The 57183-nt window shown below is 68.3% G+C and carries 51 protein-coding genes, 1 pseudogene and 1 riboswitch (2 of these 53 running past the window's edge); of the genes and pseudogenes, 17 read left to right on the plus strand and 35 right to left on the minus strand.

Annotation, left to right across the window (positions count from 1 at the left end):
* Positions 1–680 carry the 5' portion of an EamA family transporter gene (locus CFB34_RS18115; RefSeq protein WP_089439639.1) on the minus strand. It extends 565 nt beyond the left edge of the window, so 680 of the gene's 1245 nt are visible here — the first part of the coding sequence; the start codon lies at positions 678–680; its stop codon lies beyond the left edge, outside the window.
* 504 nt (positions 681–1184) lie between these two features.
* Here CFB34_RS18115 and CFB34_RS18120 point away from each other — a divergent pair.
* On the plus strand, positions 1185–1538 hold the full coding sequence (locus CFB34_RS18120) for a type II toxin-antitoxin system RelE/ParE family toxin (RefSeq protein ID WP_089439638.1): 354 nt from the start codon (positions 1185–1187) through the stop codon (positions 1536–1538).
* Entirely contained in the window at positions 1535–1816 is a 282-nt protein-coding gene (locus tag CFB34_RS18125; protein ID WP_089439637.1) for an XRE family transcriptional regulator, read from the plus strand. Before CFB34_RS18120 ends, CFB34_RS18125 begins: the two co-directional genes overlap by 4 nt.
* A gap of 76 nt (positions 1817–1892) precedes the next feature.
* Here the strand turns inward: CFB34_RS18125 and CFB34_RS18130 are convergent, their stop codons facing one another.
* The 3 genes from CFB34_RS18130 to CFB34_RS18140 form a co-directional block, all read right to left on the minus strand.
* Positions 1893–2681: a molybdopterin-dependent oxidoreductase gene (locus tag CFB34_RS18130; RefSeq protein WP_089425873.1), complete on the minus strand. Its 789-nt coding sequence runs from the start codon at positions 2679–2681 to the stop codon at positions 1893–1895.
* Positions 2682–2710: 29 nt separating this feature from the next.
* Positions 2711–3343 carry a cytochrome b/b6 domain-containing protein gene (locus CFB34_RS18135; protein WP_089439636.1) on the minus strand — a complete coding sequence of 211 codons (633 nt, stop codon included), beginning with the start codon at positions 3341–3343 and terminating at the stop codon, positions 2711–2713.
* Between the two features lie 93 nt (positions 3344–3436).
* Positions 3437–3712, minus strand: a complete 276-nt coding sequence (locus tag CFB34_RS18140; protein WP_011351498.1) for a pentapeptide MXKDX repeat protein — start codon at positions 3710–3712, stop codon at positions 3437–3439.
* A gap of 272 nt (positions 3713–3984) precedes the next feature.
* Positions 3985–4101: riboswitch (TPP riboswitch) on the plus strand.
* A gap of 124 nt (positions 4102–4225) precedes the next feature.
* Here CFB34_RS18140 and thiC point away from each other — a divergent pair.
* Complete coding sequence (gene thiC / locus CFB34_RS18145) at positions 4226–6157, plus strand: phosphomethylpyrimidine synthase ThiC (RefSeq protein WP_089439635.1); 1932 nt, start codon at positions 4226–4228, stop codon at positions 6155–6157.
* On the opposite strand, the gene CFB34_RS18150 is transcribed toward thiC, so the two are convergent.
* Positions 6151–6399 carry a hypothetical protein gene (locus CFB34_RS18150; RefSeq protein ID WP_105771328.1) on the minus strand — a complete coding sequence of 83 codons (249 nt, stop codon included), beginning with the start codon at positions 6397–6399 and terminating at the stop codon, positions 6151–6153. The genes thiC and CFB34_RS18150 overlap by 7 nt on opposite strands.
* Between CFB34_RS18150 and CFB34_RS18155 the strand changes: the two genes are divergently transcribed.
* The 4 genes from CFB34_RS18155 (at position 6398) to CFB34_RS18170 (ending at position 9896) form a co-directional block, all read left to right on the plus strand.
* Complete coding sequence (locus CFB34_RS18155; protein WP_011545020.1) at positions 6398–6610, plus strand: glycine zipper 2TM domain-containing protein; 213 nt, start codon at positions 6398–6400, stop codon at positions 6608–6610. The two genes, CFB34_RS18150 and CFB34_RS18155, sit on opposite strands and share 2 nt — an antisense overlap.
* A 218-nt stretch (positions 6611–6828) precedes the next feature.
* The gene (locus CFB34_RS18160) at positions 6829–7083 is read left to right on the plus strand and encodes a hypothetical protein (protein ID WP_089439634.1); all 255 of its coding nucleotides are present in this window, start codon (positions 6829–6831) and stop codon (positions 7081–7083) included.
* A 151-nt stretch (positions 7084–7234) separates the two neighbouring features.
* A complete protein-coding gene (locus CFB34_RS18165; protein WP_089439633.1) occupies positions 7235–8161 on the plus strand; it encodes a DMT family transporter in 927 nt (308 codons plus the stop codon).
* 454 nt (positions 8162–8615) lie between these two features.
* Positions 8616–9896, plus strand: coding sequence for an EAL domain-containing protein (locus tag CFB34_RS18170; protein ID WP_089439632.1), 1281 nt, complete (start codon positions 8616–8618; stop codon positions 9894–9896).
* Between the two features lie 58 nt (positions 9897–9954).
* Here the strand turns inward: CFB34_RS18170 and arfB are convergent, their stop codons facing one another.
* The 4 genes from arfB to recC are packed head-to-tail and all read right to left on the minus strand — an operon-like array spanning position 9955 to position 19704.
* On the minus strand, positions 9955–10359 hold the full coding sequence (gene arfB, locus CFB34_RS18175; RefSeq protein WP_011351491.1) for an alternative ribosome rescue aminoacyl-tRNA hydrolase ArfB: 405 nt from the start codon (positions 10357–10359) through the stop codon (positions 9955–9957).
* Entirely contained in the window at positions 10356–12656 is a 2301-nt protein-coding gene (locus CFB34_RS18180; protein WP_089440375.1) for an AAA family ATPase, read from the minus strand. The genes arfB and CFB34_RS18180 overlap by 4 nt, the downstream gene beginning before the upstream one ends.
* A gap of 2 nt (positions 12657–12658) precedes the next feature.
* Complete coding sequence (recB, locus tag CFB34_RS18185; RefSeq protein ID WP_089439631.1) at positions 12659–16369, minus strand: exodeoxyribonuclease V subunit beta; 3711 nt, start codon at positions 16367–16369, stop codon at positions 12659–12661.
* The gene (gene recC / locus CFB34_RS18190) at positions 16366–19704 is read right to left on the minus strand and encodes an exodeoxyribonuclease V subunit gamma (RefSeq protein WP_089439630.1); all 3339 of its coding nucleotides are present in this window, start codon (positions 19702–19704) and stop codon (positions 16366–16368) included. The genes recB and recC overlap by 4 nt, the downstream gene beginning before the upstream one ends.
* Before the next feature lie 182 nt (positions 19705–19886).
* Between recC and CFB34_RS18195 the strand changes: the two genes are divergently transcribed.
* Positions 19887–22178: an FUSC family membrane protein gene (locus tag CFB34_RS18195; protein WP_089439629.1), complete on the plus strand. Its 2292-nt coding sequence runs from the start codon at positions 19887–19889 to the stop codon at positions 22176–22178.
* A gap of 290 nt (positions 22179–22468) precedes the next feature.
* The gene (locus CFB34_RS18200) at positions 22469–23836 is read left to right on the plus strand and encodes an amino acid permease (RefSeq protein ID WP_089439628.1); all 1368 of its coding nucleotides are present in this window, start codon (positions 22469–22471) and stop codon (positions 23834–23836) included.
* Positions 23837–23983: 147 nt separating this feature from the next.
* Here CFB34_RS18200 and CFB34_RS18205 read toward each other — a convergent pair whose 3' ends face one another.
* The gene (locus CFB34_RS18205; RefSeq protein ID WP_006476417.1) at positions 23984–24145 is read right to left on the minus strand and encodes a hypothetical protein; all 162 of its coding nucleotides are present in this window, start codon (positions 24143–24145) and stop codon (positions 23984–23986) included.
* Positions 24146–24388: 243 nt separating this feature from the next.
* Between CFB34_RS18205 and CFB34_RS18210 the strand changes: the two genes are divergently transcribed.
* Genes CFB34_RS18210 through CFB34_RS18220 form a run of 3 tightly spaced genes read left to right on the plus strand, consistent with a single transcriptional unit; the run spans position 24389 to position 27888 of the window.
* Positions 24389–25432 carry a Fe(3+) ABC transporter substrate-binding protein gene (locus CFB34_RS18210; RefSeq protein ID WP_089424913.1) on the plus strand — a complete coding sequence of 348 codons (1044 nt, stop codon included), beginning with the start codon at positions 24389–24391 and terminating at the stop codon, positions 25430–25432.
* Between the two features lie 43 nt (positions 25433–25475).
* Complete coding sequence (locus CFB34_RS18215; protein WP_242808726.1) at positions 25476–27110, plus strand: iron ABC transporter permease; 1635 nt, start codon at positions 25476–25478, stop codon at positions 27108–27110.
* Positions 27111–27114: 4 nt separating this feature from the next.
* Positions 27115–27888 carry an ABC transporter ATP-binding protein gene (locus CFB34_RS18220; RefSeq protein WP_089439625.1) on the plus strand — a complete coding sequence of 258 codons (774 nt, stop codon included), beginning with the start codon at positions 27115–27117 and terminating at the stop codon, positions 27886–27888.
* A 95-nt stretch (positions 27889–27983) separates the two neighbouring features.
* On the opposite strand, the gene CFB34_RS18225 is transcribed toward CFB34_RS18220, so the two are convergent.
* The 4 genes from CFB34_RS18225 to CFB34_RS18240 all read right to left on the minus strand — a co-directional run bounded on the left by CFB34_RS18225 (position 27984) and on the right by CFB34_RS18240 (position 30452).
* Entirely contained in the window at positions 27984–28454 is a 471-nt protein-coding gene (locus CFB34_RS18225; RefSeq protein WP_069247564.1) for an Lrp/AsnC family transcriptional regulator, read from the minus strand.
* A gap of 252 nt (positions 28455–28706) precedes the next feature.
* Positions 28707–29348 (minus strand): NAD(P)H-binding protein, encoded by a 642-nt coding sequence (locus CFB34_RS18230; protein ID WP_089439624.1) that lies wholly within the window; start codon positions 29346–29348, stop codon positions 28707–28709.
* Between the two features lie 129 nt (positions 29349–29477).
* The gene (locus CFB34_RS18235) at positions 29478–29933 is read right to left on the minus strand and encodes an Rrf2 family transcriptional regulator (protein WP_089439623.1); all 456 of its coding nucleotides are present in this window, start codon (positions 29931–29933) and stop codon (positions 29478–29480) included.
* Positions 29934–30023: 90 nt separating this feature from the next.
* Positions 30024–30452, minus strand: coding sequence for a hypothetical protein (locus tag CFB34_RS18240; protein ID WP_046545299.1), 429 nt, complete (start codon positions 30450–30452; stop codon positions 30024–30026).
* A 193-nt stretch (positions 30453–30645) separates the two neighbouring features.
* Between CFB34_RS18240 and CFB34_RS18245 the strand changes: the two genes are divergently transcribed.
* The 3 genes from CFB34_RS18245 to CFB34_RS18255 all read left to right on the plus strand — a co-directional run bounded on the left by CFB34_RS18245 (position 30646) and on the right by CFB34_RS18255 (position 34563).
* Entirely contained in the window at positions 30646–30981 is a 336-nt protein-coding gene (locus CFB34_RS18245) for a hypothetical protein (protein WP_089439622.1), read from the plus strand.
* 264 nt (positions 30982–31245) lie between these two features.
* Complete coding sequence (locus CFB34_RS18250; RefSeq protein ID WP_069256214.1) at positions 31246–32439, plus strand: ammonium transporter; 1194 nt, start codon at positions 31246–31248, stop codon at positions 32437–32439.
* A gap of 159 nt (positions 32440–32598) precedes the next feature.
* Complete coding sequence (locus CFB34_RS18255) at positions 32599–34563, plus strand: alkaline phosphatase PhoX (RefSeq protein ID WP_089439621.1); 1965 nt, start codon at positions 32599–32601, stop codon at positions 34561–34563.
* Between the two features lie 133 nt (positions 34564–34696).
* Here CFB34_RS18255 and CFB34_RS18260 read toward each other — a convergent pair whose 3' ends face one another.
* The 13 genes and pseudogenes from CFB34_RS18260 to CFB34_RS39205 all read right to left on the minus strand — a co-directional run.
* Entirely contained in the window at positions 34697–35302 is a 606-nt protein-coding gene (locus tag CFB34_RS18260; RefSeq protein ID WP_089439620.1) for a type II secretion system protein, read from the minus strand.
* Positions 35299–35709, minus strand: coding sequence for a prepilin-type N-terminal cleavage/methylation domain-containing protein (locus CFB34_RS18265; protein ID WP_089439619.1), 411 nt, complete (start codon positions 35707–35709; stop codon positions 35299–35301). The genes CFB34_RS18260 and CFB34_RS18265 overlap by 4 nt, the downstream gene beginning before the upstream one ends.
* A 9-nt stretch (positions 35710–35718) precedes the next feature.
* Complete coding sequence (locus CFB34_RS18270; RefSeq protein WP_089439618.1) at positions 35719–36261, minus strand: type II secretion system protein; 543 nt, start codon at positions 36259–36261, stop codon at positions 35719–35721.
* 3 nt (positions 36262–36264) lie between these two features.
* Positions 36265–37974, minus strand: coding sequence for a secretin N-terminal domain-containing protein (locus tag CFB34_RS18275; RefSeq protein WP_347404557.1), 1710 nt, complete (start codon positions 37972–37974; stop codon positions 36265–36267).
* A gap of 585 nt (positions 37975–38559) precedes the next feature.
* Positions 38560–39159 (minus strand): hypothetical protein, encoded by a 600-nt coding sequence (locus tag CFB34_RS18280; protein WP_089439616.1) that lies wholly within the window; start codon positions 39157–39159, stop codon positions 38560–38562.
* Positions 39156–39722, minus strand: coding sequence for a hypothetical protein (locus CFB34_RS18285; RefSeq protein ID WP_089439615.1), 567 nt, complete (start codon positions 39720–39722; stop codon positions 39156–39158). Before CFB34_RS18285 ends, CFB34_RS18280 begins: the two co-directional genes overlap by 4 nt.
* Positions 39719–40249 carry a hypothetical protein gene (locus CFB34_RS18290; RefSeq protein WP_089439614.1) on the minus strand — a complete coding sequence of 177 codons (531 nt, stop codon included), beginning with the start codon at positions 40247–40249 and terminating at the stop codon, positions 39719–39721. Before CFB34_RS18290 ends, CFB34_RS18285 begins: the two co-directional genes overlap by 4 nt.
* On the minus strand, positions 40246–41112 hold the full coding sequence (locus CFB34_RS18295) for a hypothetical protein (protein WP_089439613.1): 867 nt from the start codon (positions 41110–41112) through the stop codon (positions 40246–40248). The genes CFB34_RS18290 and CFB34_RS18295 overlap by 4 nt, the downstream gene beginning before the upstream one ends.
* The gene (locus CFB34_RS18300) at positions 41093–42820 is read right to left on the minus strand and encodes a GspE/PulE family protein (protein WP_089439612.1); all 1728 of its coding nucleotides are present in this window, start codon (positions 42818–42820) and stop codon (positions 41093–41095) included. The genes CFB34_RS18295 and CFB34_RS18300 overlap by 20 nt, the downstream gene beginning before the upstream one ends.
* A gap of 18 nt (positions 42821–42838) precedes the next feature.
* Positions 42839–44041, minus strand: coding sequence for a type II secretion system F family protein (locus CFB34_RS18305; protein ID WP_089439611.1), 1203 nt, complete (start codon positions 44039–44041; stop codon positions 42839–42841).
* A 47-nt stretch (positions 44042–44088) separates the two neighbouring features.
* Positions 44089–44571: a type II secretion system major pseudopilin GspG gene (gene gspG, locus CFB34_RS18310; RefSeq protein WP_089439610.1), complete on the minus strand. Its 483-nt coding sequence runs from the start codon at positions 44569–44571 to the stop codon at positions 44089–44091.
* 151 nt (positions 44572–44722) lie between these two features.
* Positions 44723–45397 carry a response regulator transcription factor gene (locus tag CFB34_RS18315; RefSeq protein WP_089439609.1) on the minus strand — a complete coding sequence of 225 codons (675 nt, stop codon included), beginning with the start codon at positions 45395–45397 and terminating at the stop codon, positions 44723–44725.
* A 59-nt stretch (positions 45398–45456) separates the two neighbouring features.
* Positions 45457–45918, minus strand: a pseudogene (locus tag CFB34_RS39205) (SCO family protein); the annotation flags it as partial.
* A gap of 788 nt (positions 45919–46706) precedes the next feature.
* Here CFB34_RS39205 and CFB34_RS18325 point away from each other — a divergent pair.
* Positions 46707–47825 (plus strand): PAS domain-containing sensor histidine kinase, encoded by a 1119-nt coding sequence (locus CFB34_RS18325; RefSeq protein ID WP_089439608.1) that lies wholly within the window; start codon positions 46707–46709, stop codon positions 47823–47825.
* A gap of 12 nt (positions 47826–47837) precedes the next feature.
* Here CFB34_RS18325 and CFB34_RS18330 read toward each other — a convergent pair whose 3' ends face one another.
* A complete protein-coding gene (locus CFB34_RS18330) occupies positions 47838–48617 on the minus strand; it encodes a response regulator transcription factor (protein WP_089439607.1) in 780 nt (259 codons plus the stop codon).
* A gap of 589 nt (positions 48618–49206) precedes the next feature.
* On the opposite strand from CFB34_RS18330, the gene CFB34_RS18335 reads away from it, so the two are divergent.
* The gene (locus CFB34_RS18335; RefSeq protein ID WP_242808728.1) at positions 49207–49764 is read left to right on the plus strand and encodes a lytic transglycosylase domain-containing protein; all 558 of its coding nucleotides are present in this window, start codon (positions 49207–49209) and stop codon (positions 49762–49764) included.
* A gap of 48 nt (positions 49765–49812) precedes the next feature.
* On the opposite strand, the gene CFB34_RS18340 is transcribed toward CFB34_RS18335, so the two are convergent.
* The 7 genes from CFB34_RS18340 to CFB34_RS18370 all read right to left on the minus strand — a co-directional run.
* On the minus strand, positions 49813–50322 hold the full coding sequence (locus tag CFB34_RS18340; protein ID WP_089439605.1) for a DUF1269 domain-containing protein: 510 nt from the start codon (positions 50320–50322) through the stop codon (positions 49813–49815).
* 132 nt (positions 50323–50454) lie between these two features.
* Positions 50455–51597: a c-type cytochrome biogenesis protein CcsB gene (gene ccsB, locus CFB34_RS18345; protein WP_089440373.1), complete on the minus strand. Its 1143-nt coding sequence runs from the start codon at positions 51595–51597 to the stop codon at positions 50455–50457.
* A gap of 227 nt (positions 51598–51824) precedes the next feature.
* Positions 51825–52496 carry a c-type cytochrome gene (locus tag CFB34_RS18350; RefSeq protein WP_089439604.1) on the minus strand — a complete coding sequence of 224 codons (672 nt, stop codon included), beginning with the start codon at positions 52494–52496 and terminating at the stop codon, positions 51825–51827.
* 43 nt (positions 52497–52539) lie between these two features.
* Complete coding sequence (locus tag CFB34_RS18355; protein WP_089440372.1) at positions 52540–53928, minus strand: cytochrome C; 1389 nt, start codon at positions 53926–53928, stop codon at positions 52540–52542.
* A 158-nt stretch (positions 53929–54086) separates the two neighbouring features.
* On the minus strand, positions 54087–55775 hold the full coding sequence (locus CFB34_RS18360) for a c-type cytochrome (RefSeq protein ID WP_089439603.1): 1689 nt from the start codon (positions 55773–55775) through the stop codon (positions 54087–54089).
* A complete protein-coding gene (locus CFB34_RS18365) occupies positions 55772–56602 on the minus strand; it encodes a hypothetical protein (protein ID WP_089439602.1) in 831 nt (276 codons plus the stop codon). The genes CFB34_RS18360 and CFB34_RS18365 overlap by 4 nt, the downstream gene beginning before the upstream one ends.
* A gap of 5 nt (positions 56603–56607) precedes the next feature.
* Positions 56608–57183, minus strand: the 3' portion of a protein-coding gene (locus tag CFB34_RS18370; RefSeq protein WP_089439601.1) for an outer membrane lipoprotein-sorting protein. 264 nt of this gene lie beyond the right edge of the window; 576 of the gene's 840 nt are visible here — the last part of the coding sequence; its start codon lies beyond the right edge, outside the window — the gene reads right to left on this strand; it ends in the stop codon at positions 56608–56610.

Here is a 57183-nt window from a genome sequence, read left to right on the forward strand (position 1 = left end):
ATCAGGTGCTCGACGCGTTCGCCGACCAGCCACGCGACGAGCGTCGAGATCATGCCGCCGAGGCCGATCTGCAGCGACGTCGACAGGAACAGGTCGGACGGCAGCTTGAGCCGCGTCGCGAGATGCGCGCCGCCGGCCCAGAACAGGGCGCCGGCCAGCACGCAGATCGTGCCGAGCGCCGAGCTCTGCGCGGCCGCGCCGCCCGAATTCAGCACGACGATGCCGACCATCCCGAGCGCCACGGCCGACCACTCGCCTTTCGTGACCGGCCGCCCGGCAACCGCGGCGATCACGGTCGCGAACAGCGGCACCGTGGCCACCATCACCGCGGCCGAGCCGCTGCTGACCAGACTGATCCCGAGCGCGATCGTGCCGGACGACAGCGCGACGAGCATCGTGCCGACGATCCCCGCATTGCGGATTTCGAGCAGCGTCGGCCATTCGGGCTTGCGCCGCAGCGCGAAGATGAACAGGCCGATCCCGCCGAGCAGGTTGCGCAGCCCCGACAGCAGCAGCGGCGGGAACGACTGCAGCGCGAAATGCAGGCCGCTGTAGGTCGAACCCCAGACGAAATAGATGAAGACGAGCGCCAGCGCGACGCGGCCGCCGCGGCTTTGCGGCAGGCGGATCCGGAACGAGAAGCGGGCGAAGAAATCGAGGAGACGGTCGAGCGGCGTCATCGAGCAGCCTGCCCGCACGTCACGCCGCGTGCTCCGCTGAAAGACACCGGCGATGCCGGCAAACGGCCCTGGCGGGACCGGGAAGGCAGAGCGAACGTGCGGAACGACATGGCAGTGCGAACGGCGACGAAAGAGAACCGGCAAGCGGCGGCAGAGGGACAAAAAAACGCGCGCAACCGTTTCGGCTGCGCACGCTCGGCATTATGGCATCAAGGATTCGAAAGCATCGTCGGACCAGTCTGAAAGGATCGCGAATGATGTTTCCGCGCGACATTTCCCGGCCGGCGTGCGGGTGAAATCGGGGGCCGGATACGCGACACGTGTGCGTTGCCACGATGTCGATCCGACCCGCCATTCACGCCATCCGTCGCGGTCGAGTCAGCCATCGGCCGAACGGCCAGTCCTGCGCGCCAGCCAGCACGTCCCCCTTATCGTGACGGTCGGCTCACGCGCCGCATGCGCTAAACGACCTCTCTTCGACACCTGCACCGCCCATACAAAATTTTGTATAATTCGACCATTCTCCCGCCGAAGCCTGTTGTTTTCGTCGGCAGCGCGCTAGCGGATCTGCGCGGCTTTCCGCTGCCTGCGCGACGCGAAGCCGGCCACCAGATCGACCAGGTACAACGCGGGTTCGCGCCCGACGACTGGAAGCCGATGCGCACCGTCGGCGTCGGCGTGCGGGAAATTCGCCTGCGCGATGCGAGCGGCGCGTTCCGGATCATTTACGTCGCGACGTTCGCCGACGCCGTCTACGTGCTGCACTGCTTCCGCAAGCAAGCGACGCGCACCACCCGAGCCGATATCGAACTGGCCGCCCGGCGCTATCGCGCGCTGACGATGGAGAGGAAACGATGACCACCGACCGTTATTCAAGCGTCTGGGACGCAATCGAGGGCCAGCCGGCCGAAGCCGAGAACATGAAGCTGCGATCCGAGCTGATGATCGCGCTCAAGCAGCGCATCGCGCAGCTCGAGCTCAGTCAGGCCCAGGCTGCGGAACGACTGGGCGTCACGCAGCCGCGCGTCTCCGACCTGATGCGCGGCAAGATCAACCTGTTCGGGCTCGACGCGCTCGTGAACATGGCGGCGGCCGTCGGCCTGCGCGTCGACCTCCAGGTGCGCGAATCCGCGTGACGCGTCACGTGCGCGTGCCGCGATGCCCGACGCATCGCGGCACGCGCACGCGCCGCCACCGCACGCAACGCCCCGCTCACGATCCGCCGAACCAGTTGTACCCCTGGTCGACCCAGTAGCCGCCCGGAAACGTATCGGTCACGAAGATCTCCATGATGTGCTTCGGATTCTTGTAGCCGAGCTTGGTCGGCATCCGCAGCTTCATCGGGAAGCCGAACTCCGGCGGCAGCCGCTGGCCGTCGTAGTCGAACGCGAGCAGCGTCTGCGGATGCAGCGCGGTCGGCATGTCGATGCTTTCGTAGTAATCGTCCGCGCACTTGAAGCCGACGTACTTCGCCCGCGTGTCGGCACCGGCGCGCGCGAGAAACGCGCCGAACGGCGTACCGCCCCAGCGGCCGATCGCACTCCACCCTTCCACGCAGATATGCCGCGTGATCTGTTCCGCGTGCGGCAGCGCATACAGTTCGTCGAGCGTCCACACGCGCTTGCCCGTCACGCGGCCGGACAGCACGAGCCGATACGTCGACGCGTCGACGTGCGGCACGTCGTCGATCCCGTAGTACGCGTTGAACGGGAACGGTCGCGTGATGTCGGCTTCGGTGTAGGTCGGCGCGAGCCGCTCGCCGCTGAACAGCCAGGCCTGCACGCGATCGTTCATGCGCGACACCGTCTCGAGGAACGTGTTGACCGACGCGTCGTCCTTCAGCGTGCAGCCGGTCAGCATCGTCAGGCCGCCGAGCGTCAGCACGCGCCGGTTGAACAGCCGCCGCGACGGCATCTCGAGCTCGCGGCGCACGTCGAGTTCGAGCGACTTCCGGTCGAGCGTCCAGCGCGAACCGTCGCGCTTGGTTTCGGATTCCGACATGATGATTTCCTTCACCCGAGGTTGACGGGTCAGCGCCCGCGCAGCATCGCGAGCAGCGAGCGCGGCACCAGCAGCGCCATCGCGACGTGAACGACAATGAATCCGACGAGCAGCGACATCGCCCAGAAGTGCACGACACGCGCGTTGTCGTAGCCGCCGAACAATTCGCGCAGCAGCGGGAATTGCACGGATTTCCAGATCGTGAGCCCCGACAGCACCAGCACGACGAGATCGACGATCGCGGTCAGGTACGCGGCACGCTGCACCGCGTTGTACACGCTCAGGTCGGCGTGCGACAGCCGCCCGCTCACGGCGGCACGGATGTCGCGCCAGATCGACGCCGGCGTGACGGGCAGCATCTTGCGCGCGAGGCGCCCCGTCGCGATCGACATCGTCAGATAGAACAGGCCGTTGAAGACGAGCAGCCACATCGCCGCGAAATGCCATTGCAGCGCGCCGCCGAGCCAGCCGCCGATCGTGAGCCCGTGCGGGAACGTGAACGGCGGATAGATCGGCGACGCGTCGTAGATGCGCCAGCCGGACAGCACCATCAGGATCGCCGCGAGCGCGTTGAGCCAGTGGCTCGCGCGCACCCACAGCGGATGGATCGGGCGCGCGGGCGGCGTGGCGGCCGCGCGGCCGGTGGCGGGAACGGTTTGCATGATGAAGACTCCCGGAATGAGTCGACGGGACGCGATGCAATGCGGGCGGCCGCCGTGCGACGCACGCGCCGGCCGCACCGCGTCCGCCTTTCGTCAGTTCGACGGCGCCATCTTGTCGCCCGACGGCTTGCCCATCTCGTCGTGCGACATCGCGTCCTTCTTCATCGCGTCTTTCTTCATCGCATGCTTCTTCATGCCGTCCTTCTTCATCGCGTCGTGGCCCATTGCATCCTTGGCCATCGCGTCGTGGCCCATCGCGTCTTTCGACATCGACGAACCCGGCTGCGACATCGCATCGTTCTGCGCATACGCGCCCGTGGCGATCGTGGCGAAAGCGGCGACGCAAGCGGCAATCAGTACTTTTTTCATGACATCTCTCCAGAACAACATGGGTTTAAGGAGCCGAATAGACGGACGACGTCGCGGGAAATGACAGCCGCTGCGAAAATTTTTTTTGAAGTTGCGCGAAAGCGCGCCGTGCTGCACCGCATTGCCGTGGCCGGCCGGGCCGGGAGGCCATGCGGCGGCGGCGCGCGCTGCCATTTCGACGGGCCACCGTGCCGCCCGCCATGCTGCGGCCGCACCGGGGCAGCCGATCCTCTCCCGGTTGAAACCGCCGCCAAGCCAGTGTATCGTGTGCGCTGCTAACGCGGGGGTCCTGCAATGCGCCCGGTCAAACAACCGGCATTGCGGGTGAGAAATACCCTTTGAACCTGATCTGGATAATGCCAGCGCAGGGAAGCGTACGGATTTCGCCGCCATCCTTCTGACGAAATCCGCCGCCTCACCAAGCCTCGTCTCCTGCTTAGCTCGAGCCCCACATACGTCAAGGGCTCCGGGCAAGCGCCGAAGCGCCTGTCCGGCGCTCACACAGGAGATTGCATGAACGCCAATCCGAAGTTTCTGTCCGCCGACGCTCATGTCGATGCCGCGGCCGTCGCCCCGCTGCCGAATTCCCGCAAGGTTTATGTCACCGGCTCCCGGCCCGACATCCGCGTGCCGATGCGCGAGATCACGCAGGCCGACACGCCGACCGGCTTCGGCGGCGAAAAGAATCCGCCGATCTACGTGTACGACACGTCGGGCCCCTATACCGATCCGGACGCGAAAATCGACATCCGCGCGGGCCTGGCCGCGCTGCGTCAGGGCTGGATCGAAGCGCGCGGCGACACGGAAGTGCTCGACGGCCTGTCGAGCCAGTACGGCCTCGAGCGCGCGGCCGACCCGGCCACCGCCGACCTGCGCTTCCCGGGCCTGCACCGCAACCCGCGCCGCGCCCAGGCCGGCAAGAACGTCACGCAGATGCACTATGCGCGCCAGGGCATCATCACGCCGGAAATGGAATACATCGCGATCCGCGAGAACCAGCGCCGCGCCGAGTACCTCGAGAGCCTGAAGGCGAGTGGCCCGAACGGCGCGAAGCTCGCCGCGATGATGGGCCGCCAGCACCCGGGCCAGGCGTTCGGCGCAGCGGCCTTCGGCGCGAATGCGCCGGCCGAGATCACGCCGGAATTCGTGCGCTCGGAAGTGGCGTGCGGCCGCGCGATCATCCCCGCGAACATCAACCACCCGGAATCCGAGCCGATGATCATCGGCCGCAACTTCCTCGTGAAGATCAACGCGAACATCGGCAACTCGGCCGTCACGTCGTCGATCGGCGAGGAAGTCGACAAGATGACCTGGGCGATCCGCTGGGGCGGCGACACGGTGATGGACCTGTCGACCGGCAAGCACATCCATGAAACGCGCGAGTGGATCATCCGCAACAGCCCGGTGCCGATCGGCACGGTGCCGATCTACCAGGCGCTGGAAAAGGTCAACGGCAAGGCCGAGGATCTCACCTGGGAAATCTTCCGCGACACGCTGATCGAACAGGCCGAGCAAGGCGTCGACTACTTCACGATCCACGCGGGCGTGCGCCTGCAGTACGTGCCGCTCACCGCGAACCGGATGACCGGCATCGTGTCGCGCGGCGGCTCGATCATGGCGAAGTGGTGCCTCGCGCATCACAAGGAAAGCTTCCTGTACGAACACTTCGAAGAGATCTGCGAGATCATGAAGGCGTACGACGTGAGCTTCTCGCTCGGCGACGGCCTGCGCCCCGGCTCGATCTACGACGCGAACGACGAAGCGCAGCTCGGCGAGCTGAAGACGCTCGGCGAACTCACGCAGATCGCGTGGAAGCACGACGTGCAGGTGATGATCGAAGGCCCCGGCCACGTGCCGATGCAGCTGATCAAGGAGAACATGGATCTCCAGCTCGACTGGTGCAAGGAAGCGCCGTTCTACACGCTCGGGCCGCTGACCACCGACATCGCACCGGGCTACGACCACATCACGTCCGGTATCGGCGCCGCGATGATCGGCTGGTTCGGCACCGCGATGCTCTGCTACGTGACGCCGAAGGAGCACCTGGGCCTGCCGAACAAGGACGACGTGAAGGAAGGCATCATCACGTACAAGCTCGCCGCGCACGCCGCCGATCTCGCGAAGGGCCACCCGGGCGCGCAGGTGCGCGACAACGCGCTGTCGAAGGCGCGCTTCGAGTTCCGCTGGGAAGACCAGTTCAACATCGGCCTCGATCCGGACAAGGCGCGCGAATTCCACGACGAAACGCTGCCGAAGGATTCGGCGAAGGTCGCGCACTTCTGCTCGATGTGCGGCCCGCACTTCTGCTCGATGAAGATCACGCAGGACGTGCGCGAGTTCGCGGCGCAGCAGGGCGTGTCGGAAACCGAAGCGCTGAAGAAGGGGATGGAAGTGAAGGCGGTCGAGTTCGTCAAGACCGGCGCCGAAATCTATCACCGTCAGTAAGCGAATGCGCGGTCCGGCGATTCCCGCCGGATCGCCTCGCCACGCACGAAGCCCGCTTTCGAGCGGGCTTTTTTGCGCATGTCGCGTGCCCGCCGGCGCATGCGAAACAATTGATTACGAAACCGCGCGAGCCTTAACAAGTCCTTACAGCAGCCGCGCGGGACGGCGCGTAGATTGGGTTCATGCGCGGCCGCCAGCCGGTCGTGCGCCTTCCCGTTCACTACCACAAGGACAACGATCATGAATTCGATTCGGCGTTTTGGGGTATGCGCTCTCCTCGTCGCGACAGTGGCCAGCTTGTCGGCCTGCGATTCGATGTCGCGACGCCAGCGCGATACGGCAATCGGTGCGGGTGTCGGTGGCGTCGCCGGCGCGGCGATCGGCGGCAACGCGCTGTCGACGCTGGGCGGCGCGGCGGCCGGCGGCATCATCGGTAACCAGGTCGGCAAGTAAGCAGTCCGACATCGGCCGGCCGGGCGTCGCCGCCCAGCCGCAGGCCGGTGGTTCAACGGCGTTTCCGCAGTGCGGAAGCGCCGTTTTCGTCTGTCGGGCCGCAACAGGCCGGGCCGCTCCGCCCGGAAATGATCGGTTACCGTTTCTCATACCGTGTCATCGGGACTCGGCCTAAGCTTCAACCATCTGCCGATCGCCGGCTCCGCCGGAGACACATCATGAACAGGATCCTCGTCGCCGCGGCGCTTGCCTGCACGACGCTTGCCGGCTGCTATTACCCGTACGGCTATTATCCGGGCGGCTATTACACGGCGGCGCCGGTGCCGGTGCAGCCCGCGCCCGTGTATGTCGATCCGGCCCCCGCCTACTACTATCCGGCGCCGGCCTATGCGCCAGCATGGGGCGGTTATTGGGGCCCGGCGCTGTCGCTCAATTTCGGCTTCGGCGGACGCGGCGGCTGGCGCCATCACTGATCTGACCGGCCGCGCCGCACGTGGCGGAGCGTCTGCGGCCCGGCGGCAAACCGGCGGAATGACCGTTTCTTGTCGTTTCATCCGATCGTGAAACGACGGGCAGTAACGCGGTGTAAGATTCCTCGCATCCCGTCCCCGCCCTCGCCGATCGATGTCACCCAAGAACGCTTTCCTGCTGACCGTGCTCGCCGCCCTGTGGGGCGCGTCCTTCCTGTTCATCCGCGTCGGCGTGGTCGATTTCGGCGTCGCGCCGCTGATGGCGTTGCGCGTGGGCATCGGCGCGCTGTTTCTCGCCGGCTTCGCGCTGACGCGCTTCAAACCCGCCGATCTCGGCGCCCGGCTGCGCCGGCATGCGTGGCCGTTGTTCGTCGTCGGCGCACTGAACTCGGGCATCCCGTTCTGCCTGTTCGCGTTCGCCGAACTGACGCTGTCGGCCGGCGTGACATCGGTGATCAACGCGACGACGCCGCTGTGGGGCGCGCTCGTCGCTTACCTGTGGCTGAAGGACAAGCTGTCGCTGCCGCGCGCGCTCGGCCTCGTGATCGGTTTCGCCGGCGTGCTCACGCTCGTGTGGAACCAGATCGCGAATGCGCACGGCGAAACGGGCGCCGCCGCGACCGCGCTCGCCGCCGCCGCGGCGCTCGGCGCGACGCTGCTGTACGGCATCGCGGCCAACTACACGAAGCGCAAGTTGACCGGCGTCGATCCGCTCGTCAACGCGACCGGCAGCATGATCGGCTCGACCGTCCTGCTGCTGCCGTTCGCGATCGCCACCTGGCCGGCCGCGCCGGTCAGCGCGCACGCATGGGGCTCGGTGCTCGCGCTGGGCGTCGCCTGCACCGGCATCGCGTATTTCATCTTCTTCCACCTGATCGCGCACATCGGCCCCGCGCGGGCGATTACCGTGACGTTCGTGATTCCCGTGTTCGGCCTGCTGTGGGGCGCGCTGTTCCTCGGCGAACACGTGTCGGCCGTGATGATCGAAGGCTGCGTGATCGTGCTCGTCGGCACCGCGCTCGCGACCGGCGCAATCAAGCGGATTCCCGGGATCCGGCCGCGCAGCGGCGAAGCGACCTGACGATACATTCGGGTGCACGCACCGCCATCGTTCCGGCCGTGATGCGTGACGACCGGGCGCCGGCTATTCATCGCCGCGCCCTCGAATAGTGCCGCGGCGCGTCCGGCATTCCGCTGACGGCGAGCTTCGTTCGCCATTTGGCGGCTGTCGGGATTTCCCGCCTCGCCTTGCCGCGCATGCCATGCTCCCCGATTGTCATGTGCGGCGGCGACGCCCGACGCGACGCGGCGGTCATGCGCTGCGCGCATGCGAGCGGCGCCGGCCGCAGTGCCGTTCCCGCGTGTGTCTGGAGTTTCCCTGATACGCGAGCCGCCGCATTCCCGTTACACTTCGGACACTTACCCGCAGAAGGCGGTCTCGATGTCCCACGTCCTTTCGCGTCCGCCGGCGCGTGCGACTGCTTCAGCGTGGCGGCGCGCTGCCGTTGCGCCGCTTGGCCCCGGGCACCGTTGACATGAAGCCCGTCCGCGACCTCTCGCTCGACTCCCTGCTCGAACGCCTCACGCCGACGCCCGGCGGCTGGGTCGCCACCTATCGCACCACGACATTGCGCAGCGTGTTCCAGCCCGTGCTGTCGATCACGCACAAGCGGGTCGTCGGCTACGAAGCGCTGCTGCGCGTCGTCGATCCGAACGGCGCACTGATCTCGCCCGCCGCGCTGTTCGACAAGACGCGCGCCGACGCCGACGCGCTGCTGCTCGACCGCCTCGCGCGCTGCCTGCACACGGCCAACTTCATCGCGCAAGGCATCGGCGACGGCTGGCTGTTCCTGAACGTCAACCCGCGCGTGCTCGACTCGGGCCTCGTGCAGCGCGAATTCGTCGAAGCGCTGTGCCGGCATTTCGCGCTGCCGCCGAACCGCATCGTGCTGGAAGTCGTCGAACAGCCGTCGCGCGACGAAGCCGAGCTCGCCCGCACGATCGACATGATCCAGCATCGCGACTTCCTGATCGCGATCGACGACTTCGGCACGGGATTCTCGAACTTCGACCGCGTGTGGCGCGCGCGCCCCGACATCGTCAAGCTCGATCGCTCGCTCGTCGTACGCTCGACCGGTTCGGCCGACGATCGCCGCATCATGCATCACCTCGTGTCGATGCTGCATCAGGCCGGTGCGATGGTGCTCGCCGAGGGTGTCGAGAGCGACGACTCGCTGCAGGCGCTGATGGAAGCCGATATCGATTTCGTGCAGGGCTTCCAGTTCGGCCAGCCCGATGCATCGATCGCCCATGCCAGCGCGGCAGCACCCGCGATGCTCGACGCCGCGTGGCAGCGCTTCATCGCGCGCCGGCACACGCCGGTGGCCGCCGAGCAGCCCGGCTTCGACGCGATCGAGCGGCTCGTGCTGTCGGGGGCGGCGGCATTTTCCGCAAGCGGCAACCTGCAGGACGCCGCGCAACGCGTGTTCGCGGTGCCGGCCGCGCGCCGCGTGTTCGTCACCGACGAAACCGGCGAGCAGTTCCTGCCGTCGATCGGCGCGCGCGCCGACGACGGCCAGGCGGGCGTCACCCGCCTTTCACCGCTCTTCCCGGAAACCCACAGCAACTGGTCGCGGCGCCCGTATTTCCAGCGCGCGATCGCCGCGCCCGGACGCGTCGCGCTGATGGGCCCGCACTTCTCGCTGACGGAAGGCCGCGACTGCTATACGGCCGCCGTCGCGATCCGCGCGCAGAGCCGGCTGGTCGTGTTCTGCGTCGACTTCGTGCTCGACAGCGCCGGGACCGTCATGCGCTAACCAGTGCGATGGCAAGCGTTCGGCTGTCGCGCCCGCCGTTCGTCGGCGCATCCATTCGTCAGTCGGTCACTTTCCCTCGTCCCGACTTCACCACGCTGCGGCGCGACTTGTGCTCGAGCCGTCGCTCCTTCGACGCACGCGTGGGCCGCGTGGCGACCCGCGCACGCGGCGTGAACGCAACGCCGCTGATCAACGCATCGAGTCGCGCCAGCGCGGCTTCGCGATTCTTCTCCTGGGTGCGATATTCCTGCGACTTGATCACGACGATGCCGTCACGCGTGATGCGCTGGTCGGACAGCGCGAGGAGCCGCTCCTTGATGACGGGCGGCAACGACGACGCGCGGATATCGAAGCGCAGGTGGATCGCGCTCGACACCTTGTTCACGTTCTGCCCGCCCGCGCCCTGCGCGCGCACGGCCGTCCATTCGACTTCGGCCGGATCGAGCGTATAGCGGATCATCATCGCGCAGCCTCCCTGCGGCGCCGTGCAAGCGCCTCGTCGACGCGTGCCGCGAGCCCCGAATCGCGCTGCGTGCGCGTCGCGACCGCCTGCGCGAGTACGCGCCGAGGCCCGATCACCTGCACACGTGTGCGGGCACGCGTGACGGCCGTATAGACGAGCTCACGCGTGAGCACGCGGCCGAACGAAGCCGGCAGCACGAGCGCGGCTTCGTCGAATTCCGAGCCCTGCGACTTGTGGACCGTCAGCGCGAACGCGGTTTCGTGCGGCGGCAGCGCGGCCGGCGACACCGCGCGCGCGGTGCCGTCCGCGCGCCTGAACCACACGCGCAGCACGCCGTGCGCGTCGGGCAGCGCAATGCCGATATCGCCGTTGTACAGCCCGAGCGCATAGTCGTTGCGCGTCACCATGATCGGCCGCCCCGTGAACCAGTGCGCGCCGACCGCCAGCGGCACGCGCGCCGCGTGGCGCACGTGCGCGGCCACGAGCGCATTGACGTGCTCCGCGCCGCGCAGGCCGCTACGGGTCGCGCACAGGATCCGGAACCGGTTGAGCGCGTCGAACAGCGGCAGCGGATCGGGCGCCGGCGCGGCCAGTGTGTCGCGCAACGCGTCGAGGTAAGCGCCGAAGCGCCGCGCGAGCCGCTCGACCGTCGACGACGCGAGCGACTCGCCCGCATCGTCATGGAATGACGCGGCGGCCGAATCGTCGGCGGGCAGCGCGTCGAGCGCGGCCTGCACGTCGCCGCTGCGGATCGCGAGCGACAGCCGGCCGATCGGCGAATCGAGACCGAAGCGGTAATTGCGTTCGAGCCAGACCACGCAGTCGGCGAGCGGTGCGGGTGCGGGCGTGGCTGGCGCGGCGGCGGGTTCGCCCGGCGGTATCGATGTGATCGATGCAAGCGCCACGTCGCCCGCGTCGAACGGCGGCAGCTCGACGGCGTCAAGCCACGCAAGTTCGTCGACCTCGATCCATGCGGGGGCGTCGCCTGGCTCGCCGGCCTCACCCGGCTCGCCGGTTTCGGTCAGCGCCGGATCTACGGCCGGCGGCGGCGCGACGCTGGACGGCGAACTGTCGTCATCCTGCGGCTCGTCGTCGAAAAGCGATGCCTGTCGCACGTCGACCTTCCGTCGCGAAGCTGGTTTGCGCATAGCGGCCGCAGCACGCGCCGGCGCCTCGACCGCGGCGGAAGCCGGATGCGCAGCGGGAGCGGCGGCGGTCGCGGCGGCGTCCTGCACCGGCAGCGCCGCGACGAATGCCGCCTCGTCGATGCCGAGCGCCTGGGCGATGCGCGTGCGCGCCGCAGCGGTAAACGCCGGTCGCGCGCTCAACTCCGCGAACACGGCGCCCGCCTCGACCGCGGCCAGTTGGTCCTTGTCGCCGAGCAGCACGAGCCGCGCACCCGGCGCGAGCGCATCGAGCAGATGCGCGGCGAGCGCGACGTCGATCATCGACGCCTCGTCGACGACGATCAGGTCGTACGGCAGCGGATTGTCGCGATGATGCCGGAACCCGGCCGCCCCGCCGCCGCCCAGCAACCGGTGCAGCGTGAACGACGTCTCCGGCAGGCGCGCCGCAAGTTCGGGCGGCAGGTCGCCGGCCCGCGCGTGCAGCGCTTCCTGCATCCGCTGTGCGGCCTTGCCGGTCGGTGCGGCCAGCGCAACGCGCAGCCCCGGATGCGCGTCGAGCAGACAGGCCAGCACGCCGACGACGGTCGTCGTCTTGCCCGTGCCCGGGCCGCCGCTGACGATCGTCACGCGACCCGTCAGCGCGACGATCGCCGCGACGCGCTGCCAGTCGACTTCGCCGGTTGCCGGCCCGAAGTAACGCGCGAGGCTGTCGCGCAACCGGTCGGGCGCGAGACCTTCGTCCGGCGCGGCCACGCCGGCCTGCGCGACGAGCGCATCGGCAAGCCGCCGCTCGTAGTCGAAATAGCGCGACAGGTACAGGTGGTCGTGGCGGTCGACGATCAGCGGCCGCTCGTCGCCGCGTGCGAGCGTGCCGAACGCGACCACGCCGCTCGCGGCAAGCGCCGCGCGGACTTCGTCGAGCGGGGCTTCGTAGCGCTGCGCGAGCGCGCCGAGCGCGACGCACACGTGGCCGCCCGCGGTCGCACGACTCGTCGCGAACGCGGCACGCGCCGCCCAGCGCGCGGCCGCGGCCGGCGCACCGGCGCGACGAGCCAGATCGCCGATGCGGCGCGCAAACCCTTCCGCGAGCGCGATGCCGAAATCGGCGGGTTCGGGCAGCCGCGCGACGAGGCCGCCGGTAAATTCGAGCGTGTCGTCCTGCGCGTTCACGTTCATGCGCGGCCCCCTTCCATCATCCGGTCGAGTGCGTCGACGAGCGCGCGCTCGGGCCGCCGCGCATGCACGCCGGCCGGTTCGCCGCCGCTGCGCCAGTCGGGCCGGACACCACGCACGAACAGGTACAGGTAGCCCGCGACATGCGTGTCGTAGTCGTAGTCGGGCAGCCGGCCGCGCAGATAGCGGTGCAGTGCGACCGTATAGAGCAGCGCCTGCAGGTGATACGCGTGATCGGCCATCGCGACGTCGAGCGCGCGCGGACCATAGGCGTCCGGCGTCGTGCCAAGATGGTTCGACTTCCAGTCGACGATCCAGAAGCGGCCGTCGTGTTCGACGATCATGTCGATGAAACCCTTGATGAAACCGGCGAGCATGCCCGCCTCCAGTGCAACGTCCGGATAGCCGTGCGCGACCAGCAGCCGGCGCAGCGCCATCAGGTCGAGCGCGGGCGCCGGGAACAGGAAACCCATTTCGTCGAGCCGCTTCGCGGGATCGAGATCGGCGAGCCGCATGCCCGGCACGAGCTCGGTGTGCACGACATCGTCGACCAGCTGCACCATCATCGCCGGCAGGCGTGCGGCCAGCTCGGGCACGGCCTCGACCGGCCGGTCGTGCAGCGCGCCGAGCGCGGCCCTCGGCCACGACTCGGGATCCGTGAAGCGGCTGAGCTCGAACAGGCGGTGCAGGCACTCGCCGGCCGCCGCGCCGCGCGGGAACACGAGGATATCGTCGTCCGGCGGCTCGGGCGCCACCGTATCGGCCAACAGCCATTCGCCATCCGGCACCACCGCGGCGAGCGCATCATGATCGGGCCGCAGCTCGTCGTCGGGCACGGCCGCGACGCCCGCCTCCTCGCGCGCCATCGACGCGGTCAGCGAACTGAAGCTGGCCATCCGCCACGCATCGCGCAGCACGCGCGTCGCATGGCGCGCCGCGAGCGTCTGCGATGCGTCGTGCCCCGCCGCGAGGCGCTCGGGGCGCACAGGCGCCGGCAGCGGCGCGACGCTCACGGGGCCACCCGCGAGCGCCTGCCACGCCGTATCGAGCGCGGCTTCGTCGGGCGGCTCGTCGAGCCATGCATCGAACGACTGGCCGGCGCCCGCGACGAGCCAGTTCAGCACGCTACGTCGTGATTCACGCGTCGAGCGCGACGACAGGTACGGCCCGGCGACGACGTAGCAGCGATAGACCGCGCGCGTGAGCGCCACGTAGACGAGCCGCGCGCGTTCCGCCGCCTGCTCGCGCAGCGCCTGCCGCGCCGCATGCTCGGCTGCCTCCTCGTCGCACCCGTAATGCAGCACCGCGTCGCCCGCATCGTCGTGATACTCGCGCGCATCGGGCAATGCGGACGCGGGCGGCTCGCGCAACCCGCCGTCGTTCAGGAACGGACAGAACACGATCGCGTATTCGAGGCCCTTCGACTTGTGCACGGTGACGATCTGCACGAGGTTGCGATCGGATTCGAGCCGCAGCTGCGCTTCCTCGCCGCCGCCGTCGAGCCGTTGCGCGGCGAGCCAGCGCAGCGTCGGCGCGATGCCCGGCTGCGCGGACGCGCGTGCCTGCGTCAGTTCGGCCAGATGGTTGATGTCGGTCACGCGACGCTCGCCGTCCGCGCCGGCCATCAGGCGCTCGGCAATCCGCAGCTCCCGCGTGAACGTGCGCCACATCACCGCGAAGCCGCGTTCGCGCCACAACAGCCGATACCGCGAGAAGCGCTCGACCCAGCTCATCGCGTCGGCGCTGTCCGCCGCCGATGCTTCCCGTTGCGCGTCGCCGTCGCCCTGCTCCATCCGCCACAGCGCACCGGCATCGAGGCCGAACCAGTCGGATGCGAGCGCCGCGCGCAAGCGCCGCAGGTCGCCTGGCGCATCGATTGCTGCCAGCACACGTTCGAGCTGCTCGGCATCATGGGTCGAGAACACCGAAGCCTGCGCCAGTTCGACGCTGCCGATGCCCCACGTGGCCAGCACGCGCTTCACGAGACTGCCCTGCCGGTGCGTCTGCACCAGCACCGCGATGTCGCCCGGCGACAGCGGTGTCTCGCCGAGCCGCACGCGCTTTTCGCGCGCACCGCGCATCAGCCGTGCGATCTCGGACGCGCAGGCCTGAGCGGCCTGTGCCTGCGCGTCGCGCTTGAGCAACGTGCCTTCACCGCCCGGCAACGCCCACACCCGGAAGTCGCCGGCTGGGCCCGGATCGGTTGCGTCGACGAACGGCGCACGCACGCGTGTGCCGGCACGCACTGCGTAATAGTCGAGCCCGTCGAGCACGAACGCGCGCGGATTCGACATGAAGAAGCGGTTGCATGCATCGACGATCGCGGGCGTCGAACGCTGGTTGACCGCGAGCGTGTAGCACGCGCTCGCCCGCGCGCGTGCGGCGAGATAGGTATGCAGATCGGCCGCGCGGAAGCTGTAGATCGCCTGCTTCGGATCGCCGACCAGAAACAGCGGGCCGCCCGGCGCGAAGATCCGGTCGAAGATCGCGAACTGCAGCGGGTCGGTATCCTGGAACTCGTCGATCAGCGCGGCCGGATAGCGCGCGCGCAGCGTCTCGGCAAGCCACGGATGCGCATGCAGCGCGTGGTACAGGTTCGCGAGCAGATCGTCGAACGAGACGACGCGCCGCGTGCGCTTGCGCTCGGCCAGCTCGCCCGGCGCCATGTCGAGCCATTCGCCGATCAGCGCGAGCCAGCGCGCGCGCTGCGCGGCCTCGGCCGCGGCCACGGCTGCTTCGAGCGCGTCGGCCACGTCGAAGAATGCGTGTTCGGGCGTCGCGCCGCCTTTTTTCGTGGCCTTCACGAGCGCGGTGCGCGTGAGCTTCAGCGCAGCCTTCGGCAGCGCAGCCGTCGCGTCGCCCTGCGCGAAATGCGCGGTCCATGCGGCCAGCGCATCGGCCACGGCCTCGGGTTTGTGCGAGCGCTGGTTGAGCGCGGGTTGCGCGGTGCGCAACAACGCATCGATCGCGTCGCGCTCGGCGGCCCACATCCGCCCGGCCTCGGCGAAGCATTCGGCGGCCGCCGCCTCGGCCGATTCGTCCGGCTCGGTCACGCCGTCCCAGCGCAGCGCGGCGAGCGGCTTCTTCAGCCGGCGCGCGAGCTGCGCATCGAGCGCGGCCGGGCCGGCGCCCGATTCGACGAGCCAGGTCGCGAAGCCCGGCCAGCGCGCGGCTGCCGGCTCGACGCGCGTGCGCCAGAAATCCGCTGCCAGTTCGAAGCGCAGCGACGCGTCGTCGGCCTCCATGTCGAACGCGAACGGCATCGCCGCCGCGAACGGCGCTTCCTGCAGCGCGCGCTGGCAGAACGCATGGATCGTATGGATCGCGGCCTGGTCGAACGCGCGCAGCGCACGCCGGATCCGCTTCGCGGCCGTTTCGGGATCGAGCGCGCCGTCGTCGCCGAGCGTGGTTTCCAGCAGACGCTCGATGAACGGATCACCGCCGTCGTCACCGGTGTCGAGCGCATGCGCGAGCTGCGCGAGCCGGCCGCGAATCCGTTCGTGCAGCTCGGCGGTCGCCGCTTTCGTGAAGGTCACGACGAGGATTTGATCCGCACCGAGATCCTTCTCCAGCAGCAGGCGCACATACAGCGCGCAGATGTTCCAGGTCTTGCCGGTGCCGGCGGACGCCTCGATCTGGTTGACACCGTCGAGCGGGCACACGAACACATCGAGTTCGAGCGCCTGCTGCGGCTGCGACACGGCGCTCATGCGACCTCCTTCAGATGGGCGACGAGCGGATCGAACACGAGCCGCGCAAGGGTGCCGAACGGCTCGTCGAGCGACGCATGCGCACCGCGCCACGCGATCGCGATGGCCGGATCGTCGGCTTCGCTCACGACCCGCTCGTTGATCCAGACGCTCGCAGCCTTCGCCTCGCCGTCGGACACCCTCGCCCACGCGCTGCGCGGGAAAAACCGCAGCGGCATGCGCCGCCCCGCGCGAAACAGCGCGGCCAGCGGCGCGAGCTGCTCGAGCGGCGCCGCGACGGGCGTCAGCTCGAATGCACCGCCGCTGCCGAACCACAGCGTGCGGCGCGGGCCGCCAGGCTCCACCGCGCAGTAAACGAGATGCGCGAGCCACGCGGACAGGTAGTCGCGCGCGCTCGGCCGTGCATAGCGATAGATGATCTGCCCGGCCGGCGTGAGCCGGTTCAGCGTGCCGTGCAGGTCGAGCGGCGCGCTCACCGCGTCGGCCGACAGCCGCGCGTCGTCGGCGCCGAACAGCGCCTGTTCGGTGTCCGGCCAGGCCGGCACGACGGCGAGCGTGAACGGCCGCCGCTCGATCCCGTCGGCCAGCGCGCGGCGCACGTTCGACGCGAGTTGCGTCATCGAACCGAGCGCCTGGTCGCGCCACACGGCGCCCGTCGCACCGCCCGGCAGTTCGGGGCTCGCGTCCGCGATGCGCAGCGCGTGATCGAGCACGCCGCCCGCGTCCGACTCGATCAGCAACGGCAGCACGCGCTCGGCGAGCGCATCGCTGCCGGCGAAGTCGAGCGCGAACGGCTCGGTGTCGAGCAGTTCGGCCTGCGCGTCGGCGAGCACGATGCCGAGCCGCGCGCGCAGCAGCGCACGCGCGGGATGGCGCCAGAAGCGTTCGAATTCGCTGAATGCGACAGGCTCGACCGGTTCGGCCGGCAGCGGCTGCGCGAAGAACGGCAGCTCGCGCGGCCCGTCGCGCGACCCCTCGGCGGCCAGCAGCGTCGCGAGCGTGGCACGCTCGGCGTCGAAGGAAACGAGTTCGCTGCCGGGCTGGAAATACGCGGCCGCGAACGGTTGCAGCGGATGCTCGACGACGAATGAACGCCGCGCGGCATCGACCGCGTCCGGCGCCGCGTCGGGCCCGGCCGTGACGAGCGCGAGATGGTCGAGCAGTTCGTCGACGAGTGCCGCGGGCGGCAACGGCGCGTTGTCGCGAATGCTGCGGCCCGTGTAGGCAATCATCAACCGGTCGCGCGCGGCGAGCAGCAGGTCGAGAAACAGGTTGCGCTCGTCGTCGCGGCGCTGGCGGTCGCCGAGCTTCGGCAACACGGCCATCAGGTCGAATTCGTCGGCACGCGCGAGGCTCGGCAGCACGCCATCGTCCATCCCGAGCAGGCAGACGACGCGATACGGCAGGCCGCGCAGGCTCGTCAGCGACGAGAACGTGACGCCGCCCCACGGCACGCCGCCGCGCGCCGGATCGTCGAGCGCGGCGGCCAGCCCCGCCCGGACGACGGCCGCCGGCAACGCTTCGTCCGGCGCGCCTTCCGTCATCGCGGCCAGCATCGCGTCGAGCGCGTCGCGCACGCCCGCGAGCGCGTCCGCATACGCGGCGCCCGAATCGAAGAACCGCGCGAGCGTATCGGCGAACAGCTCGCTCCAGCCTTGCGGCGTATGCGATTCGGCCAGCCGCCGCGCGAAGCCGTCGAGATCGTCGGTGAAGCGCGCGAGCCGGCCGAGCAGTTCGGCCTCGCTGCCGGTGGCCGCCTCGATCGGCAGCCACGCGCCGACCGGCGCCGCGCCTTCCGGCATCGCATAACCGAGAAAGAGCCGCGCGAGCGCATCGGAGAACGTATGGCGCGGCGACGGCACGGCGGCATCGTCGCTCACGAGCGGCGACAGCCCGCGCCGCGCACCGGCCGCCGCGAGCCAGGTCTGCACCGTCTCCAGCGCCGCCGCATCGATGCCGTAGCGCGCCGCCACCGCGTCGACACGCAGCCATTCGACCAACTCGGGCGCGCCGACCTGCCGCTCCGGCAACGCGAGCCAGTCGAGCAGCACGCGCGCGACCGGGTTCGCCTGCGACGGCGGCAAGCCGGTGATCCGGTAAGGCACACGCGAGCCGCCGGCGCCGGCCGTGCCGAACACGGCGTCGATCAGCGGCCCGGCGGCCGCGAGATCGGCCACCGCGACGAGCACGTCGGACGGCTGCAGGCTCGCGTCGGCGTCGAACCATGCGAGCAGCCGGTCGTGCAGCACCTCGAGCTGGCGCGCGAGGCTGTGGCACACGTGCACCTCGATCCCGCGCTCGGCCGGCGTGTCGCCGATTTCGGCCTCCGGCTGCAGTTCGAGGATCGCATTCTGCACGCGCGCGAGCCACGTCGGCGCGGGATTCTCGACGAAACGCGACGCGTCGCCCGATGCGGCGCTTTCAGTCAGCTCGTGCAGCATGTGCAGCTGCGCCTGGGTCTGCCTGCCCCATTCGGCGAGCAGCGGATGGCCGACTTCCTGGTAATCGAGCCGCCCGGCCGCATCAAGCGCCTCGGCATGCGCGGCGGTCACGATGTCGAACCAGAATTCGCGGCACGGGTTCAGCGCATAGACGCGCACGTCGATCCAGCGCGACAGCTCGCGCAGCAACGCGACGTGCAGCGGCGGCATCGTCGGCAGCGCGAACACGCTGACCGATTCCGGCCAGTCCGCGCGCGCGATGGCTTCGGGATCGAGATGGCGCGCCTCGACGAGGAAACGGTGCGCCGGCGGCGTGCCGCTGTCGCTCAGCTCCGCGAGCAGTGCGCGCCACAGCGCGGCCTGCCAGCGTTCATCGTCGCGCGCGGCGTCGCTGATCCCGCGCGGCGCGCCGTCGCCGGCGAGCACGGACTCGCCTGCCTGCCATGCGGCCAGCCATTCGGGACGATAGGTCAGGTAATGATCGAGCACGGCCGCGACGCGGTGTGCCAGCTCGTAGCGCATCGCATCGTCGGACGCCGACAGATACGCGGCCAGCCGCGGCGACGCGAGCCACGGCGCGCCGTCGGCCGCCTGCGCGAACAGCCGGTAGCAGCGCCACACGAGGCGATCGGGTGCGAACGGCGAACGCGCAGGAACCGTCAGCACGCGGCCGATCTGCGCCCACAGCCATTGCGCGAGATAGGTGAACTCGACGTTCGCGCACACGCCGTTGCGCGCGGCGATGTCGAGCTCGAGACGGCGGCGCAGCGCCGCGCTCGGCACGATGACCTGTTGCGGCGCCCACGGGCCATTGCGGGCCGGGAACGCGGCCAGATCCTCGAGCAGCGCGTCGGCCAGCGTTTCGTGACGATTCGAATAGAAGAGATGGAGCATGAAGCGGGCGTCGGAACCTCGCGCCGGCCGGGCCGGGCGAACAGGATCACCAAGGATAGCAAATGGGCCGCCGTCGCGAACCTCGTCCGGACGGCCAGGTTTTACGGATCGCGAAATACGATAGACTCGTCGCCAGTCAAGATGCCGCCCCCGGGCGTCTTCGTCTGCTATTCAGCCCATCGATGCGCTATTCGGTCGAAATCAGAAAGTTTTTCTACAGCCAGTACTTTTTCGGCGGCCTGCGGATCGCGGTCGGCGTCTCGCTGCCGGCCGTGCTGTGCCTGATCGTGTTTCACAACCGGGAGCTCGGCTTCACGATCTCGACGGGCGCGCTCGGCGCCTGTGTCGTCGACATGCCCGGCCCGCTCAAGTACAAGCACAACGAAATGCTCGCTTGCAGTGTGATCGGTTTTCTGGCCGCGCTCGCCACCGGCCTCGCGACACCGAACATCTTCGTGCTGTGGCTCACCATCGTGCCGCTCACCTTCGTGCTGTCGCTGATCGTCGTCTACGGCAACCGCTGGCCGCAGATCAGCTTCGCGACGCTGTTCATGATGGTGATGACGCTCGAGGAGAAGTTCACGCCGCTGCAGGCGTTCATCAACGCCGGCTGGATTCTCGCGGGCGGCCTCTGGTACACGTACTGGGCCACACTCGTGTCGCAATGGCAGGCGCGCCGGATCGAGCAGCAGGCGCTGGCGGAGAGCCTGTTCGCGTGCGCCGACTACCTGCTCGCGCGCGCGCAGTTCTACGATCTCGATGCCGATCTCGACGAGTGCTACCGCAATCTCGTCGCCAAGCAAATCACGGCGGTCGAAACGCAGGAAACCGCGCGCGACATCGTGCTGCGCAACCTGCCGAAGCTGCGTCGCGGCAAGCTCGACCCCGGCCGCACGACGATGTACAACCTGTTCATCAACAGCGTCGACCTGCACGAGCTGTTCGTCGGCGCCCACACCGACTACCCGCTGGTGCGCAATACGTTCGGCGGCTCCGACCTGATCATTTTCTACCGCGACCTGATCCGCAAGGCGGCTGCCGATCTCGAGGAAATCGGCCTCGCGGTGCTCGAGAACCGCGCACCGCATTCGCGGATCAGCGTGAAGGCCGAGCTGCGCGCGATCGAGTACGAGATCGAGCTGATGCGCAAGAAGAACTTCCCGGCCACCAATGCGGAAGCGTATGCGGCCGTGCTGGCCACGTTCCGGCGCATCTGGAGCGCGACGCGCCTGATCGACCGGATGCGCCGCAACCTGTCGGGCCACGCCGATCCGCAGCAAACCGAACTGAAGATCGACAAGGCGCTCACGCGCTTCCTGCAGCGCCGCCGGATGTCGCCGCTCCTGATCTTCTCGAACCTGAACATCCGCTCGCCGAGCTTCCGCCACGCGCTGCGCGTGACGATCGCGGTCGCGGTCGGGTTCTGGCTCGGCCGGCTGCTGCCGCTCACGAACGCGTACTGGATCGTGATGACGACCATCATCATCCTGAAGCCCGGCTACTCGCTCACCAAGCAGCGCAACGCGGCGCGTATCGTCGGTACGCTGATCGGCTGCGCGGCGAGCGTCGCGCTGATCTACACGGTCAAGGATACGCATCTGCTGATCGCGATCATGTTCGGGTCGATGGTGATGAGCTACAGCCTGCTGCTGTTCAACTACGCGGCGAGCGTCGTGTTCACGTCGTCGTACGTGCTGCTGATGTTCCACCTGCTCGCGCCGGGCAGCATGCGGATCATCGGCGAGCGCGCGATCGACACGGTGGTCGGCTGCATGATCGCGATCGCCGCGAGCCGGCTGTTCCCGTACTGGGAATACCGGCTGATGGGCAAGCAGGTCGCCGACATGCTCACCGCCACCCGCAAGTATTTCGAGGCGGTGTGGCGCGCCGGGCGCGGCATGTCGCCGCCGCCGGTGCCGGCCGCCGACGGCGCGGCCGTCGTGCCGGTCGTCGCCGCGGCCATCGAAACCCCGGCCACGGCCCTCGACGACGACTACCGCTACCGCCTCGCGCGCAAGGACGTACACATCGCGTTCGCGAATCTCGGGCAGGCGTTCCAGCGGATGATGATCGAGCCGAAGGCGCACCAGCGCTTCGTGCCCGAACTGAACGACCTGCTCGTGCAGACGCACGTGCTCGGCGCGCAGATCACGGCCGCCGCGCCGCTGATCCGCGCAGCCTGCGCGGCCGACGGCAGCATCCTCCACGACGACGCACTGCATCGCGGCCTCGCCGCCGTGCTCGACAATCTCGAGAAGGCCGAAGCGGGCGAGCCGCCGCCCGCCGACCAGCTCGACGCGTCGAAGCAGATCACGCGCGACCTCGACGCGATGGTCGTGTCCGCGGAGCAATCCGATGCGGTGGGGGCCGAGCTCACGCACGACCTGAAGGTGCTCGCGCACCAGTGCAAGCAGATGCTCGCGTCGTCGCTGCTGATCCGCAAGGATGCGAGCGTGATCCGCCTGCCCGCCTGAGCGCGGCTTTACCCCGCCGGTGGCCGGCCCGCGCATGCCGCGGCTCGGCCCCGGCGCTCCCCGATTCAACGATCCCCGAAGCATGACCCGCCCGTTCCACGCGGCCTGCGCGCTCGAAGCGCGCCCGCCCAGCCCCCCATTGCGCCCGTCGCGCCAGTCAGGGAATACCCGATTCCGGTCACCCGGCCCGGCTTGTTATCATTCGTTCACATTTAAGTTGTCTATACAACTTGAGCCAATCGGACCGGCCCCGCTCGCCCGGTCCGTCGCATAACGATATCGGAGACACGATGAAAAACTTGCAGCGCCACCTGAGCGCGCGGCACATCCGCTTTCTCGCGCTGGGTTCGGCGATCGGCACGGGCCTGTTCTACGGTTCGGCATCCGCGATCCAGCTCGCGGGCCCGGCCGTGATCCTGGCGTACATCCTGGGCGGCGCGGCCGTCTACATGGTGATGCGCGCGCTCGGCGAGATGGCCGTGCGCGAACCCGTCGCCGGCTCGTTCGGCCACTACGCGACCGAGAACCTCGGCCCGTTCGCCGGATTCGTCACCGGCTGGACCTACACGCTCGAAATGGTGATCGTCGCGATCGCCGACATCACCGCGTTCGGCATCTACATGGGCTTCTGGTTTCCGGATGTCCCGCAATGGATCTGGGTGCTCGGCGTGGTCGCGATCATCTGCGGGCTGAACCTGTGCCACGTGAAGGTGTTCGGCGAGCTCGAGTTCTGGCTCTCGATCATCAAGGTCGGCGCGATCATCGCGATGATCGGCGGCGGCGTCGCGATCCTGCTGAGCGGCATGCACTTCGGCCATTCGGCCGACGTGCCGACGTTCGCGAACCTGTGGAACCATGGCGGCTTCCTGCCGAACGGCGTCGGCGGGCTGATCGCGTCGCTGTCGGTCGTGATCTTCGCGTACGGCGGGATCGAGGTGATCGGGATGAGCGCCGGCGAGGCGAAGGATCCGGAGCGCGTGATTCCGCGCGCGATCAACGCGGTGCCCGCGCGCATCCTGCTGTTCTACGTGCTGACGATGGTCGTGCTGATGTCGATCAGCCCGTGGACGGGTGTCGGCAACGACGGCAGCCCGTTCGTGCAGATCTTCTCGGCGCTCGGCGTGAAGTCGGCTGCAACCATCCTCAACCTGGTGGTGATCAGCGCGGCGATCTCCGCGATCAACAGCGACATCTTCGGCGCGGGCCGGATGATGTTCGGGATGGCGCGCCAGGGCCAGGCGCCGGCCGTGCTGATGACGACGTCGCGGCACGGTGTGCCGTGGGTCACGGTGCTCGTGATGGCAGCCGCGCTGCTCGTCGGCGTGCTGCTCAACTACCTGATGCCGAAGGACGTGTTCCTGACGGTCGCCGCGATCGCGACGTTCGCCACCGTGTGGGTGTGGCTGATGATCCTGCTGTCGCAGGTCGCGATGCGCCGCCGGCTGTCGAGCGCCGAAGTCGCGGCGCTGAAGTTCAAGGTGCCGTTGTGGCCGGTCGCGCCGGCACTGACGATCGCGTTCATGGGCTTCGTGATCGTGATGCTCGGCTGGTTCGAGGACACGCGCGTCGCGCTGTATGTCGGCGCGGCCTGGCTCGCGCTGCTCGCGGCCGTGTTCTACGCACGGATCCGCCCGAAGTTCGCCCCTGCGTCACGTTGACGCACGACTGACCTGCCTACGCGGCGCGCCGGTTCCGGCGCGCGCTTCTCTCCCGGCGCCGCGCGGCATCCCGCGCGCCAACAGCCAGGGATTCATCCCCTTCGCCTGCACCTGCGTGCGCGGCCCCGCGGGCCGCGCTTCGGCACGTCAGTGCGACGCCGCGCTCGCGGCCTCGGCCGGATGGGCCTCGTCGTACGCGTGCTTCTGCGAAATCGCGTTGTACAGGATCGTCCCGATCACGAGCAGCACGGCCACGACGATCAGGATGCTCACGTTGCGGACAGGGTTCTTCTTGCGCTGATCGTTCATGGTCGGGGCGACTCCGTCAAATTCATCGAAGCGGGCATTCTACGCGCTTGCGCGCCCGCTGCGACGCGCCGTTCCGATCCCCCTTCCCCGCCCTTCCTCCGGCCGCCGCAAGCTTTCATTTGATAATCGTTCCCATTTCGATCTAGAATCTCGAGTCTTTCATTTTGTAATGTTTCGGGTCGCTCGGGCGGCAGGCGCGCCCCGGAACGCTCCCATCGTCCACCTGCCCCTCCCGGAGTCTTCATGTCGAATCCGCGCACCCGCCTGCTGCCGCTTGCCGGCGCCCTCGCCCTTGCCGCCGCCGCATTCGCGCCGCTGGCCCACGCGGCCGAGGAAGTGAGCCTGTACACGACTCGCGAACCGAAGCTGATCCAGCCGCTCATCGACGCCTTCACGAAGCAGAGCGGCGTCAAGGTCAACACGGTGTTCGTGAAGGACGGCCTGCTCGAGCGCGTGAAGGCGGAAGGCGCGCAGTCGCCGGCCGACGTGCTGATGACGGTCGATGTCGGCAACCTGCTCGACCTCGTCGACGGCGGGCTCACGCAGCCGGTGCGCTCGAAGGCGCTCGACGACGCGATTCCCGCGAACCTGCGCGGCGCGAACGGCGACTGGTACGCGCTGTCGCTGCGCGACCGCGTGCTGTACGTCGAGAAGGACCTGAAGGTCGACGCGTTCCGCTACGAGGATCTCGCCGATCCGAAATGGAAGGGCAAGGTCTGCATCCGCTCGGGCCAGCACCCGTACAACACGGCGCTCGTCGCGGCGATGATCGCGCACGACGGCGAAGCGGCGACCGAGAAGTGGCTGCGCGGGGTGAAGGCGAACCTCGCGCGCAAGGCGACGGGCGGCGACCGCGACGTCGCGCGCGACATCCTCGGCGGCATCTGCGACGTCGGCCTCGCGAACGCGTACTACGTCGGTCACATGAAGAACGCGGAGCCCGGCAGCGACGCGCGCAAGTGGGGCGACGCGATCAAGGTCGTGCGGCCGACGTTCGCGAACGCGAAGAGCGGCGGCACGCACGTGAACATCAGCGGCGCGACGGTCGCGAAGCACGCACCGCACAAGGCCAACGCGGTGAAACTGCTCGAATACCTCGTGTCGCCGGAAGCGCAGGCGCTGTATGCGCAGGCGAACTACGAATATCCGGTGCGCGCGAACGTGAAGCTCGACCCGGTGATCGCCAGCTTCGGTACGCTGAAGATCGACCCGCTGCCGCTGGCGGACATCGCGAAGCATCGCAAGCAGGCGAGCCAGTTGGTCGACAAGGTCGGTTTTGACAACTGACGCAACCACCGCCGGCGCGCGCCGCCCGCCCTGCCGGCCGCGCCTGCTGCCGCGCGCGGGCAGCCTGTGGCTGCTCGCGGCGCTGGCGATCGCCGCAGCGGTCGCGGCGCCGCTCGCGGTGCTCGTGGCCGCCGCGTTCGACGCCGATCTCGCGCACTGGCGGCATCTCGCCGCATTCGTGCTGCCGCAGGCGCTCGTCAATACGCTGCTGCTGCTCGCGGGCGTCGGCACGATCGTGTCGATCGTCGGCACCGGCTGCGCGTGGCTCGTCACCGCGTACGACTTTCCCGGCCGCCGGATGCTGACGTGGGCGCTGCTGCTGCCGCTCGCGGTCCCCACCTATATCGTCGCATTCGCCTATCTCGACCTGCTGCACCCGATCGGCCCCGTGCAGGGCGCGGTCCGCTGGCTGCTCGGCTTCGACAGCCCGCGCCAGTTCCGCCTGCCCGACCTGCGCTCGCTGCCCGGCGCGATCTTCGTGCTCGGCTTCGTGCTGTATCCCTATGTTTATCTGAGCACGCGCGCGATGTTCGTCACGCAGTCCGCGAGCCTGCTCGAAGCCGCGCGCACGCTCGGCGCGGGACGCGTCGCCACGTTCTGGCGCGTCGTCGTGCCGCTCGCGCGGCCCGCGATCGCGGTGGGCGTGAGCCTCGCGCTGCTCGAAACGCTCAACGACATCGGCGCGTCGGAATTCCTTGGTGTGCAAACGCTGACCGTGTCCGTCTACACGACGTGGATCACGCGCTCCGACCTCGCCGGCGCCGCGCAGATCGCACTCGCGATGCTCGCGATCGTCGTCGGCATGATCGTGCTCGAACGCTACGGGCGGCGGCGCCAGCGCTACGCGCATGGCCGGCGCATGCGGCCGATCGCGCCGCGCCGCCTGACGGGCACGGCCGCATTCTGCGCCGCGTTGCTCGGCTGGCTGCCCGTGCTGCTCGGCTTCGGCGCGCCGGCCGCGTACCTCGCGGTCGAGACGGCCAAGCGGCTGCATCTGGTCGGCGGCGTATCCGCACAACTGATGACGGGGCTCGCGAACACGCTGACGATCGCCACGGCCGCCACCGTCGCGACGCTCGCATGCGGGCTCGTCGTCGCCTGGGCCGCGCGCGCGCAACGCGACAGCGCCCGCGCGGGGCCGGCCCGCGTGTGCGCGAGAATCGCGAGCCTCGGCTATGCGGTGCCCGGCACCGTGCTCGCGATCGGCCTGCTGATCCCGTTCGCGGCGGCCGACCGGCTGTTCGGCGCGGCGCTCGGCCGCGACGGGCTGCTGCTGATGGGTTCGACCGCCGCGCTCGTGATCGCCTATACCGTGCGCTTTCTCGCGATCCCGGCGGGCAGCATCGAGGCCGGCCTCGCGCGCATTCCGCCGTCGCTCGAACAGGCGGCGCGCTCGCTCGGCGAAACGGCCGGCGGCACGCTGCGCCGCGTGCACCTGCCGCTGCTGCGGCCCGCGCTCACGACGAGCGCGCTGCTGGTGTTCGTCGACGCGATGAAGGAATTGCCGGCGACGCTGTTGCTGCGCCCGCTGAACTTCGACACGCTCGCGACCTGGCTGTATGCGGAAGCCGCGCGCGGCACCTACGAGGAAGGCGCGGTCGCCGCGCTCGCGATCGTGCTGGCCGGGCTCGTGCCCGTGATCCTGCTCGCCCGCACCCGCCACAAGATCGGAGCCTGACACCGTGAACCTGCTCGAACTCGATGACCTCTGCCTCGCCTACGACACGCCGCACGGCCGCCGCACCGTGGTCGACGGGCTGAGCCTCGCGCTGCCGCGCGGCGACATCGGCTGCCTGCTCGGCGCGTCCGGCTGCGGCAAGACCACCGTGCTGCGCGCGATCGCCGGCTTCGAGCCGGTGCGGATGGGGCGCATCGTGCTGGACGGCGCGCCCGTCGCGGCGCCGTCGCTCGACGTGCCGCCCGAGCGGCGGCGCATCGGCATGATGTTCCAGGACTACGCGCTGTTCCCGCACCTGAGCGCGGCGGACAACGTCGCGTTCGGCCTGCGGCGCATGCCGAAGGCCGAACGGCGCCTGCGTGTCGCGGAAATGCTCGAACTCGTCGGCCTCGCCGATGCCGGCGGCGCGTATCCGCACGAACTGTCGGGCGGCCAGCAGCAGCGCGTCGCACTCGCGCGTGCGCTCGCGCCGTCGCCGGAGCTACTGCTGCTCGACGAGCCGTTCTCGAATCTCGACGTCGATACCCGCGAGCGGCTTGCGTTCGAGCTGCGCGACATCCTGAAACGCACGGGCCACACCGCGATCCTGGTCACGCACAACCAGGCCGAAGCGTTCGCGATCGCCGACCGGATCGGCGTGATGAAGGACGGCCGGCTCGCGCAATGGGATACGCCGTACGCGCTGCATCACCATCCGGCCAGCCCGTTCGTCGCGGATTTCGTGCGCCGCGACGCGCTGGCCGACGAACGCGCACGCGCACTGGCGCGCGGCCGCTGAACCCGCGGGCGCGATGCGCGCGCCCGCGTCGTTTCATCGCCGCATTTCATCGCCGCATTTCATCGCTGTGTTTCATCGCTGCGTTTCATCGCGCGTCAGGCCGGCTCGGCAAGATCGCGCACGGGCAGCGCGGTCGAATACTTGATCTGCTCCATCGCAAACGACGAGCTGACATCGAACAGCGGCACCGCGCGAATCAGCTGCTTGTAGACGCGGTCGTAATCGTCGATGCCGGTTACCACGACGCGCAGCAGGTAATCGGTCTCGCCGCTCATCCGGTACACCTCGACCACTTCCGGCATGTCGCGCACGGCCTGCGTGAAACGCTGCGCCCATTCCTCGGTGTGCTGGTTCGTGCGGATCGCGACGAACACGGTCGTGCCGACCCCGAGCTTGCGCGGATCGCACAGCGCAACCTGCGCGCGAATCGCGCCGGTTTCCTTGAGCCGCTGCACGCGCTTCCAGCACGGCGTCTGCGACAGGTTCACGCGCTGCGCCAGTTCCGCGATCGGTAGCGTGGCGTCCGCCTGCAACAGCTCCAGCAGCTTGCGATCGATGGCGTCCATTTCTCCAGTCCCTCGTCGATAGAAATTTATTCTATGCATCCTGCACAACGGGGAACGATATGAAAACGGCTTCGCCGCGTCGACCGGTATAAATACCGATCCGGTATGCGCGCGCAGCGAGCGAATCTCCGCCACACCGCATGCGCCAAATGAAACAGGCGATTCCGCCCATGAAGGGGGAATCGCCTGGCGTTCCTGCACAGTGCGACCAGCCGGGCGCTCACGCGCCGCCGGCCAGCGTCAGCGCACCGCTCAATACGCGACCGTCGCGATCTCGTGCACGAAGCTGCCTTGCTCGAGCGCGTCGACGAACGCGACCGCGTAGTCTTCCGCCGAGATCTTGCTGTTGCCTTGTGCGTCCGCGATCAGCTTGCCGACGCCCGTGCGGAACGTACCCGTGCGCTCGCCCGGGGCGATCAGCGCGGCCGGTGCGAAGAACGTCCAGTCGAGATCGCCGACCGTCTTCAGGTAGTCGAGTGCATCGCGGTGCGCGAGGGCGACCGCCTTGTACGCTTCCGGGAAACCTTCGCTGTCGACGAGCTGCTTGCCCGGCGCAACTTCGAGCGAACCGGCGCCGCCCACCACGACGAGCCGCTTCAGCCCCGCCTGGCGCGTGCCGGCGACCAGCGCCTTCGCAGCCGCGACGACCTTCGCCGCATCATCCTGTTTCGGGCCGTACGCGCTCGCGACGACGTCATGGCCCGGCAGCGCGGCCGCAATGCTGGCCGCGTCGAACAGGTCGGCCGCCTTCGCGGTGATGCCGTCGCCGGCTGCGCCCGGATTGCGCGACAGCGCGGTCACGCGATGGCCGCGTCGCGCAGCTTCCGCGGCAATGCGCGAGCGGATCGTGCCGGTGGCGCCGAACAGCGCGATATTCAAGGTACGTTGCGTCATATCGATTCTCCAGTAAGAAAAATATGTAACGTAGTTAATTACATATAAGACCGAAAAAAACGGGGCAAAGCCCCCGTCGCGCCGGTCGCCGCGCCTCTCGCGCCGCCCGGCCTCCTGCCCTGCCGCCGCTCACCCGCCGGCGCGTGTCGCCTGCTGCGTGCGCTGCTCCAGCTCCAGCACGTCGGCCGTCACGTCAGCCAGCGTGCGCGTGCCCAGCGACGCTTCCATCGCCCGCTGCGCGTCGCCGATGTAGTCGACCAGCGCGCCCTGGATGTGCCGCCCGACGAGACACGCGGGATTCGGCGCCTCACGGTGCAGCGCGAACAGTTGCGCATCGTCGACCGCGCGATACACGTCGAGCAGCGTGATCGCGCCGGGCTCGCGCGCCAGCAGCGCACCGCCGCCCGCGCCCAGTTGCGACGTGGTCAGCCCCGCGGCCGCCAGCATCGACAACAACCGGCGGATCAGCGCCGGATTCGTGTTCACGCTGCCCGCGATGATGTCGGACGACAACGGCACGCCCTCCTGCATCGACAGCAAGGCAAGCACGTGGACGGCAAACGCGAACCGGCTGCTGGTATTCATTCCTGACTCACTTGACGACGCCGGCCCATTCCGCAGCCGGCGACATGTGTAACCATGATAATTACATTTAGAGGATCACGCAAGCCCGCGTCACTCTCCGCTCGCGGGCTTGGCGCCCGGCGCATTCTGCTGGCTCCACTGCTGGAGCTTCTTGCCGGCTTCGGCGATCTTCGCGCCGGCTTCGGAAGCCGCATGCGCGACGACCGCGGACGCGGCCGCGTCGATCTGCGCCTGCGCGGCGGAGGCGAGGCCGCTCGCGGACAGCGGCGGCACGGCCGACGCCGCGGACGCGATGCCGGCCTTCGCGGCGTTGAGCTGCTGGTTGACGGTGCTCGCGACCTGGTCGAGCGCCTTGGCCGCATTGTTCGCGGCATCGGCGGCCGCGCTCGCGGCCGTGTCGGGTTGCGTGGCCGGCGCGCCGGACTTCTCGCAGCCCGCGAGCAACAGCAGCGCACCGGCGGCCACGGCCGCCAGCACGGACCCGGGCACGCGACGCGCCCGCGATGTCTTCATGTTCATCAGCAATCTCCGGCCGCGCGTCGCGCGGCCTCGTGGTTGGACCGACGTCGATGATACCGCCTGTGGAACAGGGCCAATCACGCACCGTGATTAAAAATGGCTTTCAATTTCGGACTCGTCTGATTCAATCGCACACGCGAGGACACTAAAGTGGGCACGCTTCAATCCGCTTTGGACGCGCCCCCTTTTTCTCATGGATTTCCTCGTCGACTGGCTCATCGCCCTGGCCGCCGTGCTTGCCGCCACCCTGTTCCTGTCCCTGCGCCCGCCGTCGGCGCGCCGCCTGGCCGAATCCGGGCGCCCGCGCCGCGTCGCGACCGCGCGCCTGCTCACGCAGGCCGTGATCGGCTTCTGGACGGCCGCGCTGATCGTCGCGGAAGGCATCCTCGGCCCCACCGCCAACGGTCAGTCGCTGGCGGGCTTCGCGGCACTCGCGTTTGCCGCGCTCGGGCTGACGACCGTCGCCGCCTACTGGTCGGCGTGCGCGCTGCGGCTGCGCCGGCCGCCGCTGCTGTTCCCGCGCCACTGACGCGCCGCAACGGTGCGCGGCAACGCACCATCACGCACCACGCCGCGCCAATCGACATATCGCGCGCACCAGTTCCGCACACGTCGCACCACACGCGTGCACCCGGCCTCGCATCGCATCCGCATCGACCACGCCCCCTTCCCGTGCACGATTCACCGGATTGCCGCACCCCACGGTGTTGAAGCACCAACTCCACGCAGCCGTTCACCAAGTTGGCTCGATACTTGCATTCGTTGCCCGTTTTTTGCGCAAGGAAGCCACGGCATGGATGGTCTGAAATCCGGCGTCGACACCCTGTTCCTGTTGATCGGCGCCGTCATGGTGCTCGCGATGCACGCGGGCTTCGCATTTCTCGAACTCGGCACGGTCCGCAAGAAGAACCAGGTCAACGCGCTCGTGAAGATCCTGGTCGACTTCTCGGTGTCGACGCTCGCGTATTTCTTCATCGGCTACACGATCGCGTACGGCGTCGAGTTCTTCGACGACATCGGCACGCTGTCGCAACACAGCGGCTACGCGCTCGTGCGCTTCTTCTTCCTGCTGACCTTCGCGGCGGCGATCCCCGCGATCGTGTCCGGCGGCATCGCCGAGCGCGCGAAGTTCAATCCGCAGCTCGTCGCGACGCTGATCATCGTCGGCTTCATCTATCCGTTCTTCGAAGGGATCGCCTGGAACGAGCGTTTCGGCGTGCAGGCCTGGCTCACGCACGCGTTCGGTGCGCCGTTCCATGATTTCGCGGGCTCCGTCGTCGTGCACGCGTTCGGCGGCTGGGTCGCGCTGCCGGCCGTGCTGCTGCTCGGCGCGCGCCACGGCCGCTATGCGAAGGACGGCCGGATCGCCGCGCACCCGCCGTCGAACATCCCGTTCCTCGCGCTCGGCGCGTGGGTGCTCGCGGTCGGCTGGTTCGGCTTCAACGTGATGAGCGCGCAGACGCTCGACAAGATCAGCGGCCTCGTCGCCGTGAACTCGCTGATGGCGATGGTCGGCGGCACGCTCGCCGCGTGGATGGCCGGCCGCAACGACCCGGGCTTCACGTACAACGGGCCGCTCGCGGGCCTCGTCGCCGTGTGCGCGGGCTCCGACGTGATGCACCCGATCGGCGCGCTCGTCACGGGCGCCGCGGCCGGTGCGCTGTTCGTCGCGATGTTCACCTGCGTGCAGAACAAGTGGCGCATCGACGACGTGCTCGGCGTGTGGCCGCTGCACGGCATGTGCGGCGCGCTCGGCGGCCTCGCGGCCGGCGTGTTCGGCCTGCCCGCGCTCGGCGGTCTCGGCGGCGTGTCGTTCCTGTCGCAGCTCGTCGGCACGCTCGGCGGCATCGCGATCGCGACCGCTGGCGGCACGCTCGTCTACGGCGCGCTGAAAGCGACCGTCGGGCTGCGCCTCGATCGCGAAGCGGAGTTCGACGGCGCGGACCTGTCGATCCACCGCATCTCGGCGACGCCCGAACGCGATTGAGCGCCTGACGAACGCCCGACGGCACATTACGTTTTCAATTCAAAAAACTTTCATCGAGCGTCCTTACACTTCCGTCCAGTTTTCAATTTGCCTTCGCCGAGCTTGCCGAGCGCCTGCTTCGCGAAGGCCATTCTTCCAACAACTGAAACTGGACTCCACATGCCCGCGTTGCCCAATGCTGCCCGTCGTCAGGCCCTGAAGATCCTCGCCGGCGCGCCGATGCTTCCCCTTTCCGGCCTCGCGCTGCCGGCCCTGCTGACGGGTTGCGGCGGCGACGACAATCCCGCGTCGACGCCGGCCCCGGTCGCCGCCGCGTACACGTCGGCGACGTTCTCGGCGATGGCCGCCCCGACGCTCGACAACGCGGCCGCGATGGCCACGACGACGGTCGGCTCGACGCTGTCGGTGTCGTTCTCGGACGGCTCGGCACGCAACTTCAAGCTGGCGTACCGGCCGTTCTTCGTGACGGGCGACCAGGTGCCGGACGGCAAGGGCGGCACCACGCTCGCGGGCGGCTACTACGACATCAACAACCAGCCGATCATCGATCGCTCGGTGGCCGGCAAGGAGCGCCAGTTCTATTCCGACTGCCCGGACGGCAGCTCGCTGCTGACGCTGAAGAACGCGAACGTGCCCGGCGTGAAGGGCAACACGGTGTTCGCCGTCGTGCAGTTCGAATACACGACGCGCGACCAGGCAAGCGCCTCGCAGTACGGCCAGCTGCCGTCGCCGATCGCGGTGCTCACGCTCGACCAGGATCCGGCCAACGGCGCGCTGAAGGTCGTCAAGTACCACAACGTCGACACGTCGAAGGCGCACGGCCTGTGGATCACGTGCGGCGCGAGCCTGTCGCCGTGGGGCACGCACCTGTCGAGCGAGGAGTACGAGCCGGATGCGACGAAGGTCGCGACCGACGCGCAGTTCAAGGCGTTCAGCAAGAACACGTTCGGCGACGAGACGAAGGCAAACCCCTACCACTACGGCCACCTGCCCGAGATCACCGTGAATCCGGACGGCACGGGCACCGTGAAGAAGCACTACTGCCTCGGCCGCATCTCGCACGAGCTGATCCAGGTGATGCCGGACCAGCGCACCGTGATGATGGGTGACGACGCCACCAACGGCGGCCTGTTCATGTTCGTCGCCGACAAGGCGGCCGACCTGTCAGCCGGCACGCTGTACGTCGCGAAGTGGACGCAGACGTCGTCCGCCGGCGCGGGCACCGCGACCCTCACGTGGATCAGGATCGGTCACGCAACCAGCGGCGAGATCGAAGCGCTCGCGAACACGCTGAAGGCGTCGGACATCATGGACCTCGCGACCACCGACCCGAACGATGCGAGCTACACGAAGATCCACTTCGGCGGCAAGTTCAACTGGATGCGCGTGAAGCCGGGGATGGAAAAGGCGGCCGCCTTCCTCGAGACGCACCGCTACGCGGCGCTGCTCGGCGGCAGCATGGGCTTCACGAAGCTCGAAGGCACGACCGTGAACGCGAAGGACAAGATCGTCTACACGGCGATGTCGCGGATCGAGACGTCGATGGTCAAGGGCAATGCGGTGTCGCGCGACGTCGCGCTCGACAAGAAGATCGCCGCGGGCGCCGTCTATGCACTGAACCTGAAGGGCAGCCAGCGCGACACGACGGGCAGCGCGATCGACAGCGAATGGGTGCCGGTCGACATGGGCGCGCCGGCCGCGCTCGTCGGCGAGGATCTCGCCGCGGCCGACGGGCTCGGCAACCTCGCGAACCCGGACAAGATCGCGAACCCGGACAACCTGAAGTTCTCCGAAAAGCTGCGCACGCTGTTCATCGGCGAAGACTCGGGCATGCACGTGAACAACTTCCTGTGGGCGTACAACGTCGACACGAAATCGCTGGTACGCGTGCTCTCGTGCCCGGCCGGCGCCGAATCGACGGGCCTGCACGCGGTCGACGAGATCAACGGCTGGACCTACATCATGAGCAACTTCCAGCACGCGGGCGACTGGGAATCGCCGCTGCACGACAAGGTGAAGCCGACGCTCGATCCGCTCGTGCGTGCGAACTTCAAGGACCGCTTCGGCGCCAGCGTCGGCTACCTGACGGCCGAGCAGACCAGCATCCAGCTCGCGAAGGCCTGACCGGGTCACGCGAGGGAGGTCCGCCACCGCTGGTGGGCCCGTTTCTTCATCACGTTCATTCGTCGGCGCTCCACGCCGTTTGATGCGCGATGCCCGTTGCGGGCGTCGCGCTTTTTTTTGTGCGGCGAGCGCGTCAATGCCGGCCGGCCAGGCCCTGTCCCGGCAGCGTGCCTCCCGGAAAACCGGACAGGCTCGGCGCACTGGCCGGCATCGCCGGGGCAATCGCCGGCGCGTCGGCGGGCGGCGCGGACAGCCCGGGCGCGAGGTACAGGAACTTCCATTGCCGATACGTCTCGGCCCCTTCGAAATCCATGTACCGATCCGGAAATCCCGCGCGCTTGATCGTCGCGCCGTCCGAGCTGCTGAACACGCCGTAGAAGCGGTCGCCCCGCCACAAGAAGGACCAGTCGTTCTTGCCGCTGACCGGATCCGGATACGCGCGGCGCAGGTGGTGCATGGGCTTCGCGAAGCGGGTGTCTTCCAGCAGATCGTCGACCGTCTGCGGGTACGCGCGCGCGAGCCGGTAATAGCTGACGATGGCCTTCCGGTACTGGTCGCCGACGAACAGCAGTTGCCGCTCCTGCTCGCGACGCCGCTGCAGCGACCAGACGTCCAGCGCGCCGGCCAGTGCGATCGACATCAGCATCAGCGCGATCAGCAAGGCAAGCAGCACGAGCCCGCGCTGCCGCCGGCGGCGGCCCTGCGGCGCGCGCACGACGCGGCGCCCAGCCCGCTTCATTTCGCTGCCCCCGCCGCAGGCGCAGCCGTTGCCGCGACGCCGGGCAGCACGCCCTGCGCCGCGCTCGCGGGCCCGACGTCGTACACGCCGGGCTTGTTCTCGTCCGGCGAGGCAAGCGTCGCCCATTTGTCGTCGCCGTTGACCGGATCGACCGGCACCGCCCGCAGATAGTGCTTCGCGACCAGCTCGTCGAGCGTCTCGGGATACTGCCCGTTGTCGCCGTAATACTGGTCGATCGCATTGCGCATCACCGCCAGGTTCTGCAGCCTCACCTGCTCCTTGCCGTGCTCGATGCTGTGCATGTAGCGCGGCACGGCCAACGTCAGAAGCAGTCCGATGAGCGCCATCACGACCACGATTTCGATCAGCGTAAAGCCGCGGATCCTGCGGATGCGAGCGAGTTTCATGATGGACGGTCACCACTGTTTGTACGGAATGCCGTTGATGCCGATACGTGCCGATTTCGACGTCACGTCGAACACGTCCTTGCCGGGCTCGAAGCCCCCCGGAGGCCCGTCAGCCGCCGGCTCCGGCGGCGTGCCGTATGCACGCACGTCCCAGGTGTCCTCGTCCGGCGTATCGGGGTCGCCGGTGAAGAACGGATCGCGCGGCACGCGGCGCAGGAACATCACCAGGCCGCCCTTCGGGTCGCGGGCGTTTTTCACGCCCGTCACGAGCACGGTCAGCGACGGCGGATAGCCGGACGATTCGGCCTCCTTGTCGATCTTCCCCGCGTCGCTCGCCTCCTTGTACGCATCGAGCGCGGTGCGGATCTCGCGCAACGCGGCACTCAACGCCTGTTCCTTCTGCCGCTGCACGAGCAGTTCGGAGAACGGCATGACCGCGAGCGCGAGGATCGCCACGAGCGCGAGCGTGATGACCATCTCGATCAACGTGAAGCCGCGCAGGCCGATGCGGCCGCCGCGGCCGACGCAAGTCGCTGCATTGCGCGCGGCCACGGCTCACTTCCCGACCGGGCGAAGCGGGTTTTCGCTCGGAATGTCGCCCGCCGGCATCTGCAGCGTCGGAGGCGGGGCCGCCGGTGCGGCGGCGGGTGCATTGGCGGCCGCGGCAGGCTGCTCGGCCGGCGCGGGCGACGCAACCGGCGTCACGGTGGTGCCCGGCGCGGGCGCGACTTCGTTGCCCGCGGGCGGCGGCTCCGCCGCGGCTGCCCCGCCGCTCCCGCCGGCCGGTGCCGGCAATGCCGCTTGCGGCCTCGAGAACCGCCCGCCGTAAGGCTCGGGAGGCGGCGTCGTACGCGGTGCGGCCGGCATCTGTCCGAACGCGCCGCTCTCGGGCGACGGCTGCGCGCGGATCGCGGCAGCCTCCAGCGGGGTCGGCGCCCTGCCGCCCGACGTCCCGCCGCCCACGCTGCCCGGAACGACCCTCGCCGTCGGCGCGGCGGGCGCCTCCGCGTTCTGCGCCTCCGCGTTCAGCGCAACCGGATCGAGTCGCAGCTGGTCGGCGTGCACGTTGACGTCGGTGCCCGACCATACTTCCTGGGTGTCCGCATCCGCCGCCACTTGCGGCCGGACGATATGCGGCGTGATCTGCAGCACGATCTCGGTCTTCTTGTGATCGCCGCCGTGATCGGAGAACAGGCGGCCGAGCACCGGCAACTGCCCGAGACCCGGCACCTTGTTCGCGTTGCGGCGATCCTCGTCCGAAATCAGGCCGCCCATGATCTGCGTTTCGCCGTCCCGCAGCCGCAGGCTGGTCGACGCACTGCGCGTACCGATCTGGTAAGCGAGCGAACTCAGCCCCTGCGAGTTGCCGCTCGAGATCGTGTTGGTGATGTTGCTGACCTCGAGATTCAGCTTGATGCCGACGTCGCCGTCGCGATAGACCTGCGGCTCGACCTCGAGCTTGATGCCCACGTCGAGGTACTGGATCATCTGCGTAAACGACGGTCCGCTGGTGCTCGGCGTGCTCGAGCTCGAGATCACCGGGACCTTGTCGCCGATCATGATGCGCGCCTTCTCCTTGTTGCGCGCGCGGATGCGCGGGCTCGCGAGCAGATTCGCGTCGGTATCGGTCAGCTTGAAGTCCGCGGTGGCCGACAGGCTGCTGACGTTCAGCGCATTGATCGGCAGATGGTGCAGCACGCCCCAGGTATCGGCCGAGCTCGGCGTCGACACCGTAAACGAGCTGGGCCAGTTGATGCCCAGCTGCGACATCCGGTCGTGCGACACCTCCAGTACCTCGACCTCGAGCATCACTTCCGGCTCCGGCAAGTCCTGGGCGGCGATCATCTCCTCGGCGACCTTGATCATGTCGGGCGTGCCGCGGATCGTCACCGTGTTCGAGCGCTCGTCGATCACCGCTTCCTTCACCTTCAACAGGCTCTTCAGCAGCGACTGCACCTGCTTCGCGTCGACGTTCGACAACTGGAACGTCCGCACCTTGAGCTCCTGGTACTCGAGCTCCTTGGCCGGTGTCGCCGGGTAGATGAACAGCGTGTTCGCGTTCATCTGCTTCTTGTCGAGCTGGTTCTGCAACAGGATCATGTCGACCGTGTCCTGCAGCGACGCGTTCTGCACGAAGATCGTCGTCTTCAGATCGGCGCGCACGTCGCGATCGAAAATGACGTTCAGCCCGGATGTCCGCGACAAGGCCTCGAACACCATCCGCACGTTCGCGTCGCGGAACTGCAGCGACACCGGCGTGCGCATGATCGACGACGCCGCGAGCTTGTCGTCGCGCTCCGCGTGTTGCTGGCGGCGCTTCTCGCTGAGCTCCGCCTGCATGCTTGCCGCCATCGCATTGGCCGGATCCTCGACCAGCACGCGATGCACGCGCTCGGCCGCCTGCGCGTACGAACCGCGCTTCATCATGCGGTCCGCTTCCTGCAGAATCGCGAGATGCTTGCGGTCCTGGTCGATCATCGTGCCGATCCGGCGCGCGCGCTCGCTGGTCGGATCGAGTTGCATCGCCATGTAGACGGAGCGGGCCGCGTCGTCGAACTCGTTCTTCTGGCGAAACGCGTCCGCGTTGTCGAGCAGATCGTCGACGGCCTCCTTGCGGTCGTGCATTGCGTCGATCTTCACCTGTGCATTGGTCGGATCGTCGTGAAGGTTCGGCACATGCGCACATCCGCCGCATGCGAGCAGCGCCACGGCGATCGCCAGCGCGCGTTTCGTCGCGCACCGGCTGGTCGGCGGCGCCAAGCGCGCAGCGGCCCGGGGGGCGGAGCCAAGGCATGTCGACCGGCCGTCGTCCCCATCGCGGCGCGCATCCCGTGTACGTATGGTTTTCATTTACTTTCCTTCCACTGGAATGAGCACCGTCTGGACCTGGTTCAGCGGCAGATAGGTGAGCACCACGTTCGACGCGGACACCGACTCCACCCGATACTGGCCGCCGATCACGTCACCCGGCGAAACAATCAGCAACTGATCTCCGTTGCCGAGGAACACCTGCGGCTTCGCCGACCTGGCATCCTGCTGGCCGAGATAGACGAACGGCACCGGCGGCGCGGTCGGCGGCGCCGGACGCGTCTCGGGAGGAGGCGGCACGACGGGCGGCGGCGGCAGCCATGACGACGCCGTGAACGGATCGTGTGCGGCTTCGACGGACACGGGCGCACGCAATGCGGCGAGCTGCTCGCGCGGGGTCGCCACCGCTGCATGCGACGCGGGCGCGGGCGCTGCGGCCTGAGAGGCCGGCGCGACGCGCACACGGGCCGGCGCGGGCGCCGCCCGCACCCCGTCGTGACGCACCACGATGCTTGCGGCAGCGGGCGCCGGCTGCTGCATCGCCGCCACCAGCACGCGATATCCGGCACCGGCGACGACGAGGCAAGCCAGCGCGAGTGCGAGCCGATGGCGCGAAGCGGGCTTCATGGCGGCGGAGATCATGGCTGGGCGCTCCGGTAGACGAGCTCGAAACGCACCCGCGCGTCGAGAATGCTGCTGCCCACTGCCGGACGCTCGACGTGGATCTCCTGCAGCGCCGCGTTCGGCACGTTGTTCAGCACCGATGCAAGAAAATGCCGGATCGCGCCGTACTGGTCCTTCACGGGCAGCAGCACCTGGTAGCGCGCGAAGCGCCCGCCCGACTCGGTCGTCATCTGGTACTCGGCCGACCCGAGTGTCAGGTGACTGTCGCGCGCCTGCTCGAAGATCGACGCGATGTCTTCCGCGCTTTGCGAAGAAGCCGGAAAGAGCGCGGGCAGCGCGTCGAGCGGGGTCGCGTCCGCCGCCGTGCCGCGCACATCCACGCGACGATGGCCGGGTGCGGCGCGCACCACACTGGCCGGCGCAAGCATCGCGCGCGTGTCGGACTCGACACCCGCGATCGCCGCATACGTGATGGCGGCCGCGCCGAGCATCAGCACGCCGGCGAGCCCCGGCAGACCGAAGGCGCGTCGCCACTCGAAGCGAAGCGTGAGCAGGCGGTCCGCGAAACGATCGGCTTTCATGATTTCCTCCAGACGGCCGTGATCTGGAAACGCACCGGCTTGCCCGCCACGTTCTCCTCGACGAGATGACCGTTGAGCGTCGCCTCGCGCAGCACGACGCTCGTCTGCAAGTACTTCAGGTACGCGATCATCGCGTCCGGATCCTTCGCTTCGGCCGTGATGCGAATCTGGCCCTGCGCCGGGTTCTGGTCGATGCCGATGAGCGCGACGTCATGGCCCGGATAGTCCTCGACGATCGAGAAGAGCGTCTGCCACGGCACGGTCAGCTCGCGCAGCACGGCCTGGCTCTGCTTTTCCGCAAGCCGGGCAGCCGCGGTCGGCGGCGGCTTCGCGACGTGTTGCTGCGCGAGCAGGCGATGCTGGACGACCGTCAGGCTCTCCCTGATGCGGTCGTTTTCCGCGTACGTGTGCCAGAGCCGGACGGCGCACGCGCTCCACAGCAGCGCGGCGACACCGAGGAGGATCATTCCGCCGGCGCCGATGCGCGCGCGGCGCCGGCAAAAATCGATGTCGAGCGTGCGGATCATGGCGCGTACTCCAGCAATCGGCGCGCGGGCGAACCGTCGTGCGCCGCGCGGCCCGGCAGCGCGACCGCGGCGCAACGCGCGCCGAACGGCGTTACGTCGAGGTCGGTGCCGAACAGATAGACCTTGCAGGCGTCGAGCTTCAGGCCCGTGCGCAGCGCCGAGCGCTCGAACAGCTGCTCGGCGAGCTCGGCGAGCCGCGACGCGTCGCCGGACTCGCCCGGAAAGAGGCGCTGCGTGTCGTACGCGGCCCACTCGCCGTGCTCGATCATGACCGCTTGCAGCAGCGCCTCGTCGACGACGAGCAGCATCGCATCGCCGTCCGGCTTCACCGCGAACCGGTCGAGCGTCTCCGGAAGGGCCGCGCGCAGGCCGCGGATCGGCACGTCGCCGGACGCACCGGCACCGAGGATGCCGTCGTACAGCGTACGCGGCAGCGCGCTGGCAAAGAGCACCCTGCCACCGCGCCGCACGTCGAAGCGCGCAACCAGCGACTCCGCGGCGACGCCGTACGTGTCGGAGAAATGCGCGAGCGCGATTTCCTCCAGCTCGCGTGCGTGCAGCGCGCGGAAGTCTCCGCGCAGGATCGCATGACAACACCAGAAATCGTCGAGCACGACATGCGCGCCGCGCACCGGCGCCCGCTTCGCGCCGGCATCGACATCGTGCATCGCGGCCAGCGCGGCGCGCAGCGCATCGAGCAGCCCCGCCTCGCTGCCGAACTGCGCATCGGGAATGGCGACGCTGAGCGGATCGGCGACGAACCCGCGCCGGTCCGGCCGCCACAGTGCGCGCGTGCGGATGCCGACGGCGATCTCGCGCGTCCCGACACCGACGGCAAGACGATCATTCGACCATGGTGACACGATTGATCTCCTCGAGCGTCGTTTCGCCGCGCCTGACCAGGTCGAGCGCCGACGCCCGCAACGTCGTCATCCCGTAGCGCAGCGCCGCGGCCTTGATGTGCCCGAGCGGCGCGCGCTCGGACAGCAGTTGCCGCAGTTCGTCGTTCATGCGCAGCGCCTCCGCGATCGCGCGCCGGCCGCGATAGCCGCTGCCGCGGCACATCGCGCACCCGGTGCCGCGTCGAAACAGGTAGCTGCCGGCCGTATCCGGGTCGATGCCCGAACGGGCGAGCGCATCGGCGTCCACCGTGTCCTCGTCGAGACAGTCCGTGCAGCACTGGCGCAGCAGCCGCTGCGCGATGACGCCGTTCAGCGCCGATACGAAGCTGTACGGATCGACCTCCATGTTCGTGAACCGGCCGATCACGTCGAACACGTTGTTCGCGTGCACGGTGGTGAATACCTGGTGGCCGGTCAGCGCCGCCTGCACGGCGATCTGCGCGGTCTCGGGATCGCGGATCTCGCCGACCATGATCTTGTCCGGGTCGTGCCGCAGGATCGACCGCAAGCCGCGCGCGAACGTCAGGCCCTTCGCCTCGTTCACCGGAATCTGCAGAATCTCGCCCAGCTGGTACTCGACCGGATCCTCGATCGTCACGATCTTCTCGAGCCCGTTGTTGATTTCGGTGAGGATCGCGTAAAGCGTCGTGGTCTTGCCGCTGCCGGTCGGCCCCGTGACGAGCAGCATGCCGTACGGCATCGACGCGACCGACCGCATGAAGCGCGTGTCGGCCGGCTGGAACCCCAGCGCCTCGAGCGTCAGGCCGCCCGACGCCTGGGAGAGCTGATAGCGGTCGAGAATCCGTAACACGGCATCCTCGCCGAACTGGTTCGGCATGATCGACACGCGGAAATCGATTTCGCGTCCCGCGTACATCGCCTTGAAGCGCCCGTCCTGCGGGATGCGGCGCTCCGCGATGTCGAGTTCGGAAATCACCTTCACGCGCGACAGCACCTGATCCGCGACGTCGCGGCCCTCCACCCGCCCCACCACCGTGAGCACGCCGTCGACGCGGCACTTGATCATCAAGCCGGCCGCCCTGCATTCGAGGTGGATGTCGCTCGCCAGCATCTTGAGCGCATCGTAGATCGTCGAATTGAGCAGGCGCACCACCGGGCTGTCGTCGCTGCTGATGCCCTGCAGCGTCAACGCGAGCGACGCCGGATCGGGCGCGCACTGGATCGGGTCGTCGAACGCGAGCGAATCCATCGCGCGGATGTCCTTCTCGCGCACCGCCAGATACGCGCTCAGGTCGCCCGCGCTCGCGAGCGCCCATCGGTACGGCAGCGTCGGGTGCGCGCGCATCCGGTGTTCGACCCAGCCGCGCGTGCGGGCATCGAGCGGATCGGCAATCGCGAACAGCAGCGCGCCGCTGTCGGGATCGCGCAGGCACACGCAGAGACGCGCCATCGCCTCGACGAACGGCACCACCTCGAAATCCGGCTCAAGTCGGTTCAGCTCGCGTATGCCGATCGGTTTCATCCTGAACTGCGCGGCGAGCCGCTCGCGTATTTCGTCCGCGCCGAGCGCCGTGTGCGCGGTCAATGCCTCGAGCGCGCGAATACCGGACCCGTGGCGTTCGCCGAGCGTGCGAAGCAAGTCGCGCAGGTCGCGCCGGCCGGCATCCGCGTCGGGATCGGGATCGACGGGAGAAATGACGGTGTCCATGCGAATCTCCGGGGCGGCCTACTGGATGCTCGACGCGATCTCGAAGATCGGCATGTACATCAACACGACGATGCCGCCGATCACCACGCCGATCACGATCATCATCGCGGGTTCGATCAGTCGCGAGATCAGGTCGATCGTGCGCGAAACCTGCGCTTCCTGGAATCCGGCGATCCGGTCGAGGACGGGCCCGAGCGCGCCGGTCTTTTCGGCCACCGTCAGCAGGCGATAGCCGATCGCGTCCGCGAGGCCGGCCTGCTGGAACGCATCGGACATCTTCGCGCCGTTGCGGATCTGCTGGAGCGCGGCTGCGAGCGCGGCCTGATCGGCGCGGCCGACCAGGCCGCGCGCGAGGTCGAACGCGCGAATCGCGGGAATGCCGCCGTCGACCAGCATCGCGGTCGTGCGATAGAACTGCGACTGGCGGAACACGCGGAAGTGTTGCCCGATGCCGGGCAGCGCCAGCAGACGATCGGCGAGCCAGATCCGCAGGGCCGGCCGCCGCAGCGCGAGCCCGGCGGCGACGGCCAGCACGGCGAGGCCAACGGCCAGCCCGGTGCCATGCGCGTGCACCATGCCGCCCCACGCCATCAGCAGCCGGGACATCAGCGGCAGTTCGCGCCCGCTGTGTTCGAGGAGCGTGGCGAACCGCGGCACCACGAAGCCGAGCAGGAACAGCACGACGGCCGCGCCGACGAACAGCAGCACCGTCGGGTAGATCGCCGCCGACACGACGCGTGCGCGCAGCTCACGCAGCGTCGCGCTGTTGACCGAATAACGCGTGAGGCTGTCGGCCAGTCCGCCGGTCTGCTCGCTCGCCTTCACGCACGCCACCAGCACCGGCGGAAAGATCGGGCTCGCGTGCTCGAGCGCCATCGACAGCGCCTGCCCTTCCTCGAGATGCCGCAGCAGGTCGTGATACACGTGGACGGACGCTTCGCGCCGGGTGCTGCCGCCGAGCGTGCGCAGTGCGTCGACGAGGCCGACGCCCGCATCGAGCAGCGCCGCCAGCTCGCGCGCGAACATGTCGACGTCGAAGCGCGCGCGCGGCATCCCGAACCGGTTCGTGCCGCGCCGCTGCCGCGCGGCGTCCGCGCTGACCGACACGACGCGCAGGCCGCGCGCGCGAGCGAGCGATGCGGCGTTCGCCGGCGAATCGCTGTCGATCCGCAGCGTCTGCACCGACCCGCTCGTATCGAATACCCGCAGCACGAATTTCACGTCGACTCTCCTTGCGGTTGCTCACGCCGCGCACCCTGACCGCGCCGCTACCACGACGAGATCGTCACGTTCTCGCCGGTCCCGCCCCCGCGTCCGTCCTTGCCGAGCGAAAACAGGTCGTAGTCGCCGTGTTCGCCCGGTGAACGATACTGATAGGGCCGATCCCACGGATCCACCGGGACGGCCTTCTGCAGATAGGGGCCGCTCCACCGCGACGCGCTTTGCGGCTTGTTCACGAGCGCATCGAGCCCTTCCTCGGTGGTCGGATACGAACCGACGTCGAGCCGGTACTGATCCAGTGCCTGGCCGAGCGACACGATCTGCGCGCGCGCGACCTTCACGTTCGACTTGCCGACCTGTTCGAAATACCGTGGCGCGACGAGCCCCGCCAGCAACCCGATGATGACCATCACGACGAGCAGTTCGAGCAACGTGAAGCCGCGGCTCGCGCGTGCGCGGCACCCGCTTCGTTCGTCGCGCGGCCGCCGGTCCGGCCCGCCGGCCGGTATCGAGGACGATCCATGGCTCACGGCTTCCCTCCCTGTATCAACCCGCGGCGTCGGCGCCGCGGATGCCGTTGATTGCATTCTTGTTCACGCGGGTACGCGCCAGAAGTAGGGAGTGCCGTCCATCCCCATGGGTAGATCCCCCCCAGTTGGGCGATGCGTCAATGGAGGGAATTCACACACGGTCGTCGTCGTTCAGCGCGAGCACGCCGATGTCGATCGCGAAATGAACCAGGCCGGTCAGGTTGGCGATGCCGAGCTTGCGCATCAGATTGGCGCGGTGCTTGTCCACGGTTTTCGGACTGACCTTGAGGCACTCGCCGACCTGCCGGCTCGTGTGGCCCTCGACGACGAGGCGCAACACGGTGCGCTCGCGATTGGTCAGCGCGCTCCACAAGCGCGCCTTGTGCGCGTTCGCGTCGCGCAACCCATGCAGGCCGACGCGGGCGCGATAGGCGTCGAGGCTGACCACGCACTTGCCCTGCATCACGAAGCGCATCTCGCGCACCAGGTCGGCGAACGGCGAGTCCTTGAGCACGTAGCCGTCCGCACCCGCGGCGAAAGCGTCGCTCACGTCGTCTTCGCCGTGATGAACCGTGAGGACGATGATCCGCGCATGCGGCACGTTGCGCTTGATCGACGCGATTGCCTCGAAGCCGCTGCCGCCCGGCATCGACAGATCCATCAGGACCAGGTCGGGCCGGGTCTTCTCGGCGAGATGACACGCCTCGACCCCGCCGCTCGCCGCGCCGACGATGCAGTAGTCGGCCAGCTCGGAAACCAGATGACTCAGGCCGACGCGCAACAGATGCTGGTCCTCGACGATCAGCACACGATGCTTGTTGTCCAATTTCGACGCTCCCTCGCAGAAACGTGGCACCCACGGCCCGCTGTCGGCGGGAACGGGCACTAGTTGGACGCGACGACGTCGCGATAGGCAGCGAGCAGCTCGGTGGGCGTCGCGAAGCCGTCGATCCGCAGCCATGGCTGGCCCGGCGCGGCCCGCACGAACGTCACCGGCGTGTGGTTCATCTTGTCGCCGCGAAAGACGTTGAACGCGCGCTGCGCGGCCACGCTCGCCTCGACGGTCCCCGTGTAATGCTGCCATTCGGGACCGGCATCGAAGCGGGCCGCGTAAGCCCTGAGCCGCTCCGGCGTGTCGGCCTCCGGATCGATCGAGATCGACATGATATGGACCTTGTCGCGGTCGGCGCCGAGTTCGCCCTGCAATTGCTCGAGCGTCTGGCTGATCATCGGGCAGATGGTCGTGCAGCTGGTGTAGATGAACGTCAGGATCACCGGCCGGCCGTCGTCGAGCTCCTTGGCCAGCAAGACGGTCCGACCGTCGTCTCGCACGAGCTGAACCGTCGGCGCCGCATACTGGACCATCGTGTGCACGGTCCCCGGCATCATCGCGTGATGCATGTGCATGCCCGCGGCTTCCGTCGCGCCGTCGGTCATGCCGGCTTTGTCGACCGCGTTACCGGCAGGCGCGGCCGGTACAGGCTGCGCGGGGGCGTCGGTCGCGGGCGCCATCGCGGGTTCCGCGGCGGGCGCTGCGGGCGCCGCGGCAGGGTCACTCGCCGGCTCCATCGCGTGCTCCATCGGGTGCTCCGGCGCGGGCATCGCCGCGCCGCCGGCGGCATTCCCGTCGGTGCCGTCCGCTGCGCTTCCGGCAGCGTGTTCGACACCGTTCTGCATGTCCTTGTCCATCGAACTGTCGACGGCTTCCGGCGCCGGGTTTTCCGTGACGCTCCCGGCCGCCGCCGCGCTTTCGACCGCCGCCGCGCCGGCGTTCTCCATCGCGCCGCCGTCGGACGCGCACCACGCGGGCGCCGCGGCGAGGGCAATGCCCGCCACCACGCATGCGCCCATTGTCGATCTGGCGATCCTGTTCATACCGGCCTCCATGACACGAGCGAGGCAGCGGACAATTCCGTGCCCCGCCCATGCAGTGTCATGAATTTGCCGGAGAGCGTCATGGGATGACGCCCCCCAAAGGCCGGTAGGACATGCCCGCCCGGCACGATCCCGCAATGCGCGCGGCAGGCGTTTCCCTATGACGAACGCGCGCAATCCCCATGTTGCGGCCCGCCTCGGTCACGTCCTAGAATGGTCGAAACCTTACGTTTTCCTGAAGACGCGCCTCGGGAGCCACCATGACTGAACGCCAGCCCGAAGGACCAAGGATCAGGCTCCTCGATCTGATCGACGCGATGCGCAAGCTGCGCAGTGCGCTTCGTCACGACGATCGCCGCCGCGCCATCGTCACCGACGCACGGGGCGCGGCGCTCGCCATTCTCGCCGACGACGGCGCGTTCGTATCGGTCAATCGCAGCACCGCCGCGCTGTTCGGATACAGCGGCGCCGAACTCGTCGGCCGGCCGCTGCGCGACCTGGCACCCGACGACGCCCACGTCGGGCTTGCGGACGCACTCTCCGCGAGCGCCGCGCTCGAGCATCATTCGTTCACGGCGATGCTCGGCGGGCGAAGCGGCCATCCCGCGCAATTCGTCATCTATCGGCAGGCACTGCCCGGCACCCGGCTGTGGCTGACGCTGTTCGAGGAATCGCCGATGCCCGAGCCCGCACGACGCGGCGACGCGGCCAACGATGCGGGCGTGCATGCGTGCCACACGTATCTGCTGATGGGCCAGCAGAAGGAGCGGCATCGGCTCGCCGCGGAATTGCACGACGGGCTCGGCCAGGCGCTGACGCTCATCAAGCTGATGAATGAGGACGCGCTCATGCGGCTTCGTCGCGGCGAGATCGCCGACGCGACGGCGCTGCTCGACGTCGCCGTGCTGCGGATTCGCGAAACGATCGGCGAAGTGCGCCAGATCTGCGGCGAACTGAAGCCGCCGATGCTCGACAGGCTCGGGCTGCCGGCCGCGCTCGCGTCGCTGTGCCACCGCATCGAGCGTGACGCGAGCCCGCTGTCGGTCGAGTTCAATTGCGACGTCGACGACGACGAGATTCCCGCGCATCTGAAAGCGGACATGTTCCGGGTCGCGCAGGAGGCGCTGCACAACGTCGTCAAGCATGCGCAGGCCACCGAAATCATGCTCGGCCTGCAACACGATGCCGGTGGGCTGCTGCTGACGATCGACGACAACGGCGTCGGCTACGAGCGCCATCCGCTTGCGACGGACGACGCACGCGCGGCGGGGCTCGGGCTGATCGGCATGCAGCACCGCATCGAGTCGCACGGCGGCACGTTCGGGATCCAGTCGTCCGCCACGATGGGCACGCGTGTCTCGGCAACCTGGCCGCTCTGATACCGGCGACGCTCAGCGCTTCGCCCCACCAGCGGGATAGTCGTCCAGCCGCGCGACGGCGTCGGGCACCTGCACGTCGTCGTCGACCGGCCGGGCCGGCACGTCGGCCACATCCGTTTCCGCGCATTTCGCCGCGAGCGTGGTCAACAGACCCATGTTCATCGCGACGAGCACCAGTTCCGTCAGATTCGCGAGATGGAGCTTGTGCATCATGCTCGCCCGGTACTTCTCGATCGTCTTCGGGCTCAGGCTCAGGTACAGGCCGACCTGCCGGTTCGTGCGCCCTTCCGCGATCAGCTTCAACACGCTGCGTTCGCGCGCGGTCAGGATGTCCCACGCCTTTTTCGGCGCGGGCGTTTCGCGGCCGGTCACGAACGAGTCGACCATGTAGCCGTACACATCCGCGCTCAGGTGCCGCTTTCCCTGCATGACCATGCGCATCGCGAGCAGCAATTCGTCAAACGAAACGTCCTTGAGCACGTAGCCTTCGACGCCGGCACGCAGCGCCTCGCGCACGTACTCCTCGTTCTGGTGCACGGTGAGCACGACGATGCGGATCGTCGGCATACGCCGCTTGATCGTCGCACTCGCATCGATACCGTTCATCCCGCGCATCGACAGATCCATCAGGATCAGGTCCGGCGCGAGCGTCATGGCCAGGTGGCACGCTTCCTTGCCGTCGCGCGCTTCGCCGACGACTTCGTAGTCGCCTTGCGCGGAAAGCATCGACCGTAGCCCGTTTCGCAGAAGATCATGATCTTCCGCAATCATCACGCGACATTTTGTATTCACGGCTTCCCCCAAGTTTTCCGCGCTTGCACCACGTCGGATCTCGACGCCTCGTTTGCACGGTGCCGGATGTGTTCTTGTTGCCTTGTCCGGTCTGGCGACCTGTCTCGCGACCAACATGTCACACCCGTGCTCCGTGCAAGGTTCGGGCCAGCGCGCCGCGCGCGAGCGTCCGCGACGGACACGCCCTCGCCGAAACGTGGCGCACGGGCCGGAATGTTTCAGGGCTGAATCGAATTGACCGTGTGCGTCCCATCAGTAGGACTACGGATGGCGGGACTACCCGATCGTTTCCGGCGCGCAGGAAACAAATCATTCCGCAACGGCGCGCGCATTGAGCGGAAACCAACTGTTCCGCGTAAGAATCGTCAACTTCGCCCGCCGGCCCGATATTACCCGCGATTTCTTTTGTAACAGTTTTGCATCGCCGCGCGGCGTGTCGCTGGCGGTATCGAAGTGTAGGAGGTCGCCCCATTGCCGATCCGATGTACCCGCAACGACAATGCAGATGCAGGAGGCCAGAAAGATGCACAGCCGCCCTTCATCCGTATTGGGAACAGCGCTCGTTGCCGCATGCGCGGGATTCGGCTCGATGTGGTCGTGCACCGCGCACGCGCAGATCTTCGGCACGGTGACGAGCAACGGCGCCATCGTCCTGACCAACGAGCCCGGCACGGCCAATCTGAAAGTGATCGTCGCCGCCGAAAGGCCGAGCGCAGCGGAAGCGAAGCGCGCCGCGCCGAAAGCGGCGATCGCGTCGTCGTTGGCGGACGTCATCGCCGAGGCAAGCCGGTCGTTCAATATTCCGCCCGAACTCCTTCGCGCGGTGATCGACGTCGAATCGGGATACAACCCGAAGGCAGTCTCGGACAAAGGCGCGCTCGGGCTCATGCAATTGATGCCGGAAACGGCGCGGCGTTTCGCCGGCGTCGACATGTTCGATCCGCGCGACAACGTGCTGACCGGCGCGCGGTATCTGCGCTTCCTGCTCGACCTGTTCAAGGAGAACGTCGAGCTCACGCTCGCTGCCTACAATGCCGGGGAGAACGCCGTGATTCGGGCAGGCTATCGCATTCCGTCGATGCCGCAGACGCGCGAGTACGTGCCGCGCGTCCTGGCGCGCTACAAACGGCTGCTCGCCGCGAGTTGAAACGCCGGCGTCGGCCGGCGCGACACCGGCCGACGGGTCGAGTGGCGATCAGGGAAACGCCGGGATGGTCGGATCTTCGCCTTGCAGGTGCGCATCCGTGTGGTGAAGCTTGATCGCGTCTTCGATCTCGTGGACGCGGTCGGTCGGAACGTCGATCATCATCAGCAATTCACCGTGCTCGATGCCGTCCTCGAAGCGCTTCAGGCGCGTGCTCGGCACGTCGACGCCGATCATCGTCGACACCCATGCGCCGAAGGCCGCGCCGAACAGCGTGATCGCCACGACGACGCCGCCGCCGATCCGCAAACCATCGGGCGGGAACACCAGCAGGAGCAGCCCGAGCAGCATGCCGGTCCCGAAGCCGACGGCGGTGCCGCGCGCGAGCGACGGCAGCAGGTCGCTGCGCTGCGCGAGCGTCGCCTCCGGCAACCCGTCGCGCATCACGGCGTGATTCGCGAGGCAATGGATATGTCGCCACTCGACTCGCAGCGACAGCAACTCGCCGACGACCGACTGCGCGCATTGCGTCGTCGGCAACAGGAAATAGACGCGTCTCATGGCTCCTCCTACGTCACCGCGCAATGCGGCGATACGCCGTTGAACCATTCTGGCTCGGCGCGCATCCGGCTTGTAGTGGTAATGCTCGCCAAACTGCATGGGTAGAACACGGTAGGCGCCGCCGCGCGCGCCTCAGAGCCGCCCGTAGCTGTGCAGCCCGGACAGGAACATGTTGACGCCGAGGAACGCGAAGGTCGTCACGAGCAGGCCCGTGAGCGCCCACCATGCGGCCACCGTGCCGCGCAGGCCCTTCATCAGGCGCATGTGCAGCCACGCCGCGTAGTTGAGCCACACGATCAGCGCCCAGGTTTCCTTCGGGTCCCAGCTCCAGTAGCCGCCCCATGCTTCCGCGGCCCACAGCGCGCCGAGGATCGTCGCGACCGTGAAGAACGCGAAACCGACCGTGATCGACTTGACCATCACGTCGTGAAGTACGTCGAGCGTCGGCAGGCGATCGGCGAGCACGCCGCGCTCCTTCATCAGGTACGCGACCGACACCATCGCCGACAGCGCGAAGCTGCCGTAGCCGATGAAGTTCGCCGGCACGTGGATCTTCATCCACCAGCTCTGCAGCGCCGGCACGAGCGGCTGGATCTGCTGCGCGTCGCGCGCGACCGAGTACCACATCAGGAAGCCCACGGCCGCGCTGATCACCAGCAGCACGAACGCGCCGAGCGCGCGCGTGCCGTAGTGGCCTTCGTAATACAGATAGAGCAGCGCGGTGATCAGGCTGAACAGCACGAACACTTCATACAGGTTCGATACCGGAATGTGCCCGACGTCCGAACCGATCAGGTAGGACTCGTACCAGCGCACCATCAGGCCGGTGAAGCCCATCAGCACGGCGACCCACGTGAGCTTCTGGCCGATCGCGGAGCCCGACGCCGAGCGCGCGAGCAAGCCGATCCAGTAGAAGATCGTCGCGAGCACGAACAGCGCGCTCATCCACAGGATCGCCGACTGGCTCGACAGGAAGTATTTGAGGAAGAACGCCGAATCGGCGCGCGCGAGATCGCCCTGGTAGATCTGGATCGACAGCAGTGCCAGCACGGCGATCGACGCCATCATCAGCCGTGCGGGCTTCCAGCGCCAGCCGAGCGCGATGAGCGCCGGCACGGTGCCGATCATCACCGCCTTGTCGTAGTCATCCATGTGCGCGTGGTAGTGCACGAGCGCATGGCCCGCGCCCACCACGAGCGCCAGGGCGAACAGCCAGTCGAGCAACGACAGGCGCGCGAGGAACGCGCGGTCGTGATCCGGCTGGCGCGAGCGCATCGCGGCCGGCGCACGAAGTCGCCGCTGCAGCGACGCGGCGACGGACGCCATGCCGCCGCGTGGGGATTGAATGGCCTTCATGTGCTTCACCGGAGTGGAACTGCCCGTTTTAAAAGAAGGTGCCCCGCCCCGGGGAAGACGAGACACCCAAATGGTCGCCGCCGTCGCCGTTCGTCTGTCCGCTGCGCGGCACCCGCCGCACGCGACGCCGATTCAGCGGCGCGTGTTCATTGCTCGGCCGCCGGGCTCGCCGGTGCGTCGGCTTCCAGCGGAAACGCCTCGACGTACGCCGCGACGGCACGCATGTCCTGCTCGGTCATGTTCGCGCACACCGATTTCATGACAGCACCGCGCGGCCGCGAATCGGTTTCCCGGAACACCCTCAGTTGCTTCAGCACGTAGTCCGCGTGCTGGCCGGCGAGCCGCGGGAACCGGCTCATGCCCTCGCCATGCTGGCCATGACACCCGACACACGCCGACACGCCCTTGTCGGGCAACCCCGACACGAAGATCGCCTTGCCCGCATCGAGCAGCGCGTGATCGTCGGACGCGCCGAGGACCGGCGGCTGGCCAGAAAAATAGTCGGCGATCTCGTCGATCTGCGCATCGGTGAGATGCGTGAATCCCCACATGTAGCGCTTCGCATTCGGATCGGCACGCGCGTGATGCTTGAAGTCGGTCAACTGGTCGACGAGGTATTCCTTGCGCTGTCCGGCGAGCTTCGGAAACATCGGCGACACCGACACGCCGGTCGCGCCGTGGCAGTTCGAGCACACCTGCAGCGCGATGGTCCTGCCCGATACGGCCGGATTATCGACTTCCCGCGACCGCTCCAGGTCGTGACAACCCGATGCCGCCAGCACCAGCGCGAGCCAAGCGAAATGGGTCACCTTGTTCATGTCAGCGCTCTCCCTGCCGTAATATCCGCCGCCCCGCCGAATGTCAGAACGAAGCGAGCCATAGATAGACGAACAACGTATCGTTGTCCCTCGCATTGCGTCCGTTGCCGTCGTAGTTGGTCGTCGCGCCGAGGTACTTGGTGAAGTGCGTGTACTGGATGCCGACGCGCACGTGTTGATCCGGCATCCAGAATATTTCCGGCGTCCAGCCCTGCGTATTCGGATGGAAGTTCGCACTCGCCGCGTAGGCCGCGCTGTCGGCCGTGCCCGTCGTATTGAAGAACGACAGGCTGACGCCGTACTTGGCCTGGAAAACGTACGACGCCTTGAGCCGCAGCGAATTCAGGTTCGCGGAGGTGTTGTCGCTCACGACGAAATTGTTCGGATCGTGAATGTTCTCCCGCACGTAGCGCGCCTGCGCAGTGATCGTGTGCGGCTCCAGCAGATACTCGTATTGCGCGTCGAGACCATAGTCGCGAAAACGCGTGACGCCGGTTCCGAAAATCGGGAAATTGTTCGCGTCGTGCGGGTAGACGTCGACGCTGAAGCCGAACGCACCGACCATCACGCTATGCGGCCCCCACTCGTGAGTCAGCGCGATGCGCGCATACGGGTTGTAGCCGCGCAGATAGATCTGCGGGTGATTCGGGTTCCCTTCGCTGTTCCCGTGGCTCAGGAACGACCAGATGCCGTCCGCGGTGCTGTAGGTGGTCAGCTCCGCGTACAGCAGGCTGTTCCAGTACAGGTAGGCGCCGGTGCCGACCGCCTGCGTCGCGAGCGCCCCGCTTTCGAGCAAGGGCAGGTTCTGGATCTTCGCCACCGGGCTGATGGTCGACGAGACGTACGGGTATCCCCATGCCGGCGCGGTGTTGAATACGTCCTGCACGGTCGGGTTGTTGTGCACCGTCAGGCCGACGATCAGGTCGTTCGCCGACGTCATGATCCGGTCGACGAAGCGGAAGTCGGTATTGTCCGACGTCCAGTGGCCTTTCCATCGCCCGTCGCCGTCCTGATGATCGTGGGCGATGTAGGTGAACTGCGCGAAGCCGCCGAGATGGTCGGTGATCTTCCCGGCGAGGAACACGCTCGCGAAGTCGAAGATCGGCAGGCCGTCCTTGGGGTTGATCGGCGCGCCGTTGGAGTCGCTGTTGTAGCGCGTCTTGCTCAGGTCGCCAATCGCCATCGCGGCCAGCGGAATCGTGCGTTCGCCGAACGTGTAGCCGTTCAGCTTGAACATGCGCCCGTACGGCGTGAGTTCCGGAAACTGTCCGCCGGCATGGCACGCGACGCAGCTCTGCCCGGTCTGGCGCGCGAAGATCGGCAACGCGTGCGCGACCGGCAATTGCAGCAACGCGAGCACCGCGAGCGCGGCCAGCCAGCCGCGACGTGCCCGGCGATGTCGAACACCATGGCCGGCCAGGAACGTTGTCATGACGGTTTCCCTCCCCGCATCGTATGCCGCGATGCTCCGGCGCGACATCGCCATGTCGCACGATGTCTTCAGTGTGCGATGCGTGCATCGAAACCGACATGGGGCGACTCCCTCCATACGTGGCCTGTTTCCTACTCCATCCGAAGGCGCGCGACGGCTCAGGGAACGATCCAGTCTCCGTCGGCGGAGATCTTCGTGCGGTCCGGCCCGGCGAACCGGACGATATAGCCGCCCTTCGACGCGAAGCGCTGCCCGGTCGCGAGCGTCAGGCGCGGGTAGTAGCCGGTCAGGATGCGGCGTTCGAGCATGTCCTGGATGCGCTCGACGAGATACTCGCGCACGAACGCGTCGACCATGTGGCTCAGCGTCTCGGCGAGCAGGCCGCACGCGAGATAGGTATCCGCCTGCACCTGCGGCGCGACCATCGGAATCTTCCGGATCGTGAACCAGCCGAACGCGTAGTCGACGCGCACGCGCCGCCCTTCGGGCAAGTCGAACGGATAGGCAACGCGCGTGACGGCACGCCAGCTCGTCGGCAGCGGCGTGCTGTCGAGCCCGCCGAGCAGCCCCGACATGAACACGGTGTCCACCGTCGGCGGCACATGCTCGAGCGCCGCGAGATCGGGCGGCCTCAGCCACAGCACGAGCACATCGTTGCGCGACATCCCGCGCAACGCGCGCGCGACGCCGTCGTGCGGTGCGAGCGCATGATTCGACACCGCGATGCCGCGTGCCTTCAGCGCGGCGGCGAGCGCCTGAGCGCCGCGCTCGCCGTTGTCGCCGGCGCGATAGACTTGCCTGACCGTCTTCACCGGCCGCGCGCCGACTTCGTCCAGCACGCGCTTCGCGATCAGGTCCGACTCGAGCAGCACGCCGCGCGAGAAGTACACCGAATAGAAATCGTGATCGGCTTCGACCGGCACCTCGACGTTCGGAAAGAGGCAGGGCACGGCCTGCGCCTCGCAGAAGTCGTGAACGGGCGCCCAGTTCCTGCCGCCGAGCCCCGACACCACGGCCAGCACCGGCTGTCGGGCGAGAAACTGCGTCAACTGCGCGCGCCACGTGTCCGGCGGCCCGTTCAGTTCCCACACGTGCAGTTCCCAGCGGCGATTGACCATGAACATCATTTTTCGCGTGGAACGCAGCGGCGGCGTCGTGCCGAACGGAAACGCGTTCTTGTCCGCGAAGTAGTGCTGCAGGACGTCGAGCATGCCCGCCCGCTTCACCGGGTCCGCGTCCGGCGTGACGATCGTCGCGAAATGCAGCACCGTGTCCGTCACGCCCGACGGCGGGCGGCGATCGAGACGCTGCAGATAGCCGGTCAGCGCGGCCATGTCGGCGTCGCCGAGCGCGTATTGCGGCATCAGTCTGCCGAGCGGCCTGCCCTCCGGGTCGATTCCGTCGCGCACGGCGCGCGCGAGCCGCTCTTCCGTGTACGGCTCGCGATCGGTGCGCATGCCCGGAACGTACGGGATGTCGAGATCCTCGGCGGTCTGCGCGCGCGGATGCACCAGGTAGCGCCACGTGATCGGCGGGATGGTGGTGTTGCCCTCCTTCGAGCCCAGCCCGCTGCGCCGATGGCAATTGACGCAGGCGGCAGCGGCGCCTTGCAGGCGCACGCCGTCCTGATGCACGGCTTCGAGCGGCGCACCGGAACCGAGGATGCCACGCTGGAAGAGGGCTTCTCCCGCGTCCGCGGGCACGACGGGTGCCGCCGGCTCGCCGCCGATCGCGTGGCCCGCGCTTGCGCACAGCGCGGCCAGCACCACCCACCGCGCCAGCCGCCCGCGCGAGACCGGCGGCCACGCCGCCGCGAGGGCGCGCGCTCGCCCCCGGATGCCGTTCATGGCCGTGCCGTCGGCCGGGCCACGCCCGGCGGGGCCGCCGATACGCGTGCATCGATCGACGCCGCACGGCGTCCGCCCGGCGATACGGGCCGGCCGAAGAGCGCGTCGTCGAGCGGCGGATTCAGCGACACCTTGTCGATGATCAGCGTGTCCTTGGTCGGCGAGGCCGCCGTTCCGCTCTCGATCCTGAGCGGGATTTGCAGGCCGTCGATGAGCTTGAAGTTGCCGTAGTTCACCTCCACCGTGAGCGGGCCGCTCGGCCCGCGCACCTGGCGGTCGGCCTTCACGTCCAGGAAGCTCCGCCCGTCGATCCACACATGCCGTACCGCGCCGGACGGCAACTTCACCGCCAGGCGGTATGCATCGTGCCCGCCGATCGGGTCGACGCCCTCCAGCGTCACGCCGATGCCCTTCGCATCGTGATCGAACAGCGGGCCGTCGATCACCTGCTCGTCGCGCGCGGACAGCAGCTCGCCCGGCGTATACGGCCGCACGCCGGCGCTGCCGCTCGCGGCCTGCTTCCAGCCTTCGCGGCCATCGAACACGCGCACGGCCTTCTGGTTGAGCACGGTGATCTCGAAGCGCGTCTTGTTCGGGCGCTTCATCGCCAGGACGAACGGCATGTTGCGCACGGGCGCGTTCGGGCTGTCCACATGGCCCGACCAGACCATCGTCTGGACCTTGCGCCACGCGTCGAGCCCGCCTCTCGCCGCGATGTTCTTCTCGACGATCTGGTCCACGCCGAGGCCCTGCCCCGGCAATTGCTCGCACCCGCACAAGGCCGCCATCGCGCAGCCGGCGAGCACCCACGATCCGATCCGTCCCATGGTGGTCACCTCGTCCGGGTCTCGGCCGGGTGACTCGGCGCCTTCGCGAAGGTGAGCGGCGGCTTGCCGAACATCCCGTCGTCGGCCGGCTCGTTGAGCGCGACATGCTCGATCGTGATCCGGTGCGCGCCCTTGACGCCGCTCACGACGGTCTCGAGCGTGTGCGGCATGACGAGGCCGTTCTCCTTCCGGTAGTCGCGATAGAACACGGCGACGCTGTGCGTCTTGCCGTCCAGCACGCGCGGCTCGCCGTCGATCTTCAGTTCGAGAAAGCTCGACGCGTCGACCCACAGGCGGCGCGTCGCGCCCTCCTTCGACGTCAGCTTCAGCACATACGCGCGGTGCCCTTCCACCTGCTCCGTGCCGAGCGCCTGGATCGTGGTGCCCTTGGCCGCGTAGTCGATCAGCGGCCCGTCGAGTTCGGCCGATGACGCGGCGGACTTGAGTTGCGCCGGCGTATACGGCTCGACGTCGTTGCGGCCGAGGTACGGCCGGACCAGCCAGCCCTGCGAGCCGTCGTACACCTGCAGCGCCGTTTGCTGCTCGAACTGGATTTCGAGCCGGCTCTTGCGCGGGCGCTT

It is taken from the genome of Burkholderia sp. HI4860, from assembly GCF_002223045.2.
Lineage (GTDB): Bacteria > Pseudomonadota > Gammaproteobacteria > Burkholderiales > Burkholderiaceae > Burkholderia.

Coding starts and splice junctions, on each gene's coding strand:
- CFB34_RS18125 (WP_089439637.1), top strand. CDS start 1,535: ATGACCACCGACCGTTATTCAAGCGTCTGGGACGCAATCGAGGGCCAG.
- CFB34_RS18130 (WP_089425873.1), bottom strand. CDS start 2,681: ATGTCGGAATCCGAAACCAAGCGCGACGGTTCGCGCTGGACGCTCGAC.
- CFB34_RS18135 (WP_089439636.1), bottom strand. CDS start 3,343: ATGCAAACCGTTCCCGCCACCGGCCGCGCGGCCGCCACGCCGCCCGCG.
- CFB34_RS18140 (WP_011351498.1), bottom strand. CDS start 3,712: ATGAAAAAAGTACTGATTGCCGCTTGCGTCGCCGCTTTCGCCACGATC.
- thiC (WP_089439635.1), top strand. CDS start 4,226: ATGAACGCCAATCCGAAGTTTCTGTCCGCCGACGCTCATGTCGATGCC.
- CFB34_RS18155 (WP_011545020.1), top strand. CDS start 6,398: ATGAATTCGATTCGGCGTTTTGGGGTATGCGCTCTCCTCGTCGCGACA.
- CFB34_RS18150 (WP_105771328.1), bottom strand. CDS start 6,399: ATGATCGTTGTCCTTGTGGTAGTGAACGGGAAGGCGCACGACCGGCTG.
- CFB34_RS18160 (WP_089439634.1), top strand. CDS start 6,829: ATGAACAGGATCCTCGTCGCCGCGGCGCTTGCCTGCACGACGCTTGCC.
- CFB34_RS18165 (WP_089439633.1), top strand. CDS start 7,235: ATGTCACCCAAGAACGCTTTCCTGCTGACCGTGCTCGCCGCCCTGTGG.
- CFB34_RS18170 (WP_089439632.1), top strand. CDS start 8,616: ATGAAGCCCGTCCGCGACCTCTCGCTCGACTCCCTGCTCGAACGCCTC.
- arfB (WP_011351491.1), bottom strand. CDS start 10,359: ATGATGATCCGCTATACGCTCGATCCGGCCGAAGTCGAATGGACGGCC.
- recB (WP_089439631.1), bottom strand. CDS start 16,369: ATGAGCGCCGTGTCGCAGCCGCAGCAGGCGCTCGAACTCGATGTGTTC.
- recC (WP_089439630.1), bottom strand. CDS start 19,704: ATGCTCCATCTCTTCTATTCGAATCGTCACGAAACGCTGGCCGACGCG.
- CFB34_RS18195 (WP_089439629.1), top strand. CDS start 19,887: ATGCGCTATTCGGTCGAAATCAGAAAGTTTTTCTACAGCCAGTACTTT.
- CFB34_RS18200 (WP_089439628.1), top strand. CDS start 22,469: ATGAAAAACTTGCAGCGCCACCTGAGCGCGCGGCACATCCGCTTTCTC.
- CFB34_RS18205 (WP_006476417.1), bottom strand. CDS start 24,145: ATGAACGATCAGCGCAAGAAGAACCCTGTCCGCAACGTGAGCATCCTG.
- CFB34_RS18210 (WP_089424913.1), top strand. CDS start 24,389: ATGTCGAATCCGCGCACCCGCCTGCTGCCGCTTGCCGGCGCCCTCGCC.
- CFB34_RS18225 (WP_069247564.1), bottom strand. CDS start 28,454: ATGGACGCCATCGATCGCAAGCTGCTGGAGCTGTTGCAGGCGGACGCC.
- CFB34_RS18230 (WP_089439624.1), bottom strand. CDS start 29,348: ATGACGCAACGTACCTTGAATATCGCGCTGTTCGGCGCCACCGGCACG.
- CFB34_RS18235 (WP_089439623.1), bottom strand. CDS start 29,933: ATGAATACCAGCAGCCGGTTCGCGTTTGCCGTCCACGTGCTTGCCTTG.
- CFB34_RS18240 (WP_046545299.1), bottom strand. CDS start 30,452: ATGAACATGAAGACATCGCGGGCGCGTCGCGTGCCCGGGTCCGTGCTG.
- CFB34_RS18245 (WP_089439622.1), top strand. CDS start 30,646: ATGGATTTCCTCGTCGACTGGCTCATCGCCCTGGCCGCCGTGCTTGCC.
- CFB34_RS18250 (WP_069256214.1), top strand. CDS start 31,246: ATGGATGGTCTGAAATCCGGCGTCGACACCCTGTTCCTGTTGATCGGC.
- CFB34_RS18255 (WP_089439621.1), top strand. CDS start 32,599: ATGCCCGCGTTGCCCAATGCTGCCCGTCGTCAGGCCCTGAAGATCCTC.
- CFB34_RS18260 (WP_089439620.1), bottom strand. CDS start 35,302: ATGAAGCGGGCTGGGCGCCGCGTCGTGCGCGCGCCGCAGGGCCGCCGC.
- CFB34_RS18265 (WP_089439619.1), bottom strand. CDS start 35,709: ATGAAACTCGCTCGCATCCGCAGGATCCGCGGCTTTACGCTGATCGAA.
- CFB34_RS18275 (WP_347404557.1), bottom strand. CDS start 37,974: ATGCGCACGCCGGTGTCGCTGCAGTTCCGCGACGCGAACGTGCGGATG.
- CFB34_RS18280 (WP_089439616.1), bottom strand. CDS start 39,159: ATGATCTCCGCCGCCATGAAGCCCGCTTCGCGCCATCGGCTCGCACTC.
- CFB34_RS18285 (WP_089439615.1), bottom strand. CDS start 39,722: ATGAAAGCCGATCGTTTCGCGGACCGCCTGCTCACGCTTCGCTTCGAG.
- CFB34_RS18290 (WP_089439614.1), bottom strand. CDS start 40,249: ATGATCCGCACGCTCGACATCGATTTTTGCCGGCGCCGCGCGCGCATC.
- CFB34_RS18300 (WP_089439612.1), bottom strand. CDS start 42,820: ATGGACACCGTCATTTCTCCCGTCGATCCCGATCCCGACGCGGATGCC.
- CFB34_RS18325 (WP_089439608.1), top strand. CDS start 46,707: ATGACTGAACGCCAGCCCGAAGGACCAAGGATCAGGCTCCTCGATCTG.
- CFB34_RS18335 (WP_242808728.1), top strand. CDS start 49,207: ATGTGGTCGTGCACCGCGCACGCGCAGATCTTCGGCACGGTGACGAGC.
- CFB34_RS18340 (WP_089439605.1), bottom strand. CDS start 50,322: ATGAGACGCGTCTATTTCCTGTTGCCGACGACGCAATGCGCGCAGTCG.
- ccsB (WP_089440373.1), bottom strand. CDS start 51,597: ATGCGCTCGCGCCAGCCGGATCACGACCGCGCGTTCCTCGCGCGCCTG.
- CFB34_RS18350 (WP_089439604.1), bottom strand. CDS start 52,496: ATGAACAAGGTGACCCATTTCGCTTGGCTCGCGCTGGTGCTGGCGGCA.
- CFB34_RS18355 (WP_089440372.1), bottom strand. CDS start 53,928: ATGACAACGTTCCTGGCCGGCCATGGTGTTCGACATCGCCGGGCACGT.
- CFB34_RS18360 (WP_089439603.1), bottom strand. CDS start 55,775: ATGAACGGCATCCGGGGGCGAGCGCGCGCCCTCGCGGCGGCGTGGCCG.
- CFB34_RS18365 (WP_089439602.1), bottom strand. CDS start 56,602: ATGGGACGGATCGGATCGTGGGTGCTCGCCGGCTGCGCGATGGCGGCC.